This window comes from Nocardioides sp. JCM 18999 (assembly GCF_055391175.1).
The window spans coordinates 285,380-342,035 of record NZ_AP043887.1 but is presented as its reverse complement, the minus strand read 5'-3'; the positions used below and the strand labels follow the sequence as shown (position 1 = coordinate 342,035).

49 protein-coding genes, 1 tRNA gene and 2 pseudogenes (2 of these 52 cut by a window edge) are annotated in these 56,656 nt (G+C 70.5%); 26 read left to right on the top strand and 26 right to left on the bottom strand.

Features of this window, described 5'->3' with window-relative positions:
- Positions 1-322, top strand: partial view of an endonuclease domain-containing protein gene (locus tag ACZ5J1_RS01610; RefSeq protein WP_464561895.1) — the 3' end only. The gene continues 608 nt to the left of window position 1, outside the view; only the last 322 of its 930 coding nucleotides appear in the window; its start codon lies off the left edge, out of view; the stop codon is at positions 320-322.
- A gap of 98 nt (positions 323-420) precedes the next feature.
- Here the strand turns inward: ACZ5J1_RS01610 and ACZ5J1_RS01605 are convergent, their stop codons facing one another.
- Together ACZ5J1_RS01605 and glmU are read right to left on the bottom strand one after the other, a co-directional pair.
- On the bottom strand, positions 421-1,374 hold the full coding sequence (locus tag ACZ5J1_RS01605) for a ribose-phosphate diphosphokinase (RefSeq protein ID WP_464564671.1): 954 nt from the start codon (positions 1,372-1,374) through the stop codon (positions 421-423).
- A 75-nt stretch (positions 1,375-1,449) separates the two neighbouring features.
- Positions 1,450-2,880 carry a bifunctional UDP-N-acetylglucosamine diphosphorylase/glucosamine-1-phosphate N-acetyltransferase GlmU gene (gene glmU / locus ACZ5J1_RS01600; RefSeq protein WP_464561894.1) on the bottom strand — a complete coding sequence of 477 codons (1,431 nt, stop codon included), beginning with the start codon at positions 2,878-2,880 and terminating at the stop codon, positions 1,450-1,452.
- A 212-nt stretch (positions 2,881-3,092) separates the two neighbouring features.
- On the opposite strand from glmU, the gene ACZ5J1_RS01595 reads away from it, so the two are divergent.
- Positions 3,093-4,700: a putative bifunctional diguanylate cyclase/phosphodiesterase gene (locus ACZ5J1_RS01595; RefSeq protein WP_464561892.1), complete on the top strand. Its 1,608-nt coding sequence runs from the start codon at positions 3,093-3,095 to the stop codon at positions 4,698-4,700.
- A 21-nt stretch (positions 4,701-4,721) separates the two neighbouring features.
- Here the strand turns inward: ACZ5J1_RS01595 and ACZ5J1_RS01590 are convergent, their stop codons facing one another.
- Positions 4,722-6,011 carry a M66 family metalloprotease gene (locus ACZ5J1_RS01590; protein WP_464561891.1) on the bottom strand — a complete coding sequence of 430 codons (1,290 nt, stop codon included), beginning with the start codon at positions 6,009-6,011 and terminating at the stop codon, positions 4,722-4,724.
- Positions 6,012-6,108: 97 nt separating this feature from the next.
- Here ACZ5J1_RS01590 and ACZ5J1_RS01585 point away from each other — a divergent pair, with 97 nt between their 5' ends.
- Positions 6,109-6,819 (top strand): acetoacetate decarboxylase family protein, encoded by a 711-nt coding sequence (locus tag ACZ5J1_RS01585; RefSeq protein WP_464561890.1) that lies wholly within the window; start codon positions 6,109-6,111, stop codon positions 6,817-6,819.
- Between the two features lie 16 nt (positions 6,820-6,835).
- Here ACZ5J1_RS01585 and ACZ5J1_RS01580 read toward each other — a convergent pair whose 3' ends face one another.
- A complete protein-coding gene (locus ACZ5J1_RS01580; RefSeq protein WP_464561889.1) occupies positions 6,836-8,047 on the bottom strand; it encodes an oxygenase MpaB family protein in 1,212 nt (403 codons plus the stop codon).
- A gap of 83 nt (positions 8,048-8,130) precedes the next feature.
- Here ACZ5J1_RS01580 and ACZ5J1_RS01575 point away from each other — a divergent pair, with 83 nt between their 5' ends.
- A complete protein-coding gene (locus tag ACZ5J1_RS01575; protein ID WP_464561887.1) occupies positions 8,131-9,156 on the top strand; it encodes an FUSC family protein in 1,026 nt (341 codons plus the stop codon).
- Positions 9,153-9,923 (top strand): ankyrin repeat domain-containing protein, encoded by a 771-nt coding sequence (locus ACZ5J1_RS01570; protein ID WP_464561886.1) that lies wholly within the window; start codon positions 9,153-9,155, stop codon positions 9,921-9,923. The genes ACZ5J1_RS01575 and ACZ5J1_RS01570 overlap by 4 nt, the downstream gene beginning before the upstream one ends.
- 7 nt (positions 9,924-9,930) lie before the next feature.
- Here the strand turns inward: ACZ5J1_RS01570 and ACZ5J1_RS01565 are convergent, their stop codons facing one another.
- Positions 9,931-10,329, bottom strand: a complete 399-nt coding sequence (locus tag ACZ5J1_RS01565) for a DoxX family protein (RefSeq protein WP_464561884.1) — start codon at positions 10,327-10,329, stop codon at positions 9,931-9,933.
- Between the two features lie 46 nt (positions 10,330-10,375).
- On the opposite strand from ACZ5J1_RS01565, the gene ACZ5J1_RS01560 reads away from it, so the two are divergent.
- Positions 10,376-11,287: an NAD(P)H-binding protein gene (locus ACZ5J1_RS01560; RefSeq protein WP_464561882.1), complete on the top strand. Its 912-nt coding sequence runs from the start codon at positions 10,376-10,378 to the stop codon at positions 11,285-11,287.
- Between the two features lie 2 nt (positions 11,288-11,289).
- On the opposite strand, the gene ACZ5J1_RS01555 is transcribed toward ACZ5J1_RS01560, so the two are convergent.
- Positions 11,290-11,919: a CPBP family intramembrane glutamic endopeptidase gene (locus ACZ5J1_RS01555; RefSeq protein WP_464561880.1), complete on the bottom strand. Its 630-nt coding sequence runs from the start codon at positions 11,917-11,919 to the stop codon at positions 11,290-11,292.
- Between the two features lie 38 nt (positions 11,920-11,957).
- Between ACZ5J1_RS01555 and ACZ5J1_RS01550 the strand changes: the two genes are divergently transcribed.
- The gene (locus ACZ5J1_RS01550) at positions 11,958-12,260 is read left to right on the top strand and encodes an Rdx family protein (RefSeq protein WP_464561878.1); all 303 of its coding nucleotides are present in this window, start codon (positions 11,958-11,960) and stop codon (positions 12,258-12,260) included.
- Positions 12,261-12,269: 9 nt separating this feature from the next.
- On the opposite strand, the gene ACZ5J1_RS01545 is transcribed toward ACZ5J1_RS01550, so the two are convergent.
- Positions 12,270-12,348, bottom strand: a tRNA-Gln gene (locus tag ACZ5J1_RS01545).
- Positions 12,349-12,509: 161 nt separating this feature from the next.
- Here ACZ5J1_RS01545 and ACZ5J1_RS01540 point away from each other — a divergent pair.
- Positions 12,510-13,541: a hypothetical protein gene (locus tag ACZ5J1_RS01540; protein ID WP_464561877.1), complete on the top strand. Its 1,032-nt coding sequence runs from the start codon at positions 12,510-12,512 to the stop codon at positions 13,539-13,541.
- Here the strand turns inward: ACZ5J1_RS01540 and ACZ5J1_RS01535 are convergent.
- From ACZ5J1_RS01535 to ACZ5J1_RS01510, 6 genes are read right to left on the bottom strand one after another with little or no spacing between them, the layout of a single operon-like run.
- Positions 13,525-15,090, bottom strand: coding sequence for a class I SAM-dependent methyltransferase (locus ACZ5J1_RS01535; protein WP_464561875.1), 1,566 nt, complete (start codon positions 15,088-15,090; stop codon positions 13,525-13,527). The two genes, ACZ5J1_RS01540 and ACZ5J1_RS01535, sit on opposite strands and share 17 nt — an antisense overlap.
- 1 nt (position 15,091) lies before the next feature.
- The gene (locus ACZ5J1_RS01530) at positions 15,092-15,277 is read right to left on the bottom strand and encodes a DUF6752 domain-containing protein (protein ID WP_464561874.1); all 186 of its coding nucleotides are present in this window, start codon (positions 15,275-15,277) and stop codon (positions 15,092-15,094) included.
- Entirely contained in the window at positions 15,277-16,857 is a 1,581-nt protein-coding gene (locus ACZ5J1_RS01525) for a LicD family protein (protein WP_464561872.1), read from the bottom strand. Before ACZ5J1_RS01525 ends, ACZ5J1_RS01530 begins: the two co-directional genes overlap by 1 nt.
- On the bottom strand, positions 16,858-17,112 hold the full coding sequence (locus ACZ5J1_RS01520) for a DUF6752 domain-containing protein (protein ID WP_464561870.1): 255 nt from the start codon (positions 17,110-17,112) through the stop codon (positions 16,858-16,860).
- Positions 17,112-18,683, bottom strand: coding sequence for a class I SAM-dependent methyltransferase (locus ACZ5J1_RS01515; protein WP_464561868.1), 1,572 nt, complete (start codon positions 18,681-18,683; stop codon positions 17,112-17,114). Before ACZ5J1_RS01515 ends, ACZ5J1_RS01520 begins: the two co-directional genes overlap by 1 nt.
- Positions 18,680-19,141: an FAD synthase family protein gene (locus tag ACZ5J1_RS01510; protein WP_464561865.1), complete on the bottom strand. Its 462-nt coding sequence runs from the start codon at positions 19,139-19,141 to the stop codon at positions 18,680-18,682. Before ACZ5J1_RS01510 ends, ACZ5J1_RS01515 begins: the two co-directional genes overlap by 4 nt.
- A 61-nt stretch (positions 19,142-19,202) precedes the next feature.
- Between ACZ5J1_RS01510 and ACZ5J1_RS01505 the strand changes: the two genes are divergently transcribed.
- The gene (locus tag ACZ5J1_RS01505; RefSeq protein ID WP_464561864.1) at positions 19,203-19,679 is read left to right on the top strand and encodes a MarR family winged helix-turn-helix transcriptional regulator; all 477 of its coding nucleotides are present in this window, start codon (positions 19,203-19,205) and stop codon (positions 19,677-19,679) included.
- A gap of 15 nt (positions 19,680-19,694) precedes the next feature.
- On the opposite strand, the gene ACZ5J1_RS01500 is transcribed toward ACZ5J1_RS01505, so the two are convergent.
- Positions 19,695-21,155, bottom strand: coding sequence for an MFS transporter (locus ACZ5J1_RS01500; protein WP_464561862.1), 1,461 nt, complete (start codon positions 21,153-21,155; stop codon positions 19,695-19,697).
- Positions 21,156-21,227: 72 nt separating this feature from the next.
- Here ACZ5J1_RS01500 and ACZ5J1_RS01495 point away from each other — a divergent pair, with 72 nt between their 5' ends.
- Complete coding sequence (locus ACZ5J1_RS01495; protein ID WP_464561860.1) at positions 21,228-23,864, top strand: bifunctional FO biosynthesis protein CofGH; 2,637 nt, start codon at positions 21,228-21,230, stop codon at positions 23,862-23,864.
- Between the two features lie 9 nt (positions 23,865-23,873).
- Here the strand turns inward: ACZ5J1_RS01495 and ACZ5J1_RS01490 are convergent, their stop codons facing one another.
- Entirely contained in the window at positions 23,874-25,604 is a 1,731-nt protein-coding gene (locus tag ACZ5J1_RS01490; protein WP_464561858.1) for an aminotransferase class I/II-fold pyridoxal phosphate-dependent enzyme, read from the bottom strand.
- Between the two features lie 87 nt (positions 25,605-25,691).
- On the opposite strand from ACZ5J1_RS01490, the gene macS reads away from it, so the two are divergent.
- The 3 genes from macS (at position 25,692) to ACZ5J1_RS01475 (ending at position 28,498) form a co-directional block, all read left to right on the top strand.
- On the top strand, positions 25,692-26,840 hold the full coding sequence (macS, locus tag ACZ5J1_RS01485; RefSeq protein WP_464561856.1) for a MacS family sensor histidine kinase: 1,149 nt from the start codon (positions 25,692-25,694) through the stop codon (positions 26,838-26,840).
- A 32-nt stretch (positions 26,841-26,872) separates the two neighbouring features.
- Positions 26,873-27,505: a response regulator gene (locus tag ACZ5J1_RS01480; RefSeq protein ID WP_464564669.1), complete on the top strand. Its 633-nt coding sequence runs from the start codon at positions 26,873-26,875 to the stop codon at positions 27,503-27,505.
- Between the two features lie 177 nt (positions 27,506-27,682).
- On the top strand, positions 27,683-28,498 hold the full coding sequence (locus ACZ5J1_RS01475) for a hypothetical protein (protein WP_464561855.1): 816 nt from the start codon (positions 27,683-27,685) through the stop codon (positions 28,496-28,498).
- A gap of 38 nt (positions 28,499-28,536) precedes the next feature.
- Here the strand turns inward: ACZ5J1_RS01475 and ACZ5J1_RS01470 are convergent, their stop codons facing one another.
- Positions 28,537-29,925: a right-handed parallel beta-helix repeat-containing protein gene (locus ACZ5J1_RS01470; protein ID WP_464561853.1), complete on the bottom strand. Its 1,389-nt coding sequence runs from the start codon at positions 29,923-29,925 to the stop codon at positions 28,537-28,539.
- Positions 29,926-30,165: 240 nt separating this feature from the next.
- Here ACZ5J1_RS01470 and ACZ5J1_RS01465 point away from each other — a divergent pair, with 240 nt between their 5' ends.
- The 4 genes and pseudogenes from ACZ5J1_RS01465 to ACZ5J1_RS01450 all read left to right on the top strand — a co-directional run.
- Positions 30,166-31,287, top strand: coding sequence for a glycosyltransferase family 4 protein (locus tag ACZ5J1_RS01465; RefSeq protein ID WP_464561852.1), 1,122 nt, complete (start codon positions 30,166-30,168; stop codon positions 31,285-31,287).
- A gap of 96 nt (positions 31,288-31,383) precedes the next feature.
- A complete protein-coding gene (locus ACZ5J1_RS01460) occupies positions 31,384-32,154 on the top strand; it encodes a 2OG-Fe(II) oxygenase (protein ID WP_464561851.1) in 771 nt (256 codons plus the stop codon).
- Between the two features lie 22 nt (positions 32,155-32,176).
- Entirely contained in the window at positions 32,177-32,926 is a 750-nt protein-coding gene (locus ACZ5J1_RS01455; RefSeq protein WP_464561850.1) for a CDP-alcohol phosphatidyltransferase family protein, read from the top strand.
- A gap of 410 nt (positions 32,927-33,336) precedes the next feature.
- Positions 33,337-33,507 (top strand): annotated as a pseudogene (locus tag ACZ5J1_RS01450) (hypothetical protein); the annotation flags it as partial.
- Positions 33,508-33,514: 7 nt separating this feature from the next.
- Here ACZ5J1_RS01450 and ACZ5J1_RS01445 read toward each other — a convergent pair.
- From ACZ5J1_RS01445 to ACZ5J1_RS01435, 3 genes are read right to left on the bottom strand one after another with little or no spacing between them, the layout of a single operon-like run.
- A complete protein-coding gene (locus ACZ5J1_RS01445; RefSeq protein WP_464561849.1) occupies positions 33,515-35,005 on the bottom strand; it encodes a lipopolysaccharide biosynthesis protein in 1,491 nt (496 codons plus the stop codon).
- Positions 35,002-36,078, bottom strand: coding sequence for a polysaccharide pyruvyl transferase family protein (locus ACZ5J1_RS01440; RefSeq protein ID WP_464561848.1), 1,077 nt, complete (start codon positions 36,076-36,078; stop codon positions 35,002-35,004). The genes ACZ5J1_RS01445 and ACZ5J1_RS01440 overlap by 4 nt, the downstream gene beginning before the upstream one ends.
- A gap of 4 nt (positions 36,079-36,082) precedes the next feature.
- Positions 36,083-36,673 (bottom strand): arsenate reductase/protein-tyrosine-phosphatase family protein, encoded by a 591-nt coding sequence (locus ACZ5J1_RS01435; protein ID WP_464561847.1) that lies wholly within the window; start codon positions 36,671-36,673, stop codon positions 36,083-36,085.
- A 295-nt stretch (positions 36,674-36,968) separates the two neighbouring features.
- Between ACZ5J1_RS01435 and ACZ5J1_RS01430 the strand changes: the two genes are divergently transcribed.
- Both ACZ5J1_RS01430 and ACZ5J1_RS01425 read left to right on the top strand, forming a co-directional pair.
- Positions 36,969-38,432 carry a tyrosine-protein kinase domain-containing protein gene (locus ACZ5J1_RS01430; protein WP_464561846.1) on the top strand — a complete coding sequence of 488 codons (1,464 nt, stop codon included), beginning with the start codon at positions 36,969-36,971 and terminating at the stop codon, positions 38,430-38,432.
- A 5-nt stretch (positions 38,433-38,437) separates the two neighbouring features.
- Positions 38,438-39,781 (top strand): hypothetical protein, encoded by a 1,344-nt coding sequence (locus ACZ5J1_RS01425; RefSeq protein WP_464561844.1) that lies wholly within the window; start codon positions 38,438-38,440, stop codon positions 39,779-39,781.
- Here the strand turns inward: ACZ5J1_RS01425 and ACZ5J1_RS01420 are convergent.
- From ACZ5J1_RS01420 to ACZ5J1_RS01410, 3 genes are all read right to left on the bottom strand, one after another.
- Positions 39,732-40,658, bottom strand: a complete 927-nt coding sequence (locus ACZ5J1_RS01420) for a glycosyltransferase family 2 protein (protein ID WP_464564667.1) — start codon at positions 40,656-40,658, stop codon at positions 39,732-39,734. The genes ACZ5J1_RS01425 and ACZ5J1_RS01420 overlap by 50 nt on opposite strands.
- Positions 40,658-45,592, bottom strand: coding sequence for a PKD domain-containing protein (locus ACZ5J1_RS01415; RefSeq protein ID WP_464561843.1), 4,935 nt, complete (start codon positions 45,590-45,592; stop codon positions 40,658-40,660). The genes ACZ5J1_RS01420 and ACZ5J1_RS01415 overlap by 1 nt, the downstream gene beginning before the upstream one ends.
- A 198-nt stretch (positions 45,593-45,790) precedes the next feature.
- A complete protein-coding gene (locus tag ACZ5J1_RS01410; protein ID WP_464561842.1) occupies positions 45,791-46,504 on the bottom strand; it encodes a hypothetical protein in 714 nt (237 codons plus the stop codon).
- Between the two features lie 149 nt (positions 46,505-46,653).
- Here ACZ5J1_RS01410 and ACZ5J1_RS01405 point away from each other — a divergent pair, with 149 nt between their 5' ends.
- Genes ACZ5J1_RS01405 through ACZ5J1_RS01395 form a run of 3 tightly spaced genes read left to right on the top strand, consistent with a single transcriptional unit; the run spans position 46,654 to position 49,945 of the window.
- A complete protein-coding gene (locus tag ACZ5J1_RS01405; RefSeq protein WP_464561841.1) occupies positions 46,654-47,892 on the top strand; it encodes a glycosyltransferase in 1,239 nt (412 codons plus the stop codon).
- A complete protein-coding gene (locus ACZ5J1_RS01400; protein ID WP_464561839.1) occupies positions 47,889-48,944 on the top strand; it encodes a glycosyltransferase family protein in 1,056 nt (351 codons plus the stop codon). The genes ACZ5J1_RS01405 and ACZ5J1_RS01400 overlap by 4 nt, the downstream gene beginning before the upstream one ends.
- Positions 48,941-49,945 (top strand): glycosyltransferase family 2 protein, encoded by a 1,005-nt coding sequence (locus ACZ5J1_RS01395; RefSeq protein ID WP_464561837.1) that lies wholly within the window; start codon positions 48,941-48,943, stop codon positions 49,943-49,945. The genes ACZ5J1_RS01400 and ACZ5J1_RS01395 overlap by 4 nt, the downstream gene beginning before the upstream one ends.
- A 318-nt stretch (positions 49,946-50,263) precedes the next feature.
- Here ACZ5J1_RS01395 and ACZ5J1_RS01390 read toward each other — a convergent pair.
- Positions 50,264-50,962, bottom strand: a pseudogene (locus ACZ5J1_RS01390) (glycosyltransferase family 2 protein); the annotation flags it as partial.
- Positions 50,963-51,050: 88 nt separating this feature from the next.
- Entirely contained in the window at positions 51,051-51,620 is a 570-nt protein-coding gene (locus tag ACZ5J1_RS01385) for a dienelactone hydrolase family protein (RefSeq protein WP_464561836.1), read from the bottom strand.
- A 67-nt stretch (positions 51,621-51,687) separates the two neighbouring features.
- Between ACZ5J1_RS01385 and ACZ5J1_RS01380 the strand changes: the two genes are divergently transcribed.
- From ACZ5J1_RS01380 to ACZ5J1_RS01365, 4 genes are all read left to right on the top strand, one after another.
- A complete protein-coding gene (locus ACZ5J1_RS01380; RefSeq protein ID WP_464561834.1) occupies positions 51,688-52,251 on the top strand; it encodes a helix-turn-helix domain-containing protein in 564 nt (187 codons plus the stop codon).
- Positions 52,252-52,359: 108 nt separating this feature from the next.
- Positions 52,360-53,439, top strand: coding sequence for an ATP-dependent DNA ligase (locus ACZ5J1_RS01375; RefSeq protein WP_464561833.1), 1,080 nt, complete (start codon positions 52,360-52,362; stop codon positions 53,437-53,439).
- A gap of 39 nt (positions 53,440-53,478) precedes the next feature.
- Complete coding sequence (locus ACZ5J1_RS01370) at positions 53,479-54,024, top strand: hypothetical protein (protein WP_464561830.1); 546 nt, start codon at positions 53,479-53,481, stop codon at positions 54,022-54,024.
- 11 nt (positions 54,025-54,035) lie between these two features.
- The gene (locus ACZ5J1_RS01365; protein WP_464561829.1) at positions 54,036-54,680 is read left to right on the top strand and encodes a hypothetical protein; all 645 of its coding nucleotides are present in this window, start codon (positions 54,036-54,038) and stop codon (positions 54,678-54,680) included.
- A 39-nt stretch (positions 54,681-54,719) separates the two neighbouring features.
- Here ACZ5J1_RS01365 and ACZ5J1_RS01360 read toward each other — a convergent pair whose 3' ends face one another.
- Both ACZ5J1_RS01360 and ACZ5J1_RS01355 read right to left on the bottom strand, forming a co-directional pair.
- Positions 54,720-55,844, bottom strand: coding sequence for a hypothetical protein (locus tag ACZ5J1_RS01360; RefSeq protein WP_464561827.1), 1,125 nt, complete (start codon positions 55,842-55,844; stop codon positions 54,720-54,722).
- A gap of 69 nt (positions 55,845-55,913) precedes the next feature.
- Positions 55,914-56,656 carry the 3' portion of a DNA polymerase domain-containing protein gene (locus ACZ5J1_RS01355; protein ID WP_464561826.1) on the bottom strand. The gene runs 379 nt beyond the window's last position, so only the last 743 of its 1,122 coding nucleotides appear in the window; its start codon lies beyond the right edge, outside the window — the gene reads right to left on this strand; its stop codon occupies positions 55,914-55,916.

Below are 56,656 nucleotides of genomic sequence, written 5' to 3'. Positions count from 1 at the left end.
GCAGGTGAACCTCGCGCAGGTGATCAACGGAGCCAGTCGGCGCTTCGACCTGTGCTGGCCCGACGCGAAGGTGATCGTCGAGTACGACGGACGGCATCACATCGAGCGCAAGGAGCAGTGGGAGGCCGACCTCCGGCGCCGCGAGGCGATCGAGCGGGAGGGCTGGCGCTTCCTCGTCTTCGTCGCCCGCGACATCTACACGACCCCCGGCGAGACCCTCGAACGCGTCACCGACGCCTTGCGCGAGCGCGGCACGCGCGGTCTCCCTCGTGCGCTCGCCCCGGCCTGGAGGGAACACTTCGGGCGCCAGGTCGCTGACTGAGTGCTCCATCCGCACCAATGTGGGGTTGGAACGACGCCCCTCGGTGATCGAAGTGTTCCAACCCCACATGTGCGGGGTTGGAGCAGGGGTGAGGAGGGTCAGGCGTGGCCGTCGAACATCGACGTGACGGAGCCGTCGTTGAAGACCTCGCGGATGGCGCGAGCCACCATCGGGCCCACCGACAGGGTGGTCAGCTTGTCGAACTGCTTCTCGTCCGGCACCGGGAGCGTGTTGGTCACGATGACCTCGATCGCCGGGCTGTTCTTGAGCCGGTCGACGGCGGGGTCGGAGAGGATCGCGTGGGTGGCGCAGATGATCACGCCGGCGGCGCCGTCGGCGATGAGCGCCTCGGCGGCCTTCACGATCGTGCCACCGGTGTCGATCATGTCGTCGGTGAGGACGCAGACCTTGCCTGCGATGTCACCGACCACCCGGTTGGCGACGACCTCGTTGGCGACGTCGGTGCGACGGGTCTTGTGGATGAACGCCAACGGTACGCCGCCGAGGCGGGCGGCCCACTTCTCGGCGACCTTGATCCGGCCAGCGTCCGGGGAGACCACGGCGAGCTCGCCGAGGTGCCCGTCGCCGTACTTGTTCTTGATGTAGTCGGTGAGGATCGGCAGCGCCATCAGGTGGTCGACGGGGCCGTCGAAGAAGCCCTGGAGCTGGTCGGCGTGCAGGTCGACGGTGATGATCCGGTCCGCGCCGGCGGTCTTGAACAGGTCGGCGACCAGGCGGGCCGAGATCGGCTCCCGACCGCGGTGCTTCTTGTCCTGACGGGAGTAGCCCCAGAACGGCATCACGACGGTGATCCGCTTGGCCGAGGCGCGCTTGAGCGCGTCGACCATGATCAGGTGCTCCATGATCCAGTTGTTGATCGGCGTGGTGTGGCTCTGCAGCACGAACGCGTCGCAGCCACGGACCGACTCCTGGAACCGGACGTAGGTCTCGCCGTTGGCGAAGTCGAAGATGTTGCTCGGCACGATCTCGGTGTCGAGCAGGTCGGCGACCTCGGAGGCGAGCTCCGGGTGTGCCCGTCCACTGAAGACCATCAGGTGCTTCTCGGTGGTCTTCTTCACGTTCGGCACGTGGGCTCCTTGCAGGCCGCTGGGGTGATGAACGGGAGTCTAACGATCGGTAGCAGCATCGGCTGCATCGGCTTGGGCGGTCCCGGGGCGACGTGACTGGGCCCACTTCTCGATCACCCGCTGGGGGCCGGCCGAGAGTGCGAGCCCGCCCGGCGGGACGTCGTCGCGGACCACGGTGCCGGCGCCGGTGGCGGCTCCGTCACCGATCGTCACCGGGGCGACCAGGGTGACGTTGGAGCCGCTCGTGACGTGCGAGCCGACGGTGGTGCGGTGCTTGTTGACCCCGTCGTAGTTGGCGAAGATCGTGCCCGCCCCGATGTTGGTGGCCTCGCCGATCTCGGCGTCGCCGACGTAGGAGAGGTGCGGCACCTTCGAGCCCGCGCCGATGACGGCGTTCTTGGTCTCGACGAAGCCACCGATCTTGCCGCGCTCGCCGAGCACGGTGCCGGGACGCAGGTAGGTGAACGGCCCCACGGTCGCGTCGGCCCCGATCACGGCGAGCAGCGCCTGGGTCCGCACCACCGAGGCGCCGGCCCCGACCTCGGTGTCGCGCAGGGTGGAGTCGGGCCCGATGGTCGCGCCGGTCTCGATCGAGGTGGCGCCGTGCAGCTGGACGCCCGGAAGCAGCGTGACGTCGGGGACGAGCTCGACGTCGGCGTCGATCCAGGTGGTCGCCGGGTCGACGATCGTGACCCCGGCGCGCATCCAGCCGGTGAGGATCCGGTCGTTGAAGGCCCGGCCCAGAGCCGCCAGCTGGACCCGGTCGTTGACGCCCTCGATCTCGAGGGTGTCGGCCACGACGACCGCACCCACGCCGAGTCCGTCGGTGACCGCGAGGCCGACGGCGTCGGTCAGGTAGAACTCACCGCTCGCGTTCTCGTTGCCGATCCGGCCGACCGCCTGACGCAGGAACGAGGCCGAGAACGCGTAGATCCCCGAGTTCACCTCGGTGATCGCCTGCTCCTCGACCGAGGCGTCCTTCTGCTCGACGATGCCGCTGACCGACCCGGAGGCGGTGCGCACGATCCGGCCGTAGCCGGTCGGGTCGTCGACCACGCCGGTCAGCACCGTGATCGCTCGGTCGGCCGCCTCGTGGTCGGCGATGAGGCCGGCCAGGGTCGCGGTCGAGAGCAGTGGCGTGTCGCCGTACGCGACCAGGACGGTGCCCTCGAGCGCGGTGGTGTCCGGGAGTCCGGCCAGGCCGATCGCGACGGCGTGGCCCGTGCCGAGCTGCTCCTCCTGGACGGCGAGGATCGCGTGCGGGAAGTCCTCGCTGATGTGGGGACCGACCAGCTCGCGCTGGTGCCCGATCACCGCGACCACCTGCGCCGGGTCGAGCCCGGCGACGGCGGTCAGCACGTGCGAGACCATGGAGCGACCCGCGAGGTGATGGAGCACCTTCGGGGTCGAGGACTTCATCCGGGTGCCGCCTCCGGCGGCCAGGACCACGACGGTGAGCTGGTTCGTCACTTGGCAAAGTCTAGAGAAACAACTGACGGATTCCTCCGCCGCGATGGATGATGCTGGGAAACGCACGGAGAGGACTGTGGGTGGACACAGTTCATGGGGGCTCAGCGCTCGGCCTGAATCTGTCGCGAGCATGGGGAGAAGCGCCATCGCTCGGGGGTATTCGCGCGCTCCAATTCACCACCGGCAGTCTCTACCTCGCCGGCTGCCTGATCGTGCTCGCCGGGATCTTCACCCTCGACGGCGACCTGGCCCGTGGGCCGATGGCCGCCATCGCGATCGGCGCCGCGTTCGTCTCCCTCGCCACCCTGCGCTGGGGCAACCGGATTCCCCGGCGGCGCTATCACTGGCTCGTCGCCCTGGGCTCGATCCTGGTCAGCCTCGAGGTGCTGTTGGCCGGCGGCGGGGTCGCCTCGCTCGCGATCAGCACGATCTGGGCGTTCGCCCTGATCGACGCGATCTTCATGTTCCCGCTGCGCGAGGCGAGCGCCCAGGTCGCCTTCATCTACCTGCTCGGCTCCGTCTCGATGATCCGCGTCGGCCTGCCGATCGGCGGCCTGGTCGTGCTCGGCGGGGTCGGCATCGTCCTCGGCGTCGTGATGGCGTGGTTGACCCGGATCGCCGAAGCGGCCGAGGTCGACCCGCTCACCGGCCTGCTCAACCGGCGCGGCCTCGACCGCCGGATGGACAAGGAGATCGCGCACCTGCGTCGGACCGACTCGCTGCGGGTGCCACTCTCCCTGGTCGTGCTGGACATCGACGAGTTCAAGCGGATCAACGACACCGGCGGCCACGTCCGCGGGGACCGGGCGCTGATCGCCTGCGCCGAGGCGTGGGCGGGATCCGTGCCGACGGCCGCCGTGCTGGGACGGTACGGCGGCGACGAGTTCGCGGTGCTCCTGCCGGGCTACTCCCTCGGCCAGGCCGGCGACATCGCCGACGAGCTGCGGGCGCTCACCCCGCCCGGGATCCGGGTCTCCGCCGGCGTCGCGGCCGGGCGGCCCGACGACTCGGTCTCGATCCTGATCGGACGCGCCGACGCGGCGCTGTACGAGGCCAAGGTGGCCGGCCGGGACCGGACCATCGTGCACGGCGACCCGGCCCGCCGCGGCCGCGAGATCGAACGCGCCGTGGCGCGCAACGAGCTCCTGCTGCACTTCCAGCCGGTGATCCGGCTCAGCTCCGACCAGGTCGTCGCCCACGAGGCACTGGTCCGGTGGCTGCACCCGACCAAGGGCCTGGTGATGCCCGACCACTTCATCCCCGATGCCGAGCGCACCGGCGCGATCCACGCGGTCGGCGCCTGGGTGCGCGAGGAGGCGGCCCGGATCGTGATGACCAGCGCCGGCCCGCGGATCCCGGTGACGGTGAACGTCTCCATCCACGAGCTGCGAGCGGACGGGTTCGTCGCCGAGATCGCCGACCTGCTCGACCGCTGGTCGATGCCCCCGGACCTGCTGATCGTGGAGGTGACCGAGAGCGTCTTCGACGACCAGGACCCGCGGGTCCTCGAGACCGTCGACGGCTTCCGCAAGCTCGGGATCACGATCGCGATGGACGACTTCGGCGCCGGCTACTCCTCGCTGCGCCGGTTGACCGAGCTGCCAATCGACCTGATCAAGGTCGACGGCGCGCTGCTGCAGGCCATCCAGCCCGACAGCTACGAGGCTCCGATCCTCGAGGCGGTGATCACGATGGCCCGCTCGCTCGGGGTCGACGTGATCGCTGAGCGGGTCGAGACCGCACACCAGGCCGCGGTGCTTCGCCGGCTCGGGTACGACCTGGTGCAGGGCTACCTGTTCGGGCGGCCCGGACCTCGCTGAGGTCGTCCAGGTCGGACCTCGCTAGCAGCCGCCGTGGAGCCCGATCCGGCTCAACCCGGCCAGATCACCGCGTCCCCACTCCGATCCGCCGCGCGCTCCCATCGGGTAGAGCACCTGATAGGGATCGCGGCTGTGCCCGAGTCCGACCGCGTGCCCGAGCTCGTGCAGCAGGGCGCCTCCGACGGTGAGGTTGCCGGCGCGCGTCCCGGTCCCACCGAAGCCGGCCTTCCACTTCTTCTGGCTGCGGTCGAGGGCGACGTACCCGGCGACCCGACCACCGCCGTAGGCGAACCCGCCCTGGCCGACGGTCGCCGAGCCGCGGAGCGAGGGCACCTGGGCCGGGCTGGCCCAGCCGATGAAGATGCCGGTGCGGCGGTCGACCCGGTCGTCGTTGCGGCTCAGCGGGACCATCTTGGTGGCGCCGGCGTAGCGCAGCCGCAGCCCCGAGGCGGCCGCGACCCGAGCGATCGCCTGGCTGACCAGACTGAGGGTGAAGCCCTTCTTGGCGCCGGTCATGTTCACGTAGACCGGGATCGCGCGGCACGGGTTCCAGGGCCGGTCCGCGATCGTGTAGGCGCTGGCACTCCCCCGCGGCGTGTAGGGCAGCCGGACGGTCATCGCGGCCGCCGCGACGGGGGTCGCCGCGGGGAGGCCGCCCGCGGCCAGGGCGATCGGACGGTAGGTGTGGGCGCCGTAGAAGAAGGTCGGCGCGGTCAGCGCGTAGCGCCCCGCCGCGTCGCTGGTGGTCCGGATGTCGGTGGTGTTCCAGCGCCCGCCGCCGTACACCTGCAGGGCGACCGGCACTCCGGGACGAAGGAGGCCGGTGTCGGTGCGGACCTCGCCGGTGATCGCCGCCCTGGCGTTGAGGGCGTGCGTCGTCGCCGGGTAGGTAGCGGTGATCACCTGCGCCTTGGGCGCGGGCAGCACCGCGGTCAGGTGGAACGCGGCCTGCCACGGGACGGCGGGGTCGTAGGGGTCGCCGATGACCTGGGTCACCTCGAGGTCGTACTCCCCCGGTTGAGCGGTGCTGAACACCCAGGAGGGCGGGTCGACGTCGCCGGGCGACCACTCGCCCCGGTCGATCTCGGTGTCGTCCAGGCTCCAGGTCGCCACCAGCGGGTACGTCGTCCCCGGGTTCTGGACGGCCACGGTGACGTCAGTGCCGCGGACCACGGTGGCCCCGTCGTCGACGCTGGTCTGGAGGACCGGGGCCGGGTAGTCCGCCAGGGCGGGTCGAAGTCCGAGTGCGGCCGGAGCAAGCAGAGCGATCAGGGCGCCGACCAGCACCCCACGAACCGGGAGTGACGCCATGGCGCCGAGCCTAGGGAGGTTCGGGCGCCCGCGAAGCAGAACGGGAAAGTGGAACCGGTTCTCGTCAGGCAGGCTCGACTGTGACAGCATCGATGTCATGGATGACCGCGTTGCTCCGCGCCCCGACCTCAGCGACCTGCCCGGCCTGGTCGAGTCCGTCCTGCCGCAGGCGCTGATCGACACCCTGCCGCTGAACGAGTCACCGGCGTCCTGGACGTGCCAGTGCTCGGGCCTGATGTGGCTGGGTCGGGCGAGCGCCGCGGCCTCGGGTGCGTTCGCGCCCGGACTGCAGCCGAACAAAGCCGTGGCCACGCTGGGCGGATTCGTCCGGTACGCCGACACCCCGGTCGGCCCCTACGACGAGGTGCTCGGTGCGCTCGCCGCGCGCGACGGTCGGTCGAACTGGATCAACGTCGCGTTCATGGCGGTCGACTCCCCCACCAGCATCGTCGGCGGCCGGGAGAACTGGGCGATGCCCAAGACCCTGGCCCGGTTCGACGGCTCCCCCACCCGCGGCTCCTCGATCACCGCCACCTCCGACAGCGGCCTGGGCTGGGAGGTCTCGGCCACACCCCGTGCCATCGGCCCCGCGATCCCGATGAAGTCCAAGGGCATCACCCGGCAGCAGTTCGCCGACGGCCGGATCGGTACCGCGCGGCTGGAGATGAAGGGCAGGATGCGGCCGGCGCTGGTCACCGTGAAGGTCCGCTCCGAGGGTGACCTCGGCTCGTGGCTGACCTCCGGTCGGCACCTCGGGGTGTTCCTGGAGGACACCGAGTTCACGCTCGGCGCCACCAAGTTCAGCTGACCTCGCAGCTGACCTCTCAGCTGACCTCGGCCGGGCGACCGACCGCGCCGGGGACGGCGTCGACCAGGTCGTGGGTCATGGCGTTCTCCGCCTTCAACCGCGCCAGCTCGACGTCGCGGGCGGCGTAGCCCCGCGCGGTCACCCGGTCCCGGCCGAGGATCTTCAGCCGCGCCTGGTCAGCGACGAACAGGGCCGGCCGCAGTCCGCGGACGACGTACTTGGCGGAGCCGTCGGGGATCTCGAGGGCGTCAGCGGCTCGCTGGCCGAGGAAGATCCGCGCCATCCCGTACATCAGCCGGGTGGCGACGTCGATCCGGAACGACTCGGGGCCACGCAGCAGGGTGGCGAGCTGGAGGGCGAGGTAGTCCTCGGTGAGTGCCTTGACGAAGTCGCGGCTGTACTCGTCCGGGCCGGGCGAGGTGAGGCTGTAGAGCTCCTCGATCCGGATGTGGTCGGCCTCGGTGTGCGGGTTGAGCGCGTCCTCGACCCCGATCACGTGGCCCACGTAGCGCCAGAGGTGGTAGATGTCCGCGAGCTCGTCCGGGCGGAGCCGGACGCCGAGGTGGGTCATCGCCTCGAGCGAGATGTGGCCGAACTCGGCGAGCGTGAACGCCATGTAGGGCTGCGGGATCGGCACGCCCCACGCGTCGGTGTCCCACGGCTCGGGCGACCTGCCCGTGCTGATGAAGCGGCGCACGTGCGCGTGGATCATCCGGACGCGGACGGTGTGCTGGAAGCCGGGGGCGTCGATCGCCATCCCGCCGGGGCGGACGACGTGGGAGAGCCACTCCCCGACCTCGATCGACCGCACCGCCGGCTGATGTCCGTAGCGGCCGGTGAGGAGGAGCGGCTTGGCGGCGATCCAGTTCTCGGCGCCGCGCAGCAGGGACGCGGCCCCGAGCACCAGGCCCCACTGGGCGGAGTAGCGCACCAGCACGTCGGCGGCCCGGTCGAGCCGGTCGCGGTCGAGCCACGCGGGCTCGGTGGTGAGCTGGTCGAGCAGCGCCTGCACGGTCGGCGGCGGGTCGGTGACGGCGCCGAGTCCCTCGGTCATCAGGGTGCGGACGGCGTGGGCCGCCGCCGGCCCGGCGGGATCGTTGACCACGGCGTCGGCGAGCGGGTCGGCGTGCCACATCGCGTCCAACCAGGCGCGGCCGTGGTCGCCGTACCGCTGGAGGGCGAGGTCGGTGTGCGGCAGTGCCGAGGGAGCCGATCGGGTCGTCGTCACGCTGCCGAGACAAGCAGGGTGGAACGTGTTCTGACAAGGCTCCCGGTCAGAAATCGCCGGCGGAACTTGAGATGCTGGACCCGATGAGACCGGCGCACCCAGCCCACGCGGCCCTGCAGGACCTGACCGAGATCCGCGCGGCGCACGGCACCCGCTGGGTCGCGGCCCGGGCCTCGATCTGCGTCCTGGTGCCGCTGCTGATCCTGCTCGGCACGGACCGGATCAGCTGGGGCCTCTACGCCACCTTCGGCGCCTTCACCGCGGTGTACGGCGGCGCGCTGCCGTACCGCGGGCGGTGGCGGCGCCAGCTCGCCGGTGGAGCCGTCCTCGTCGGCGCGACCGTCACCGGGGCGGCGGTCTCGCTCAGCCCCGAGCGTGCCTGGCTGGCGCTGCCGGCGACGGCGTTCTGGGCGGCGGTCGCCGCGTCGTTGTCGGACCGCTACCGCTGGATCCCGCCCGGGCCACTGTTCGCGGTCTTCGCCGCCGGCGCCTGCTCGGCCCGACCGAGCGTGCCCGGCGACCTGCTGGCGGCGATCCTGATCTCGGGTGGCACCGCAGCGTTCGCGCTCGGACTCGGCCGGCTCGAGGAGCTGCTGCGGGGACTGCCCCGCGAGGAGCACCACGGTCGGCACGCGATGCCGCTGCAGGCCGAGCGCTACACGCTGCACGTGGTGCGGGTCGCCGTCGCCGTCGTGCTGTCCGGGGCGATCGCGACGCTGCTGGGGATCGGCCACCCGTACTGGGCGATGGTCGGCGCCGTCGTACCGCTGAGCGTGCCGCGGCTGCGGGCGCAGACCGTCCGTGGGGTGCAGCGACTGCTGGGCACGCTGGTCGGGCTCGGCCTGGCCTGGGTGGTCCTCAGCCTCGGGATCAGCCCGTTGGCGGCCGTGCTCCTGGCCGCTGCTCTCCAGGCCAGCGCGGAGCTCCTGGTGGTGCGCAACTACGCGCTCGCCCTGATCGTCATCACCCCTTTGGCACTTTTGATGGGGCACCTGGCTCATCCCGAGCCCGTCGACGACCTGCTGTTCGACCGGCTGGTGGAGTCGGTGCTCGGCGTGGCGATCGGGTTGGTCGTGGCGTGGCTGACACGAGAACGGACGGACCGATGACACGACGATCGACGGCGGGGGTGCTGCTCCTCGCCCTGCTGCTCGCTGCCTGCGGCGGGACGGGCACCGAGGCGACCTCGACCCGGACGCCCGAGCCTTCCCTGACTCCGACACCCACCTCGACGCCCACCCCGACCCCGACGGAGAGGATCTCGGTGACCATGACCCCCACGCCGCTGCCGGCCCACCCGAACGCCGCACTGCTGCGCGCGGCCCGACGCGGCGACGCGGATGCCGCCGCCCTCGCCCTCCAGGCGGGAGCCGACATCGAGACGCGCGACCGGCGTGAGCGGACCGCGCTCCTGATCGCCGCGACCGAGGACCACGTCGAGGTGGCGCAGGTCCTCGTCGCCGCCGGCGCCGATCCCGATGCGCTCGACGACCGGCACGACACCCCGTGGCTGGTGACCGGAGTGACCGGCAGCGTCGCGATGCTGGAGGCGCTGCTGCCTGCCGACCCGGACCTGACGATCAAGAACCGGTACGGCGGCCTGTCACCGATCCCGGCGGGCGAGCGCGGCCACGTGGACTACATCCGACGCGTCGTGCAGACCGACGTCGACATCGACCACGTCAACGACCTGGGCTGGACCGCGATGCTCGAGGCGATCATCCTGGGCGACGGCGGTCGGAGGTACCAGCAGATCGTGAGGATCCTGCTGGAGGCCGGAGCCGACCGGTCGATCGCCGACCACGACGGCGTCACGCCGCTGCAGCACGCGCAGCGACGCGGCTACACCGCGATCGCGGCGCTGCTGCGCGGCTGATTCCTGGTCAGGACTGACGCTGGCGGGGCCAGATCCCGCCGGCGAAGAGCGCCCAGGCGACCAGCACCGGCTGGAAGAAGAGCCGCACCAGACGCTTGCGGTCGGTGTCGAGGCCGAAGCCGTCCTTCTTCTCGACGTACTGCGCGATGTTGCCCGGGAAGATCAGCACGAAGAAGGCCGCGAGGGCCGCGCCGATCCGGGCCTTGCGCCGTGGCAGCAGGGCCAGCGAGGCGCCGAGCGCGATCTCGGCCACGCCCGAGGCCAGGACGACGACATCCTCGTCAGCCGGGAACCAGTCGGGCACCTGAGCGCGGAACTCCTCTCGCGCCGTGGTCAGGTGCGTGATGCCGGCGAAGGTCATGATCGAGCCGAGCGCGATCCGGGCGGCGGTGCGGGCGATGGCCATGTCGTGAGCCTAGGTGGGTGAGCAAGCCCGGCCTAGGCTCGACCTCATGGCCGATGCCGAGACGGTGCTCGTGACGGGCGCGACGGGCTTCGTCGGGTCCCGGTTGGCGGCCGAGCTGGTCGATCGTGGCATCGGCGTTCGGGCGATGACCCGGCACCCGGAGCGCTACGACGGCGCAGGCACCGCGGTCGGTGCCGACGTCGGGGACCCTGCGTCGCTGGCGCGGGCGCTCGACGGGATCGACGTCGCCGTCTACCTGGTGCACTCGCTCGACCACCCGGACTTCGAGGCGCGTGACGCTGCCGCTGCCCGGGCCTTTGGACAGGCTGCCGCCGAGGCGGGGGTGCAGCAGATCGTCTACCTCGGCGGACTCGGCGCCGACGACGGGAACCTCTCGCCCCACCTGCGCTCGCGCCGCGAGGTCGAAGGGCTGCTCGGCAAGGCCGGCGTCCCGGTCACCGCGCTGCGGGCCGCGATCGTGGTCGGCCACGGCGGGATCTCCTGGGAGCTGACCCGCCAGCTGGTGAAGAACCTGCCTGCGATGGTGGTCCCCCGCTGGACGTCGACCCGGACGCAACCGATCGCGCTGGACGACGTGATCCGCTACCTCGCCGGGGTCGTCGGCGACCCCCGGACGCACGGGCAGGTCTACGAGATCGGTGGGCCCGAGGCGATGACGTACGTCGACATGCTTGAGATCGCCGCCGAGGTCATCTCCGGGCGCCGCGTGCCGATCGTTCCGGTCCCGCTGCTGACACCGAGGCTGTCGTCGTACTGGCTGGCGCTGGTCACCGACGTCGACGTCACGACCGGACGCAACCTGATCGACTCGATGAGCACCGAGGTGGTCGTGACCGATCACCGGATCCGCGAGCTGGTCCCCGGCAGGCCGCTGCCCTACCGGGAGGCGGTGCGGCGCGCGGTGGCCGATCGTCTGCACGACGGCGGCGAGCTCTGAGATCAGCCGAACAGCAGCGGCAGCACCAGGAGCATCGCCAACGACCAGGTGCAGTGCGTCAGGATCGGGGCGAGGACCCCGCCCGAGGCCCGACGCTCGAGGCCGACCACGATGCCCAGCAGGACGGCCGCGACCGCGAGCATGACGTTGCCGGTCGCCGCGGTCGCGATCACGTAGACGAGCGTCGACCACAGCACCGGACGGGCGGGTACGGCGGCGAAGACCGCGCCACGGAAGAAGAGCTCCTCCGCCACCCCGTTGACCAGGGTGATCACGACCAGCACGGCGAGCGAGCCGCGGTCGGCGAAGTCGAGGACGGAGCTCACCTGGTCGTTCAGCGCCGGCAGCTCCCGGACGAGCAGCCCGCCGAGCACGAACAGCGCCGCGAGCGCGAGCCCGACGACGATCGGAGCGAGCACCGGGCGGACCGGATCACCCTCGCCCGTCCAACGTGGGAGGCGGCCGAGGTGGAGAGGGCCCGACAGGAAGGCGCCGCCCGCCCAGACCGCGGCCAGTGCCAGCCCCGCCGGGTAGAACCAGGGGTTCCCCGGTTCGATCCGCAGCGAGAGGCCGAGCAGGATCGCGCCGACCACCAGCACGGCGATCGTCACGACCTGACGCCGGTGCTCCATGACGTCGAACCTACGCGCTGGTCTGCGAGGATCGGGCCGTGACGTCCGGCCCGCTGATCGAGATCCGCTACTGCACCCGCTGCAAGTGGCTGCTGCGGGCGCAGTGGTACGCCGCCGAGCTGCTGCAGACGTTCGAGGACGAGCTCGGTGCGGTGACGCTGGTGCCGATGACGGAGGAGTCCGGCACCTTCCGGGTCGACGTCGTGGTCGACGGCACGACGACGGCGGTCTGGAACCGGAAGCGGGACGACGGGTTCCCGGAGATCACCGAGCTGAAGCGCCGGGTGCGCGACCTGGTCGCGCCGGAGCGGTCGCTGGGGCACGCGGACAGCCGCAGCTGACGACGGAAGCTCCCCGGGTAGGAGTCGAACCTACGTCGCTTGTCCTGATTCAAAGTCAGGCGGGCCCTGCCGGCAGACCAACCGGGGAAAGCGACACCGACCTTATCCGGGGAACGACATCGGCGTTGATTCGGCGTCCCAGTCCGGCCATCTCGGCGGACCAGACCGGCCATCTCGGCGGACCAGACCGGCCACCTCGGCGGACCAGACGGGCCATCTCGGCGAAATCGACGCACTACGCTGCCGAACGTGACCCTCGCCGACCAGCTCCTCGACGCGCAGGTCGCCTGGTTGATCGGGCAGATCACCGGGCCGGGGTTCGTGGGGGTGGTGGAGGCCGACCTGCGGAGCGTGCTGGAAGCCTCGGCGCAGACGCGGCTCGACGCGGTGGTCGACGGCGACGAGGTGAAGCGGGTGACGCACCGGCTGCTGGCGCAGGTGCCGCCGAGCGTCACCGCCGCCACGGTCACCGAGATGCTCGCCGACCTGGTCCGGCAGGGACCGCCGGCGGGGACGACTCCGGCGGACCTGATCGATCGCGCGTCCCTGGAGCACCTGCTGGGGGCGCTGCCCGCATCGACCGACGCGCTCGAGCAGCTCCTCGAACGGCTCAGCACCAACCCGCAGCTGGCCACCATCGCCTCCGGGTTCGTGGGCCGGATCGTCAACGACGTGGTCGCGACCAACCGGGCTGCGGCCGAGAAGATCCCGGGCGTCGGGTCGCTGGTCTCCCTCGGGGCGAACGCGGCCGGCCGGGTGATCGGCGTGGCCGACAAGCAGATCGACGCCCTGATCGGCGAGACCGCCGCCCGCAGCGCCGGCTTCGTCACCCGCCGGCTCAACCGGATCATCGTCGACACCCTGCGTGAGCCGAGCCTGCGTGAGGCGGTGCTGGCGGTCTACGACGAGTACGCCGACCAGCCCGTGCCCCCGCTGGCCGACCTGGTCTCGGCCGAGGAGGCCGCCCGGATCGGCGGGCTGGTGCAGGACGTGGTGATCGGTGGCGCGACCGCGCAGCCGGTGCTCGACCTGGTCGATGCGGTCGTGGACGCGTTCCTGGCGATCTACGGCGAGCACTCGATCGCGTCGCTGATCGAGGATCTCGGCCTGACCGACGCCGAGGTCGCCGCCGACCTCACGCCGGCGCTGGTCCGGGCGATCCGGGCCGTGCACGATGCCGGCGCACTGGAGGCGATGCTGCGCGAGCGGCTCGCGCCGTTCTACGCCTCCGCCGAGGTCAGAGCCCTCCTCGACGGCGACAGCCTCAACGGCTCCAGCTGACCCGCATCCGGGCGACGGCAGGGTCCGGGTCGTCGTACATGTCGAGCCCGGGGGCGACCTCGCAGAGCTCCACGGTGCCGCCGTAGGCCTCGATCTCGCCCTGCAACCAGGCCGGGTCGAAGCGTCGGGTCAGTCCCTGCGGGCCGGGTTCGGGCAGCTCCTCGCCCTCCACTGCGGCGGAGAACTCGAGGAACAGCTTCTTCCCGCCGCTGCGCAGCGTGGTCGAGGCGAGCCGGAACAGGTGACGCCGGGCCTCCTCGTCGAGGGAGCCGATCAGGCCGCGCGCGTACAGGTGGTGCGGGTCGAGGGTCAGGGCGACGATCAGCGCCATCACCAGCCGGGCCTCGTTGAGCACGAGCAGCTCCACGGTGACCTGCTGGTCGTCGAGCTCCTCCTTGCGTCGTCGCATCGATCCGATCGCGGGCCGGGAGTAGTCCATCGCGAGCACGGGATGGCCCAGGCTGCCGAAGTAGAACGAGTCGCGACCGCTGCCGGCGCCGAGGTCGGCCACCTGGTCGCCCTCGCCGAGCTGGGGTGCCACCCAGGTCGCGAAGTCGGACCCGGTGGTCGGGATCCGCTCCAGCCCGTGGGGGCTGAAGATCGGCTGCCACAGCGGGACCTCGGTGCGGAACCCGCGGAACCAGCCGTCGAGCCGACGCGTGCCGAGCGGGTTGTCCTGGTAGCGGAACCCGGGGTCCGGGACGCGCCACTTCTCGCCGTAGATGAAGGCGAGCATGGCCTCGGGAACCTTCGGCGCCGGGAAGGTGACGCCCTCGAGCTCGATGGTGCCGAGCGGGAGCAGGTTGGCCTCGACGTCGAACGACCCGTTCCGGTTGCCGAACTGGTAGAAGACGTCGTTGATCGTGAACGCGGAGAAGATGTCGATGTGGGCGCTGCTGCCGTCCGAGAGCGGCCAGATCACCTTGATGTCGCCGGCCGACATCCGCAGCACCGTCCAGTCCAGCTCCCGCAGGGCGCGCTGGATCCGGTAGCTCTCCGCGATCAGGTCGACCGGGGCGTCGTGCGCGCTGTAGTAGCAGACGTCGACGTCGGAGTCGTGGCCCAGCATGGTGCCCTGCCGGACGGCACCGAGCAGCGCGCCGTAGCAGAGGTAGGCCTCGACGCCGCAGCGTTCCTTGAGCTCGCGCAGCACGGTCAGGGTCGCGTCGAGCAGCTCCGCCTTGACCCCCGAGGAGGTCTCCTCGAAGGAGCGGGTCAGGTGGCCGACCTTGTCGATCGAGTACGGCGCCCCGGTCTCGTCCACGAAGGCGACGCGGTCGGGGGAGGAGTCGAAGGCGATCTCCTCGTCGACCACGACCCGCTCGTCACCGAAGGTGGCGACCCGGACCCGGGTGGTCCCGCGCAGGAACGGCTTGAGCACGGCGGGCCAGGAGACCTGGGTGCGTGCGCTCTCGCCGATGCCGACGTGGGTGCCGTCCCGACTGGGCGTGAAGGACCAGATGTACTGGTCGTCGAAATGGACGAGCAGCGGCTCGTCGGGCGCGCCGGTGAGGTTCAGACCGTCGCGCCCGATCTCGGGGCGCTCCACCTCAGATCGATCCGCGCAGCGCAGCGACGAGGGCGTCGACCCGCTCGTGATCCTTGTCCTCGATCGCGATCAGGATCTCGGCGAGCTGGTCGGTGATCTCCTCGACGCGAGCACGCAGCACGCGGTTGTCCGCGACCTCGGCTTCCAGCCGCGCGACACGCTCGCGCAGGGATTCGACGGCGGCCATCAGATGTTCTCCTTCGTCACAGGCCCGGTCGCCCTCCGGGCGACCTGTGGCCAGGTCACCCGCAGGCGACACACGGCCGGGTCGGGGGCATCGAACATGTCCACCCCTGCCCCGATCTCACGGTAGTCGATACGCCCACCGGCAGCCTCGATCTCAGCGACCAGGGCGTCCACGGGCAGCCGGGCGATCAGCCCGGCGGGGTCCGGCGTCGGTGCGCCGGGGGCCGCCGCCTGGAACTCCAGGAACAGCGACTGGCCGCCACGCAGCGACATCGAGGCGAGCCGCCACAGGTTGTCGCGGGCGGCCTGGTCGAGACAACCCACGAAGTGGCGGGCGTAGAGGTGGCGCGGGCTGCGCGCCAGCCGAGCGCCCAGCACCAGGGTGCGGCGCAGCTCGTTGAGCATCGTCTGGTCGGCCTTGACCTCGCCGGGCACGGCGCGGCTGCGGGCGAAGGACCGGCGCGAGAAGTCGATCGCCCGGACGTTGCGACCGGCCTGGGCGAAGTACCGGGTGTCGCGGGCGGTGCCGGCGCCGAGGTCGGCGATCTGGTCCTCGGCAGGGAGCTGCTCGTGCACCCAGCGGGCGAAGTCGGACGGGGTCTTGGGGACCTGGCCGGCACGCTGGTCGTAGACGTCGTTCCAGGCGGCGAGGTCGTCACGGAACCCTCGGAACCAGCCGTCGAGACGGGCGACACCGTGCCGGTTGTCGCGGTGCACGAAGGACGGGTCGGGGACCTTCCAGTGCGGGCCGTAGACGAAGGCCAGCATCGCCTCGGGGTTCTTGGGCGCCGGGAACGTGACGCCCTCGAGCTCGATGGTGCCCAGCGGCAGCAGCTCGGCGGCGGCGTCGAAAGAGCCGGACCGGTTGCCGAACTGGTAGAAGACGTCGTTGATCGTGAAGGCGCCGAAGATGTCGATGTGCACCTTGATGCCGCGCTCGATGATCCGCACGACCTTGATGTCACCGCCGGACATCCGGGTGACGACCCAGCCCTCGGCACGAACGATCCGCTCGACCCGGTAGCTCTCGGCGATGATGTCGATCGGCGTGGTCTGGTGGCTGTAGAAGCAGACGTCGACGTCGGAGTCGTGGCCGATCATCTTGCCGTTGCGGACCGCACCGAGCAGGGCGCCGTAGCAGAGGTAGGCGTCGACGCCGGCCTTCTCCCGGAGCACGTCGAGCACCTCGACGGAGGCCTGCAGGATCTGCTGCTTGAGCTCGAGCGGCGTGTCCAGGAACGAGCGGCCGAGGTGGCCGACCTTGTCCACCGAGAGCGGCTGACCGACCTTGTTGACCACCGCGACCCGTTCGGTCGAGGTGCCGAACTGGTGCTCGGCGTCGAACCACTCCTGCTCACCCGCGACGTCGGTGAGCCGGATCCGGGTCGGGCCGTCGAGGAAGCGGACCAGGTTGGGCGGCCACGCGATGAAGACGCCGCCGCGCCGGGGCTGACCGTCGCGGACCGGGGTGAAGGACCAGATGTAGCGTCCGTCGAACTCGACGGTGACCGGTTCGTCCGGTGCGTGCGCCAGCCAGATCCCCTCGGCGGAGATCACTGCTCCGCCCGCTGAGGGGGCCACTTAGATCGTCTTGCGGTACTGCGACAGGATCGCGCGGACCTGCTTCTCGTCGCGGTCCTGGATCGGCACCAGGAGCTCGGCGACGACGTCCGAGAGCTCAGCCACCTTGCGGTGCAGCTGGCGGTCGGCCTCGAGCTCGGACTCCAGCGCGAGCACACGGCCGCGCAGGCTGCCCTCGAACGCCTTGGTCCCCCGCACGCGGTCGCGGACCTTGCGGGCGAAACCCTTCGCCTTCTCGCTGTTGGCGCTCGCCATCAGTGAATCTCCTTCGTTGCTGCACCCGCGGATGGGGATGGCCAGGTCGCCTTGATGCGCGCCACGGCCGGGTCTGGATTATCGAACATATCGACGCCGGGTGCGACCTCACGGTAGTCGACGCGTCCTCCGGCAGCGATGATCTCGGCCTCGATCAGCGCCGGATCGACGCGCTGGACCAGGCCGGCCGGGGCCGGGTCGGCGGCGCCGGGCGCGGTGGCGGAGAACTCCAGCCACAGCGCCTTGTCGCGCCGGGTCGTGGTCCGGGCCAGCAGGTAGAGGTTCTGCCGGGCCGGGGCGTCGAGGCACCCGATCAGCTGCCGGGCGTAGATGTGGTGCGGCCACCGGGAGAACTCGGCGATCTGCCAGAGCACGTGCCGCAGCTCGTTGAGGATCAGCTGGCGCGCCCGCACCTTGTCCAGGCCGCGTTCGACCTTGAGCGCCCGGGTCTCCACGATCGAGCGCCGGGAGTAGTCCGAGGCCCGCACCTTGTGCCCCTGCTCGGCGAACCAGATGCTGTCGCGGCCGTTGCCGGCGCCGAGGTCGAGGACGGGCTGGGCCTCACCGATCTGGTCGTTGACCCAGGCAGCGAACTCCGAGCCGGTCCGCGGGACCTTCGACCTCTTCCCGGCGGTGCCGCGCAGCAGCACCGTCCAGTCCCCCATCCGGTCGCGGAACCCGCGCAGCCAGCCGTCGAGACGGGCCATCACGACCGGCTCGTACGTCGGCGAGAAGCCGGGGTCGGGCACCCGCCAGCCCTCTCCGTAGAGATAGACGAGCATCGCCTCGGGGTTGGCGGGGGCCGGGAACTCGTAGCCGTCGAGGGTGACGGTGCTCAACGGGAGCAGGTCGTTCTCGAGGTACGGCTCGCCGTGCTCGCCCAGGATGTAGAGGTCGCCGTTGATGAAGAACGACGAGAACACGTCGATGTGGCAGCTGCGGCCGTCCGAGAGCGGCCAGATCACCTTGAGGTCGCCGCCCGACATCCGCAGCACGTCCCAGCCGAGCGCCTTGAGCCGGCGCTCGATCAGGTGGGTCTCGCGGATGATGTCGACCGGCGCGGTGTGGCGGCTGGTGTAGCAGACGTCGGTGTCGGAGTCGTGCGCGATCATGCCGCCCTCACGGACCGCACCGAGCAGGGCGCCGTACCCGAGCCAGGCCTCGACCCCGCAGGTCTCGCGCAGCTCGCGGATCACGGTCTGGGTGCCGACCAGGATCTCGGCCTTGATCTCGTCGGCGGTCGACTCGAAGGAGCGGGTCAGGTGACCCATCTTGTCGATGGCCAACGGGTGGCCGTCCTTGTCCCGGAAGTCGACGCGGGCCTCGCCACTGCCGAAGCGGTGCTCCTCGTCGAGGTAGACCTCGCCGGCGACGTCCTCGATCCGGACCCGGGTCGGGCCGGTGAGGAAGGGCAGCAGCACGTGCGGCCAGGTGATCGCGGTGCCGCCACGGCGCTGCACGCCGTCGGTGGCGGGCGTGAAGGACCAGATGTGGCGGTCGTCGAAGAAGACCATGACAGCCGGGGTCCGTGCGTTGATCCCCTTGAGGAACGCGCCCCGGTCGTCGATCAAGAAGCAGCCTCCGCAGCGCGCTTGAGGTGCTGGCGCAGCGCGGTGCTCGAGGTCTGGATGGAGTAGGGGAAGTAGCAGACCTCGACGCCGACCTCGGCCATCTCGGCCTCGAGCTTGGCGCCCTTCGGCGTGCCCTTCCAGTCATCACCCTTGAACAACCGGTCGAAGCGGACGTCGTTCCAGGCGGCCCGCTTGTCCAGGCTGGTCTCGACGTAGGTGCCGTCGACGATGCCGATCGCGTCCACGATCGCCTCGCGCTCCTCCAGCGGCACGGTGGGGCGGATGCCCTTGCCCAGCTCGCACATCTCGTCGGAGACGATGCCGGCGATCAGGATGTCGCAGCGGCTGCGCGCCTGCCGGAGCATGTTGAGGTGGCCGACGTGGAAGAGGTCGAAGACACCAGGCACATAGCCGACGATCTTCGTCTCGCCCGAGGTCTCAGCGGTCTCCTCACTCATTGAGCCAGCGTATCGTCCCGGAGCACGAACTCCGGGATCGCGGCTGCCCTACGATCACCCCATGGGGCAGAAGGCACCGGCGGAGACCGACATGCTCGGCTCCTTCAGCCGTGAGCTGGTCCGGCTGATGCGCCGCACGGTGCGCCCGGACCCGGCAGCGGTCCTCGACCCGTCGGCGTACCGGATCCTCAGCGCGCTGATCGAGCACCACCAGGGCACCGCCAGCCAGCTCGGCGACTTCCTGCGGCTGGACAAGTCCACGGTGAGCCGCCAGGTGAAGTCGTGCGTCACCCGGGGCCTGTTGACCCGGGAGCTGAACAGCGAGGGCCGCGGCCGGGTGCTGATCCCGACGCCGGCCGGCGAGGCCGCGTTCCGGCACGACCGCGGCATCCAGGCGGAGGGTTTCGAGGCGATCATCGAGTCCGTGGGACGGGACCGGCTGACCACGCTGGTCGCCACGCTGGCCGACCTGAACAACGCCTTGGACGCCCACGAACGCGACAACGCCCCCGACCCGGAAGGGCCGAGGGCGTCCTGACGTCGCGGTCGTGGCTCAGTCGCGAGCGGCGACGAGCTCCGGCTCCGGAGTTGACTGCGGGGCGGCCGGCTTGACCCGGCCGAGGCTGGCGAGCAGCACCCCGAAGAAGGCGGCGCAGCCGCCGATCACGAAGCAGATCACGAAGCTGTCCTGCGTCGGCACGTCGATCCCCGGGGCCAGCGCCATCGTCTTGCTGCTCATGATCGCCCCCATCACGGCGGCGGCGATGGTGGTGCCCAGCGACCGGCACAGCGAGTTCAGGCCGACGGCGGCGCCGGCCTCGCGCATCGGGGTGGAGTCCATGATGATGGTCGGCATCGCGGCGTAGCCGATCCCGACACCGGCGCTGGCGAGCAGGCCGGCGAGCATGATCTGCCAGGGTGCGTTCATCAGGAAGCACGCCAGGACGTAGCCACCACCGATCACGGTGGCACCGATCATCAGGGTGGTGCGGGCACCGACGGTGCAGATCAGGCGGGCCGAGACCGGCGCGAAGACGAGCATCATCAGTCCACCCGGGGCCATCCAGAGGCCGGCGTGCAGCATCGTCTGGCCGAGCCCGTACCCGGTGGAGGCCGGCAGCTGGAGCAGCTGCGGGAAGACGATCGACTGCGCCATCATGCCGAAACCGATCGCGATCGCGGCCAGGTTGGTCATCAGGACCGGGCGGCGTGCGCTGGTGCGCAGGTCGACCAGCGGGTCGGCCTGGCGGAGCTCGTAGGCACCGAAGCCGAGCAGGACGAGGACACCACCGACGATGCCGGCGATCGTCTTGGGATCGGTCCAGCCCCACACGTTGCCCTTGGAGATGCCGACCAGGAAGGCGACCAGGCCGACGGTCAGCAGCACGATCCCGACCACGTCGAGCTTGGCCGGGTGGGCGTCGTTGACGTGCGGGATCGTGACGATCACCAGGAGCGCGATGAAGGCGGCCAGACCGGTCGAGATCCAGAACAGGATGTGCCAGTTCGCCGAGCCGACGATCCAGGCCGACAGCGGCAGGCCGATGGCGCCACCGACACCCATGGTCGCGCTCATCGCCGAGACGGCGGTGCCGGCCATCTTCGGCGGGACGATCTCACGGATCAGGGAGATGCCGACCGGGATGAAGCCCATCGCCAGACCCTGCAGGCCGCGGCCGACCAGCATCGGGGTCAGCGAGTCCGACAGGGCGCAGACGGCCGAGCCGACCGTCAGGATGGTCGCGCTCCCGATCAGGACCCGCTGCTTACCGAACATGTCGCCGAGGCGGCCGCTGACCACCATGGTGACCGCCGCGGTGAGCAGGGTGATCGTGATCACCCAGGTCGCGTTGGACGGGTCGGTGTGCAGCAGCTCCGGCAGGTCCGGCTGGATCGGGATCACCACGGTCTGCGTCAACGCGGCCGCGAGGCCACCGAGGCAGAGGGTGATGACGGCGAGCAGCGGCGAGGCCGCGGCCTTCTGCGGCGCGACAGCGGCAGCAGGGTGGGACATGGGGGTTTCTCCAGACGATCTAGTTGCACCGTGCATACGGTTGCAAGGTGCAACTATAGGTCGTCGTCGGCGATGGCGGTATCCCGGGATCGACGTGACGACCGTCACGTGGTCCCGGTGCTCACCTCGGCCAGTACGGTGGCCCGCGTGAGCGATGCAGCGGTGACCACCCAGCAGGTACGACGGGCCCTGGCCCGCGCCGAACGCGGCGCCGCGCTGAACCAGGACGAGGCCGCCGTACTCCTGGCTGCGACCGGCGAGGAGCTGGACCGGCTCACCGCGGCCGCGGCCCGGGTCCGCGATGCCGGTCTGGTCGCGGCCGGCCGGGTCGTCGACGGCCGCGGCGTGGTCACCTACTCCCCCAAGGTCTTCATCCCGGTCACCCGGCTGTGCCGGGACAAGTGCCACTACTGCACCTTCGCGACGACCCCCGGACACCTGGCCCGCGACGACAAGGAGGTGTTCCTCTCCCCCGACGAGATCCTCGCGATCGCCCGCGAGGGCGCCGCGCTGGGCTGCCTCGAGGCGCTCTTCACCCTGGGCGACCGGCCCGAGGAACGCTGGCCCGAGGCGGCGGAGTGGCTGGAGTCGCGCGGCTACGACTCGACGCTGGCCTACGTCCGCGCGATGGCGATCCGGGTGCTGGAGGAGACCGGGCTGCTGCCCCACCTCAATCCCGGCGTGATGAGCTGGGAGGAGCTCAACCGGCTCAAGCCGGTCTCCCCGTCGATGGGGATGATGCTGGAGACGACCTCACGACGGCTCTTCGAGACGAAGGGGTCGGCGCACTACGGCTCCCCCGACAAGGACCCGGTGGTGCGGCTGCGCACCCTGGAGGACGCGGGTCGGCTCTCGATCCCGTTCACCACCGGCCTGCTCGTCGGCATCGGTGAGACCCGGGAGGAGCGCGCCGACACGATCTTCGCGATCCGGGAGGTCTCGCGGCGGTTCGGCTCGATCCAGGAAGTGATCGTGCAGAACTTCCGGGCCAAGCCCGACACCGCGATGCGGCACCGCGACGACCTGGACCTGGACGAGTACCGCGCCGCGATCGCCGTCACCCGGCTGGTGCTCGGGCCACGGATGAGGATCCAGGCGCCGCCGAACCTGGTCGACCTGGCCGAGTGCGCGGCGCTGCTGGGCGCCGGCGTGGACGACTGGGGCGGCGTCTCGCCCCTCACCCCCGACCACGTGAACCCCGAGCGGCCGTGGCCGACGATCGATCGGCTGCGTTCGATCACGGCCGCCAGCGGGCTCGACCTGCGGCCGCGGCTGACCGTGCACCCGACGTACGTGACGAAGTCCCTCACTGGCGGCGAGGCCTGGATCGATCCGCGGGTGCTCGGCCACGTCAGCGCTCTCGCCGACGCGGACGGCTTCGCGATCGAGGGCGCGCGCCCGAGCGGCCAGCCGTGGCAGGAGCCGGACGGCGGGTTCGCCGGCTCCGGATCCGGGCGGGGTCGCACGGACCTGCACGCCTCGATCGACACCACCGGACGCACCGCGGACCGGCGCGACGACTTCGACACCGTGTACGGCGACTGGGACTCGGTCCGCTCGGCCGCTCTCACCACCGGCGCACCGGCGGTGCTGCACGCCGAGGGTGTCGCCGCCCTGCGCGCGGCCGAGGCCGACCCGGGCCAGCTCTCCGACGAGCACGCGTTGACCCTGATGACCGCCGAGGGCCCGCTGCTCGACGCGGTCGTCGCGCTGGCCGACTCGCTCCGCCAGGAGGTCTCCGGGGACGCGGTCACCTACGTGGTGAACCGGAACATCAACTTCACCAACGTCTGCTACGTCGGCTGCCGGTTCTGCGCCTTCGCCCAGCGGAAGACCGATGCCGACGCCTACTCGCTCACCCTGACCGAGGTCGCCGATCGGGCCGAGGAGGCCTGGAACCTCGGCGCGACCGAGGTCTGCATGCAGGGCGGGATCGATCCCGAGCTGCCGGCCACCGGCTACTTCGACCTGGTCAGCGCGGTCAAGCAACGGGTGCCCGAGATGCACGTGCATGCGTTCAGCCCGATGGAGGTGGTCAACGGGACCGCCCGGACCGGGCTGTCGATCGAGGACTTCCTGATCAAGGCTCGCGAGTCCGGTCTCGGCTCGCTGCCCGGCACGGCCGCGGAGATCCTCGACGACGAGGTCCGCTGGGTGCTGACCAAGGGCAAGCTGCCCGCCAAGACCTGGATCGAGATCGTCTCGACCGCGCACCGGCTCGGCATCCCGACGACCTCGACGATGATGTACGGCCACGTCGACAACCCGCGGCACTGGGTGGGCCACCTGCGGGTGCTGTCGCGGATCCAGGATCTCTCCCTGGCCGAGGGACGGCGCGGGTTCACCGAGTTCGTGCCGCTGCCGTTCGTGCACACGTCGTCGCCGATCTACCTCGCCGGCGCGGCACGGCCCGGACCGACGATGCGCGACAACCTCGCCGTGCACGCGATGGCGCGGATCCTGCTGCACGGCCGGATCGACAACATCCAGACCTCGTGGGTCAAGCTCGGCGTCGACGGCACCCGCGCGATGCTCAACGCCGGCGCCAACGACGTCGGCGGCACGCTGATGGAGGAGACCATCTCCCGGATGGCCGGCTCCGAGCACGGCTCGGCCAAGACCGTCGCCGAGCTCACCGAGATCGCCGCCGGGATCGGTCGTCCCGTGGTCGAGCGCACGACGACGTACGGCGTGCCGACGCGCGGCTGATCGCGATCGCTACCAGGGCTGTGAGGCCCAGTGGGTGAAGGCCAGCTGGCAGGCGGTGACGATGCGGGCGTTCTCCTCGGCGTCCCTCACCGCTACCCGGACCGTCCGCCCTTGGTACGACGCGGACATCGGTGACAGGTCACGCAGGTACACGTCGTGGCGACGGCACTCGGCGACGAACGCCGCTGCGCTCGGGGCGCACGGAGGCAGCACCAGGTTCAGGAAGTTCGTGGCGCCCTCGTCGACCACGAGACGGTCGTCGATGCCGGCGAGGTCGGAGGCCAGCTTCGCTCTCAGCTCGTGGGTGTGCTGCCAGCTCTCGAGGTAGTGGGGCAGGTCCGTCATGGCGGCCACGGCTGCCATCTGCGCGGGCAGGCTGACCGGCCACGGCGGCGTCCAGCGGCGCAGCTCCGCCGTGACGGAAGGTTCAGCGACGAGGTAGGCCGCACGCAGCCCGGAGAGGGCGAACATCTTCGACAGGGACGTGCACACGACCACGCGCGGGTTGATCGCGGCGAGGTCGGCCAGCGACTCCTCGAGACTGACGTAGCCGAGGTAGGCCTCGTCGATCCACCACCGGGTGTGCTCCGGGGCGGCATCGATCACGGCTTGCAGGTCGGCGGCCGGCAGGTGCCGTCCGGTCGGGTTGTTCGGGTTCACCACGACCACGAGGTCGTAGGTGCCGGCGGCGACGACGGCGGTCAGCCTCTCGGGATCGATCCGCCAGCCGTCCTCGGGACGGAGGTGGAGCCGGTCGACCCGGCAGCCGATGACGCGCTCGGTGACGTGGGCGTACTCGCCGTAGCCCGGATCCATCAGCAGGACCCTGCTGTCAGCGGTCAGGAAGCGGGCGAAGGCGCGGAAGATCAGGTCGGAGGACCCGGCACCGACGCTCACGGCGGCCGCCGGGATCCCCCGGACACCGGCGATCGTGTCGATCAGGCCGCCGGCGTCGGAGGGTGGCGACGTACGAGCTGCCCAGGCGGGGTCCTCGCTCAACGCCGCGAGCGCGCCGGGTGCTGGCGAGAACCAGGCGTCGAGCACGTCGGCGGCGACGATCCGGCCGCGCCGCTCCAACGTCCGGAAGTCCTTACCGATGGCGGTGAACGACGCGCCGCCGTGCTCACAACCGTCCGGCAGGGGCACGGCGGCCATGTCGAGTTCCCAGCTCACGTCGGCGAGCAGCTCCTCCAGGGCCGCCCGATGGCGTCCGAGCGTCAGCGCGGTGGCCTCCGCGATCACGGCCGTCATCACCTCGAACGCGGCGGCCCCACACGTCACGGTCCGCCCTGCCGGAGCGAGCCCGACGGCCCGGTACATCTCGAGCAGGTCGGACCTGCCCATCGCAACGATCGCGCGCCCGCCCCGCGACGACGCCCACCGCAAGGCCGCGTACATGAGCAGGTGCGCCACTCCTGCGCCGCGCCACGCGGGCTCCACGGTGAGGATCCGGACCTCGAAGACACCCTCGGTGTCGAGCAACGGGAGCTCGTCTCGGGTGAGGTACCGGTCCAATCCGTACCGTCCGGCCCACGGCGGCGTCACGCTCACGAAGCCGATCGGCGTCTCGCCGTCGGCCGCCACGAGGTAGGCGTTGTCGCCGTCGAGCCCGTCCCGCAGCCGACCGGAGGGCTCCGGCCGGTGTTGCCCCAGCTCCTCGGCGTAGACCTGGTGGCGAAGCTCGTGGATCCAGTCGAGGTCGCGTGGCGTGGCGGAGCGGAGGCGAAGTCCGGCAGTCATGTCATCGAGACTCACGTGCTGCGCCCACGTGGCGCATCCGTACGGATACTCATTTTCGCCATCGCTCCGAGTGCCAGACTGCGTCGTGTGAGCTCGTCGTCGCCCTCCACCGTCACCGCCGTGGAGGACCGTCTGTTCGGAGCGCTGGCGGTGCTGCGGCTGATCGCCCTGCTCAACGTCGTCGGACTGACGATCTACCGGCGGGGGACCTTTGAGCATCCGGTCGCCATGGTCAGCTGCGTCGCTGTCATGGCGGGATGGACCGCGTTCGCCACGTGGGCGTACAGCAGGGCGGAGCGACGAACGACCTGGCTGCTGATCGCCGATCTGACGCTCGCAGTCGGCCTGATCCTGATCACGCCCCTGGTGAAGGGCGCGGACTTCCGGGCGACCGTGCCCAGCTCGTGGATCATCTGCGCGCTCCTGGCATGGGCCATCCGGTACCACTGGCGAGGGGGCCTGGGTGCCGGAGTCCTCCTGGCCGTCGCCGACCTTTCGCAGCGCGAGGTCATCCGCCAGACGGACTACAACAACGCGTTCCTGCTGGTGCTCAGCGGAGTGATCGTCGGCTACCTGTGCGGTTCCCTCCAGGCGATGGCCGTCGAACGGGAGGCGGCCGAGCACGCCGCGGCCGCCGCAGCGGAGCGAGCCCGCTTGGCCAGAGCCGTGCACGACGGAGTGCTCCAGGTCCTCGCCCTCGTCCAGCGACGTGGTCGCGAGCTGGGCGGACCAGCCGAGGAGCTCGGCGAGCTCGCCGGACAGCAGGAGCGGGAGCTTCGCCGGTTGATCCGGACACAGAGCTCTCCGAGCAGCCCGAAGGGGACCACCGACCTGACCGCGGTGCTGGCCGACCTGGAGCGCCCGCCACACGTCATCGTTTCCACACCGGGAACTCCGGTGGAGGTCCCCAGCGACACCGCTGAGGAGCTGCTCGCCGCCGTGCTGGCCTGCCTGGACAACGTCACCCGGCACGTCGGAGAGGACAGTCAGGCCTGGGTGCTCGTCCAGCTGCATGCCGGGAGCATCGAGATCTCCGTCCGCGACGAGGGTCCGGGCATTCCGCCCGGACGCGAGGCCGCCGCCGTGGCCGACGGACGCCTGGGCATCGCCGAGTCGATCCGCGGTCGGGTGGAGAGCCTGGGCGGCACGGCGGTGCTGACGACCGGCACCTTCGGCACCGAGTGGGAGCTCACCGTCCCCACGGCTGCCCGGCAAGCAACGAGGACTCCCTCGTGACCCGGCCCGAGAACCCCGCCTCGATCCGGGTGATGGTCGTCGATGACCACCCGATGTGGCGCGACGCTGTGGAGAACGACCTGACCCGAGCCGGCCACGAGGTGGTGGCCGTGGCCAGCGACGGCACCGAGGCGCTGGCACGCTTCCCTGCGGCCCGGCCGGACGTGATCGTCCTCGACCTCCAGATTCCGGCGCCGGACGGCATCGAGGTCATCGCCCGGACCACCCGACAGGATCCGAACGTCCGCATCCTCGTCCTCTCCGCTTCGGCCGACCACGCCGACGTGCTGGCCTCGGTCAAGGCAGGGGCCACGGGCTACCTGGTGAAGTCAGCCTCGCGGGAAGAGCTCCTCGAGGCCGTTCATCGGGTCGCGACCGGCGACCCCGTGTTCACCCCGGGCCTCGCCGGCCTGGTCCTCGGGGAGTTCCAACGCATCTCCACCGAACCGCAGACCGGGAGGTCCGCGGAGAACCTGACCGTCCGCGAGACCGAGGTCCTGACGTACGTGGCGAAGGGACTGTCGTACCGCCAGATCGCCGAACGCCTCGTGCTGTCCCACCGGACCGTGCAGAACCACGTCCAAAGCACCCTCCGGAAGCTCCAGATGCACAACCGGGTCGAGCTGACCCGCTATGCGATCGAGCGTGGACTCGAGGGCGACTGACCTCGACCCTGCCCCGTACCTCGATGTGGGGACATCCAGTGCCAGAGCCGGAACGGCCGGGTCTGACCTTCGTACGCTCCAGAGGTGCAGCTGCCGATCAGACCCATTCGCGGGCGCTGGCCCCGCGGAATTGAGGGCCTGAAGCCGCTCCGACGCTTCTTCCGCGTCGATCCACGCGTGATGCTGGACCCGGACGTCGACCCGCAGACCTTCCGCGAGGCGATGTCATCGGTCTACGTCGGCGGCACGATCAAGATCACCGGCTCGCAGCGCCATCCGGAGACCGATCGGCTGCTGATCGACCACGTCGACCTCACCCGGGCTCGGATCGTCGACATCGGCGCCTCGGACGGGTCCACGTCGCTCGACCTGATCCACCAGCTGCCGCGGTTCGCGAGCTACACGATCGCCGATCTCTTCCTGATGCTCAGCGCGGTCGACGTCGGCCGGCGGACGGTGTTCTGGGACAGCACCGGGACACCGGTCCTCGTGGCCGGACCCCGGTTCGCGGCCTGGCCGTCGCTGTCCCGGCTCGTCGCGCGGCTGTACGCCCGCGTCCTGCGTCGTGCCGAGCGGGAACGTCCCCGGGCTCGCGACGTGCTCCTGCTCAACCCCGACGTGCGCCACCGGATCCGGATGGACCCTCGCGTCGAGGCCCGGGTGCACGACGTGTTCACGCCCTGGGAGGGCGAGGCACCCGACGTGATCAAGGTGGCCAACCTGCTGCGGCGGCTCTACTTCGACGACGCGGACCTGACCCGCGCGCTCGTCGCGCTGCGCGACTCGCTGCCCGAGGGCGGTCACCTGATGCTGGTCGACAACCCGCGACTCCGCGACACACCGCCGCGCGCTGGCATCTGGCGGCGCCACGGTGAGCGGTTCGTCGAGGTGGCTCGGACCGGGGAGCCGGAGATCGCCGATCTGGTCAGCCTGATCGGCTCGACTCCCGAGGCGGACGAAATGACCATCGCCGACCGAACCGGGATCGTGTGATGCCGGTTCGATCGGCGATGGATGCCGTCAGACGGGGATCAGGTCGCGGCGACGACCGCGCCGTTGTCGGACCAGCTGTTCCCCGTGACCGTCAGCACGTCGCTGGGACCGCGCGTGATCGCGCAGTTCTTCAGACGCTGGTCGCGGTTGAACTTGTTGTTGAGGAACGACGCGTAGACCGGACCGTAGGTCTTGGCCGCGATGTTGACGCTGCAGCCACCGCCGCCGATCACGTTGCCGCTCATGACGAGGTCCGTGACAGCGCCCTTGTCCTGGCTGATCATGAGCGCGGCGTTGAACGCGCCGTAGATCGTGTTGTCGGTGATCCGGATGTTCTTGCCGATGACGACCTGGATGTTGTCGTCGTGCGACGGGCCGCCGTTCCAGGCCGGATCGTTGAGCCAGTGGGTGTTGTCGTGCAGGAACGACTTCTGGACCACGACCGGGTTGGTCGAGGCGATGTGGACCGAGTCCACGACGTGGTGGATGTTGACCCGCGTCAGCGTGAAGCCGGAGCCCATGACGCCGTTGTAGTTGTCAGCCGCGGTCGGGTTGGTCGGGGCGATCTCGACGTCGGTCACGGTGAGCCCGGTCGAGAGGCTCCAGATGCCGATGTTCTTGCCACCGGGCTGGAACCGGATGATCGAGTTCTTGATCGTCACGTTCGGCGCCTTGACCTGGATCGTGCCGCGGACGTCGAGGCCGCTGATCACGGTGCCGGCCGTGGTGATCACCATGTCACCGTTGTAGACGGTGAGCGCGGTACCAGCGGGGACACCGGTGTTGGTGGCGTTCGGCGTGCTGGAGACCGGAGCGACGGGGCTCGGCGTCGGCGTCGGGACCGGGGTCGGCGTCGGCGTGGGAGTCGGCTTCGGGGTCGGAGTGGGGGTCGGGACCGGAGTCGGGGTCGGCGTCGGGGTGACGACCGGAGTCGGAGTGGGGGTCGGGACCGGAGTCGGAGTCGGCGTCGGGGTGACGACCGGAGTCGGAGTCGGGACCGGAGTCGGGGTGGGGGTCGGCTTTGCCGTCACGACGGGAGTCGGGGTCGGGGTCGGCAGCAGCTGCTGCCACCACGGACGACGCTCGCTGTTCGTGGCCGAAGCCGCGGCGGCGGAGCGCTTCACCTTCGCACACGGGACCTGCTTGCGGATCTTGGCGATCCGGGCCGCACGCGCAGCCGGCGCACGCTTGGCGGCGCGCTTGGTCAGGTCGGTGCACATCTCGCGGCGGCACGCCCGGGCCTTGACGGCCTTGCGGCTCTTCCCCTTCAGCGCCGGTCCGCACTTCAGCTTCGCCTGCTTGGCCAGGCTGACGTGGGACGCCACCGGCCGGTCGGTGTGACCTGCCACGGCGGCGGCAGCACCACCTGCGACGACGACGGCGAGCGCGGTCAGCGCAAGAACAAAAGTACGCAAGAGCGAAACCATGAAACCAACTACCTTCTCTTCGTGTGCCGGCCCGAGTGACCGGTGGCACGCGGCAGCACTAAAACAGTGGGGCCACGCCATCGGGGAATCGGTCCCCAACCTGGGGGACGAAGATTTCCCCGCGGCTTTCACCAAAATTCGGGATCTCCCGAACCAGAATCTCGATTTCGCCCCGCCCGAGCCCAAAATCTGCGCTCAGCTCCGCCCAGCGAGTGACCTTCCCCACGCACGGAGCGCCCGATGAGGCTGGTGGCGCCTCCGCGCGCCCGCGCAGGGATCGTCTTCGTGCACCCCTCGGACGAGATGTACGGCGCCGACCGCGTGCTGCTGAACATCTACGACGCGCTCGACCCCGATCAACGCGCCGGAGCGGAGTTCTGGCTACCCACCGACCTCGAGCATGGGCAGCACCCACTCTGCGTGCAGCTGGAGCTGCGTGGAGCGACCGTCCGCCATCTGGACCTGCCGATCCTGCGCAGGTCGCACCGAACGCCCCGGCACCTCTATGACATGGCACGCCAGGTCGTCCGGTTGATGGGCGAGCTCAGGAAGACCCGGCCCGACACCGTCTACTGCACGACGAGCGCTGCTTTCCTCGCCGCTCCGATCGCTCGCGCATGTGGCGTACCTCACATCTTCGGCCACATCCAGGAGATCTGGGGTCGCGCCGACTACCGCATCCTCAGCATGCTCGGCCGGGCGTGCGATCGGCTGCTCGCGATCTCAGCGCCGGTGGCGGCGAGCACCGGCCGGCTGATCGACCGGGTACGGATCGTGCCGAACGCGACCGCAGCCCCGCTCCAGCCCCGGGAGCTCGGCGAACGGCAGGGACCGCTGACCTTCCTCGTCGCCAGCCGGTGGAACGGCTGGAAGGGACACCGCACGCTGCTGGAGTCGTGGGAGCGCGCCAGCTGCCCCGGGCGTCTCGTGGTGCTCGGCGGGAAGCCCCTCGCCGGTGAGGTGACCGACGTCGAGGCGCTGCGTGATCGACTCTCGGATCCGGGATCGGTGGAGATCGTCGGGGAGGTGGCCGACATCGGCGCCTTCCTCCGCGACGTCGACGTCATGGTGGTTCCCAGCGACAAGCCGGAACCCTTCGGCCTGGTCGCGACCGAAGCCTTCGCGAACGGTCGGCCGGTCGTCGCGAGCGCCGGCGGCGGACTGCTCGACATCGTGACGGACGGCCGCGACGGCTGGCTCTACCCGCTGGGCGACGTCGAGGCCCTGGCCGAGATCCTGCGATCCCTCGATCGTGAGGCCGTGACTGCGGCCGGTGGTCGTGCTCGACAGACCTACCTGGACCGCTTCACCCCCGAGCGGTTCGCTGACCGATGGCGGGAGGCCCTGCAGAGGGCTACCTAAGCTTGGGGAGCATCAGCGATCGAGATTCCCGACCTCTCCCGGGCCGACGAAGGTAAAGGCACGTCCTGTCCGCACCACACCGGGGAGACCGACCACATGTTCAACTCTTGGATCGACCGAGGCGCCGAGCTCAGGCCCGACTTCTACGCCGGCGACCCTTTCCCGCTGCTCGTGATCGACGACTTCCTGGACCTGTCGACCGCGGAGGGTCTGCTCGCCGAGTTCCCCGCTCCCGACGCGATGCCGAAGTCGCGGGACTACATGTTCGGCGACAAGCGTGAGCTCTCCAGCGTGGCCGAGCAGGGCCCGCACTCCCGGGCGCTCTACGACGCGCTGATGAGTGACCGGTTCAAGACCTTCATCGGCGAGCTGACCGGCAAGGACCTCTTCGTCGATCCGTCCTTCCACGGCGGCGGATTCCACCAGAGCGGGGACGGCGGCCACCTCGACACCCACGTCGACTTCAACATGCACCCGCTGCACGACAACTGGCTGCGGACGTTGAACATCCTGGTCTACCTGAACAAGGACTGGAAGCCGGAGTACGACGGCCGCCTCCTGATCAAGGCGCGGCCGGACGACGAGCCTCGAGGGATCGAGCCGCTGTTCAACCGGGGTCTGCTGATGCTCACCGACGACCACACGTTCCACGGCTTCAAGAAGATGCACCTGCCTCCGGGGGTGACCCGCAAGTCGATCGCGACCTACGCCTACGAGGTGGTCGAGGTCGGGAGCACCGTGCCCCGCACGACGGGATGGGCCCCCGAGGACGGCAACGTGCTGAAGAAGTCGCTGGCGCGCCACTACAACACGGCGGTGAAGGTGAAGACCCGGATCTTCGGCAGCGCCACTGCCCGCAACCGCTGACCGGGTCCCGGACGGCCCCGGCATGAGCACCGTCAAGTCGCTCGACGATCGGGCGTTCAGCGCCAACCTGGCCGCGCTCAAGGCGGCGCAGAAGCCGTCCTACGGGACGGCGGCCTACGGGCGCTTCGTCAACCGTCCGGCAGGTCGCGTGGTGGCTGCGGCCGCCCACCGTCTCGGCCTGCAGCCCGACCAGGTCACGGCCGCCAGCGCCCTGCTCTCGGCAGCCGGGATCGCGCTGCTCGCTGCCGGTCCACCGGCCTGGGGACCGCTGGTCGCGGTGCTGCTGGCCGGTGGTTACGTGCTCGACGCCGCCGACGGTCAGCTGGCGCGGCTCCGGGGCACCGGATCGGTGCGCGGCGAGTGGTTGGACCACACCGTCGACTGCTTCAAGACCAGCAGCCTCCACCTCGCCGTCGCGATCGCCTGGTTCCGCAACCCGCCGATCGACGCGAACTGGGCCCTGCTCGTGCCGCTGGGGTTCTCGGTGGTGCAGTCGGTGACCTTCTTCGGCCTCATCCTGGTGCCGTACCTGCGCGGGGCGACGGGCACGACCGCCGCGTCCAGCACGCAGCCCCGGACCGAGAGCCCGCTCCGGAAGTGGCTGATCCTCCCGTCCGACTACGGGTTCCTGATCTGGATCTTCTTCCTCACCCCGTGGCCGTCGGTCTTCTTCGCCCTCTACACGCTGATGTTCGTGGCGGCGGCGGGCATGCTCGCCCTGGCGCTGCGCAAGTGGTGGCGTGAGCTCGGCCCGAGCGGAGGACGGCCATGACCCTGCTCTCAGCCGCTCCGCGGCGAGCGGTCCACACCGCGCGGGTTCGTCTCGCCCTCTACGCCCGCGGGTGGCAGCTGTTCGGCGCCTTCCTGGTCGGCCGCGTGCCGATCCACCACTTCCGGCTCTGGTGGTACCGGTCCGTGCTGGGCATGACGATCGGCCCCCGCACGTCGTTCCACTGGCGGGCCACGTTCTACCAGCCCGACGGGATCACCATCGGGGCCCACACCATCATCGGGAACGACTGCTTCCTGGACGGCCGCCGTGGCATCGAGATCGGCGACAACGTCAACATCGGCGGACACGTGCAGATCTTCACCCTCGAGCACGACCCGCACGCCCACGACTTCCGGACCCAGGGCGACCGCGTCGTGATCGGGGATCGTGCCTACGTCGCCACCCGGTCGACGATCCTTCCGGGGGTCACGATCGGCGAGGGCGCCGTGGTCGCCGCCGGAGCGGTCGTGACCAAGGACGTCGCACCGTTCACCATCGTCGGCGGGGTGCCCGCCCGGTTCATCGGGGAGCGTCCTCGGGACCTGGACTACGTCCTCGACTTCCACCTGCCGTTGCAGTGAGACCGGATCAGCGGCGTCCCCACGCCACGCGACCGACCCGCACCACCTGACGGACGTCGGCACGGATCGGGCGCACCACCCCGACCACCAGCAGGTAGCCGACCGCACCCCCGACGATGGAGGTGATCAGCTCCCACCCCGGTGAGGCGGTCCCTCCCCACGCCCGGGCGCCGAGCCAGGCACCCGCCGCGGTGGCGGCGGTGAGCACCAGGATCCGGCCGGCGCCGGCGTAGAGCGGGCCGACGCGGACGGTGGCATGCCGAGCGAGCCACCAGAACGAGATCGGCCACGAGATCGCCAGCGAGGCGGCGTACCCGGCGGCGACTCCGACCATCCCCCAGCTGCTGCCGATCAGGAGGCAGGTCACCCGGATCCCCGCCGAGATCGCGGAGTAGACCATCAGGTCGCGCGTGAGTCCTTGCGACACGTAGACCCAGTAGCCGACGAGCGCCAGCGTCTGGAAGGCGCCGGCCAGCGCCAGCAGGGCGAGCATCGGTGCGACGTCCCACTTCGGGCCGAGCAGGACGGCCGAGATCGGCTCCGCACCACCCGCGACGAGACCGAGGCCGGCGACGACCGTGCACCCGAGGGCGACCTGACCCTGCTCGACGTACCGCTGGCTGCGGGCCTGGTCGTCCTGCACCCGGGCCAGCAGCGACAGGCCGACCGTGCTGGTCGAGCCGCGCAGCTGGCCGAGCGGACTCATCACCAGCTGGAAGGCCCGGTTGTAGAGGCCGAGCGGGCTGGCACCCAGGCGGGTACCGATGATCAGCGAATCGAAGTTCGACGCGACGTACCCGATCAGCTGCGACGCGACCAGCGGCCAGCCGAACCGGATGAAGTGGCGCATCGGCACCCCACGGTGGGGGCCGGCGGGCAGCCAGCGCGCACCGATGACCACGAGCACCAGCACGGTCAGGTACTGCACCAGCAGCTGGGCGACCAACGCCTCGTACCCCGCCCCGTTCAGCGCCAGCACGGTGGCGGCCAGGAGGCCCACCATCGGGGCGGCCGTGTCGGCCAGCGCCAGCCGGCCGAAGAGCATCCGACGGGTCAGGTCCGCTCGGTACTGGGTCGCCATCCCGTTGAGCAGGAACATCACCGCGACGCTCCGTGTGATCGGCACCAGGGCCGACTCGTCGAAGACGGCGGCGATGAGCGGCGCGACCAGCACGGTCGCGACGGCCAGGGTGAATCCGATGGCGGTGTTGAGCCAGAACAGGTTGTCCCGCTCGTGCCGGCTGAGCTGCTTCGCCTGGATCGCGGCGGTGGACAGGCCCATGTCGCGGAAGATCTCGGCGACGGCCACCACCGACATCACCATCGCGAGCAGACCGAAGTCCCGCGGGTCGAGCAGGCGGGCCAGGATGACGACCGTGAGCACCTGGACGGCCATCCGGACCAGCTGGCCGCCCATGATGACGACCCCGCCGCGTACCGCTCGCCGACCGAGCCCCCCGTCCTGGGGCGGGTCCGAGACTCCGGGGGTCACGGTCACGGCAGTCGCCGCAGTGCTGCGACCGCGTCGGCGACGAGCCCCTCGGCGATCTGCCGGGACTCGGCCGCTCGCGCCCGGGGCACCCCAGCCTCGAGGACCTCGGCGACCCGGTCCTGCGGTCGCTCCTCGGTCCTGAGGTCGATGTTCAGGGTCCAGCCGAGGTCGGCGAAGAGCGGGGCGAACTTGCGGGAGTACGCCAGCGGGACGGCGGGGGTGCCGACCGAGAGGGCGTTGAGGCAGGCGTGCATCCGCGATCCGATCACCAGCTCGCTGCCCGCCATCAGCGACCGGACCTCGTCGAGGGACGACGGGACGAGGATCTCGCCGTCGTGCTGCACCAGCTCGGCGAACTCCTTGATCGCCGGCACGTCGTTGTCGGGGACCGGTGAGTCGAGGACGTGGGCCAGGAGGGTGACCTGACGGCCGGCGGAGCGCAGGTCGCGGTAGACGTCGGTCACCACCGAGCGGTACCGCTGGTGCGGAACGTGGGGACCGGGTTGCCACAGCAGTCCCGACACGTTGAGCACCACGTCGCGCGGGTCGTCGGGCACCGGCTGGTCCAGGGCGAAGACGACGTCGGTCGCCGTGACGTCGACCGGGTGGCCGAGCCGGCGTGCCGCCTCGGCACTCACCGAGTCGCGTGCCATCACCGGATGGGCGTGAGCGAGCGTGCGTCGGGCGAGCAGGCGACCCCTCAGGGTCTCGAACGGGCCGATCGTCTGCGGGGCGAGGACGTAGGGGCGCCCGGCCCGGTGGACGGCCTCGGCCACGAGGCTCATGGTGGTGTGCCGGCGCAGCCCGTAGATGTCGGCGAAGCTGTCCCCGGCCCGTACGTCGACGACGAGGTCGAACCCGCGCAACCACTCGACGGTCCCGTGCGTCGGGCGGACGAGCTCGCGCAGGAGGGGGCGAGGCGCCCCGATCCGCAGGTCGCCGGCGTTCGTGCCGAAGCTGAGGAACTCGCACTCCGCCTCGGGCCAGGCACGCCGGACGAGGGCTGCCGTCCCCGCCGCGAGCGCACGGACCCCGAGGTTGGTCGAGGCCTCGTCGGCCCACAGCACCAGGACGCGCACGACGTCACCCGAGGGGGAGGCTGAGGCTGGGCGGTTCGCCGGAGCCGCGGCCCCGCTCGACCTCGAGCACGCTCACCGACGCGTCCGACTCGAGCAGTCGGAGGATCACCTCGGCGGGTGCTGTCAGGTCGGCGACCAGCCGGGCTGCGGCCTTGGGGTTGACGTGCTTGACGTCGGCCAGGTCGTCGACCGAGCCGTCGCGGATCACCCGGCCCGCTCGCTCCTGGGGCGCCAGCTGGACGAGCCGCTGCAGGCGCTCGGTCCCGCGGGTGCCCGCCAGCGCCGCCGCGTCGACCCGCGCGCCGAGGGCGGCGAACTCGACCGCGGTGAAGGTGTAGCGGACCGCGGCGGGAACCAGCCGGACGACCTCGCTGCGGTGCACCCGTTCGGCGGTCAGCACGAGATCGGCATCCTGGATCTGCTGCGCGGTGAGGTGGCTCGTGATGTGGCTGCCGAGGCTGATCCCGGACCGCGCCACCTCCGTGGCGATCACGGGATCGACCAGGGCGCCGTTCCGGGCACCGGTGCCGGCGCTGGAGACCGAGATCCCCGCTTCGTCCAGACCGGTCAGGCCCCCGATGCCGTGGCGCAGCATCGCCTCGAGCGCCGGTGACCGCCGCTGATTGCCTGTGCAGACTACGAGAATCGCGCCCACTCGTCCTACCCCCATCGCATCGGACCCTCGCGTGTCTTTCGGAGCTGCTTCAGGTGTGAAGCGGGAGCGTCCCCACGACAGTCTTTTCCAGTGCGCTCACCGTAGGGAGGGCGCCGCACCCGGCCCCTCAGAGGCGAACCACCTTCCCCACTTTGGGGGAGATCCGATGCGTTCAACCGGTCGCGACCCGCCAGCACGATTCCGTGCTATCGACGACCGAAGAAGGGGTGTGCCGATGGACCTGCGCGAGTACCTCGTCACCCTGCGCAAGCAGTGGTACGTCGTCGTGGCGTTCGCCGTCATCGGTGTGCTCGTCGGGGTCTACCAGGCCCAGACGGCCCAGCCCCAGTACCGCGCCACCGCCAAGGCCTTCGTCTCCCTCGCGCGCGGCGAGAACACGCAGGAGCTCGTCCAGGGCTCGACGTACACCCAGAACCTGGTGCAGTCCTACGTCGCCCTGGCCACCATGCCCGTGGTCCTGGACCCGGTGATCAAGGAGCTCGACCTGCCGGTGTCGACGCGGGCCCTGAGCGCGTCCATCACGGCGGCGACCCCGCTCAACACCGTCATCATCGAGATCTCGGCGACGACCCCGCAGGCCGAGCTCTCGGCCGACATCGCGAACGCCGTCGCCAAGCAGCTGTCGAAGGCGATCCCCGCCCTGTCACCCGAGTCGGGTCAGGCGGAGTCGGTCCGGGTGGCGATCGTCTCCCCGGCGTCGACACCGACCTTCCCGATCTCCCCGAACAAGCGGCTGATGGTGATGATCGGACTCCTGTGCGGGTTCGCGATCGGCGTGGCGGCCGCGGTCATCCGGCACCTGTTCGACACCCGGATCCGCAACGGTGCCGACATCGCCCAGGTGACCGATGCGGCCCTGCTCGGCACCATCCCGGTCCTGCCCGGCTCCTCCGGCCGAGCGGTCACGGTGGTCGCGCCACGCAGCGTGGCGTCCGAGGCCTACCGTCGCCTCCAGACGAACCTGCAGTTCCTGAACGCGTCAGCGCCGGCGCGCTGCATCGTCATCACGTCGTCCGTCAGCGGCGAGGGGAAGTCGACGACCTCGATCAACCTCGCTCTCACGATCGCCGAGAAGGGCCTGCGGGTGCTCCTGATCGACGCCGACATGCGGCGCCCCGCCCTGGCGAGCTACTGCAACCTCGAGGGCTCGGCAGGGCTGACCACGGTGCTGATCGGCAAGGCCGAGCTGCACGAGGTCGTCCAGCGGTGGGCGCAGCCCACGCTCGACATCCTGACGTTGGGCGACCTGCCACCCAACCCGAGCCAGCTCGTCGGCTCGGACCCGATGGAATCGCTGATCGCCCAGGCGCGCGCGGAGTACGACTTCGTCGTGCTGGACGCCCCTCCCCTGCTCCCGGTCGCTGACGCCACCATCCTGGCCCGGATGTGCGACGGAGCCGTGGTGGTGGCGAACTGCCAGAAGATCCATCGCGGCCAGCTCACGGACGCGCTGGCGACGCTCGACTCGGTCGACGCCCGCTGTCTCGGCGTGGTGGCGAACCGGGTCCGGGTCAAGACCGACGAGACCTACTACGGCCAGCCCGAGTCCACCACCGGCCGGCTCGAACGGTTCCGGACGGCGCACGAGAACCGGACCCGCAACCTCACCCGCACCGCAGCGACCGCACCCGAGTCGGCGTCCTTGCAGCCCGTGCTCCGGTCCACGCGGGACGAGTAGTCGCCGTGGCCCTGCACGTGCTGCCCGTGGCCCGCCACGAGCGGCGCTTCCTGGTGCCGGTCCGAGCGACGCCCCGCGACGCCTGGGCCACTCTCACGATCCTGCTGGCGGTGGCCGTTCCCGTCCTCGTCGGGGTGAACGAACCGTTCGCCCGGACGACGATCGGCGCGGTCATCTCCCTGGCCCTCACCCCGGTCTGGCTGACCCGGGCCACCTCCTTCGTCGGAGCGCGCCTGCTGGGGGTGCTGGTCCTGATCTGCCTGCTCAGCGCTCCGCTGCTGGCGCAGTGGATGGCCGCCACCCACCTGACCGACGGCCATACCTTCCGCGAGGCCCTGATCCTCCTGCTCGGCTCGGCCGCGTGCGTCGGTGCGCTGCTCTGGTGCCGCACCATCCTGCCGACGGGCGTGGTCGCGGCCCTGTACGGCGTCGGCATGTTCGCCGCCGTGGCGCTCCACCCGAATCCGCTGCTGGCCAGCAGTCCGTGGCGGTGGGGACTGGGCCTGCCCACCACCGTGGTCGTGCTGGCCGTCGTCCTCCTGATCGGGAACGCCCGACTGGAGCTGGCGGCGGTGGCCGCCCTCGCCGTGGCCAACGCGTTGGCGGGCGGTCGCTCCGACAGCGGCATCCTGCTCATGGTCGCGGTGCTCGTCATCTGGCAGCGGCGGCCCCGGCTCAACCACCGGTCGACGTCCGCCTTCGCGACCGTGCTCCTGATCGGGATGCTCGGGTACGGCGCCTACCGCGCGCTCTCCGGGGCAGCACTGGAGGGGTACCTCGGGGAGGCTGCTCAGGACCGCACCCAGGCCCAGATCGCCCTGTCGGGTTCGCTCATCCTCGGCGGACGTCCCGAGATCGGTGCGACCGCGGCCCTGTTCCGGACGAACCCCCTCGGGTTCGGTCCCGGCACCGTCCCCTCCCCCGCGGACGTCCTGGTCGCCAAGACCGGCATGTCCCACCTCGGCTACGACCCGAACAACGGCTACGTCGAGAGGTTCATGCTGGGGCAGGGCAAGTTCGAGCTGCACTCCTTGATCGGCGACTTCTGGGCGGTCTACGGGATCGCCGGACTCGTGCTGATCCTCGCCATCGGCGCCCTGGTGCTCCGCTACCTCGGGCGCGGAGTCTCGGCCGCGACCGGCGCCGCGCTCGGCTACTTCCTCGCGCTCCGGACGCTGTGGGACATCGGTTTCAGCCCGATCCTGAGCAGCATCGACCAGCTGATCCTGACCGTGGCCGTCGTGCTGCTGCCCGCGGCGACCCTCGTCGGCGGACACGCGGCCCGACGGGCCTCAGCCGCTACGACCGACGGTACTCATAGACGACCGATCCCCAGGCTCCCCGGATGATCCCGGTGCCGCGGAGCAGGGTCCGGGTCCCGCGGGCGTCATCGACGATGGAGCGCCGCAGCCGGCCGTAGGTCATCTGGAGCGTGCCGGCCAGCACCCGCACGACGCCGCGCACCGTCTGGGTGAGCCGGGTGAGGGCGCGCGAGCCGCTTCCGTCGGCGAGGTAGACCGCCGCCCGGGCATCGGAGTTGCCCATCCGCTCGACCCGGGTCCGCACCCAGGTCCGGGTCGTCCGGTCGGTCGGGACGGCGTCATGGACGAGTGCCTCGTCGCACCACACGATCCGGCCGCCCCGGGCGACCAGCTGGCGGGTGAAGACGGTGTCGGAGCCGCCGGACAGCCCGAAGGCTTCGTCGAACGCCAGGCGCATCGGGAGGACCTGGGCGAGGTCGAGGAGGAGGTTGTTCGTGGCGGCCGCCGCCACCTCGGTCCCGGTCACGCGGCGTGGCCGGGAGAAGAACCCACCGGCCTCGATCCACGGGTCGAGCGGGCCCGGGAACCGGGAGACGACCGGGCCGACCACCGCCGCGCTGCGGTAGCGGTCCCAGGCCGAGACGAGCTCGGCGAGCCAGCGCCCGGTCGGCTGCTCGTCGTCGTCGATGAAGACCAGGAGCCCGTCGGTGGCGCAGAACGCGACGGCGCGGTTGCGCGCCGCCGCGATCCCTGGCCGCGGTTCGTGCACGTAGGTGATGCGTGGGTCGTCGATCGCCGCGACGGCTTCCCTGGCCGTCGGCTCGTGGTCGTTGTCCACCACCAGGAGCCTCGCCCCCTCGACGTCGCCGAGCTGGGCGAGGACTCCCTGGATCACCGCGGCCAGTGCCTCCGGTCGCTGGAAGGTGAGGACAGCGACCGTGACGGGGCGACCGACCGCCACCATCACGGGATGTCCGTGACCTTCAGATCATCGAAGGTGACGGCGATCGGGTTGGCCGTCGTCGTGCCGACGTACGACTTCACCGACACCGAGCCGGACACCTGGTTCGCGGCCGTGGTGTCCACCCGGGTGTAGTTCCAGGTGGCCGGTTCGGTCGTGCCCGCCTTCCAGAGCTTGACCTGCAACGTGGTGGAGGTCGGCGACGTGCTCTGCGTCCGGAACCGGACCCAGATCCGATCACCGGGTGCGTAGGTCGCTCCGGCGATGGCGTTGGCTCCGACCAGCGGGGTGTTGTTGCTGGTCAGGTGGACGCCGTAGGTGCCGTCGGGGTTGAACCGGAGCCGGGCCGCGTAGGAGTTGGCTCCGACCTTCCGGGTGTTCACCCACGCCTGGAGGAACGACGGCGGGAGCTTGTCGAGTCCGACGCTGACGGTCACGTCCGTGTCACGGAGCGAGAGTCCCGCGAGGTCGGTCTCGAGGTTCGTCCCGACGTTGGACTGGACTCCCTGACCACCGGCGACGGAGAAGCGTGCCGCGGTGCCGATCGACGTCCAAGGTCCGCCGAGCTCCGAGGTGCCCCACCCGGTGGTGACGGCTCGCGTGAACGAGTCGATCGCCCGGATGCCGTCCTGCACGGTGACGTCCACCGTGGCGGTGTTGGTGTCCCCGTCGTTGTCGGTCACGGTCAAGGTGACCGTGTAGGTCCCGGCGGCCGGATAGGTGTACGCCGCGGTGGACCCGGTCGCGGTGTCACCCGACCCCGGTGCTCCGAAGTCCCAGGCGTACGACGCCACGTTGCCGTCGGCGTCGGTCGACGACCCACCGTTGACCGTCACCTGGAGTCCGGCGATCGCCGGAGGCGCGATCACGGCCTGCGGGGCCTGGTTGCCGGTGATCTGGACGACCTGGCTCGTGCTGGTGCTCACGCCCTCGTCGTCGGTCACGGTCAGGCCGACCGTGTAGGTGCCCGGACCGCCGTAGGTGTACGTGACGGTCTTGCCGGTCCGCTGGTCACTCGACCCCGACGACTCGCCGAAGTCCCACGCATAGGTCAGCGGGCCTCCGTCAGCATCGCTCGACGCGCTGGCGTCGACGGCGAGCTGGAGCTTGTTCTTCTGGGCGTCGAAGTCAGCCACCGGCGCCCGGTTGCCGGGCACGTTGACGGTCTTGCTGAGCGAACGGCTGACCCCGTCGTCGTCGGTGACCGTCAGCGTCACCGTGTAGTCGCCCGCCGCCGCGTAGGAGTACGTCGGGTTGGCTCCGGTCCGGTTGTCACCGGTCCCGGCGACCTCGCCGAAGTCCCACACGTAGGACGTGATCCCGCTGTCGTCGGTGGACTGGCTGGTCCCCGACACGGTCCACTTCGCCACCGAGGTGCTGAAGAGCGGCACCGGCGGCGCGTTCGGGGCCACCGTGACGTCGTGGGTCTCCACGCCGGTGGCACCGTCGGAGTCCGTGGTGGTCAGCGTGATCGTGTAGGTCCCGCCGGCAGCGTAGGTGTGCGTGGCGGTCGGAGTGGCCGCGTGCTGGGTGCTGCCGTCGCCGAAGTTCCAGGCGTAGTCGGCGATGGTGCCGTCGGAGTCGGTCGACGTGGACCCGTTGACACTGACGTCCAGGTCGTTCTTCGCGACGGTGAACCGGGCGACGGGGCTGGCGTTCTGCGTGCCCTTGGCGTACATGTCGGCGACCTGGCTGGCGCTCAGGGCACTCTTGAAGACCGCGGCCTCATCGATGTTCCCGTTGAAGAACTGGCTGGAGCTCCCACCCCAGACGGTGTCACCCCCGATCCGCCAGTAGCCGGTGTAGTCCTGCGCCGACGTCTGCGGGTTGGTCCCGACCAGCTGCCCGTCGACGTACATCTTCATGCCGTCGGTGGTGGACTGGGAGGAGACCAGCATGTGCCACTTGCCGTCGTTGTACGACGCCGGCGAGGTGATCAGGTTCTCCGCACCGGTCCAGACCCCGAACCGGAGCTGTCCGGTGTCCAGCATGTAGGTGTGTCGGTCGTAGTTGTCCGAGGTGCCACTGCTCTGGTTCCCGAACCCGACCAGCTTGCCGCCGGTGGTCGTCGAGGTCTTGAACCAGAGCGCGGTGCTGAACGTGCCCGGGTTGGTGACCGGCGTGGTGTCGACGATCAGACCGTTGCTGCCGTTGAAGCCGGCCGCGGTCCTGGTCTGGTGCAGCAGCGCACCGGGCTGACCGAGCGTCACTCCGGATCTGATCGTGCCCGGTTCGTTCCCCACGAGCGAGGAGTCGGCCACGGTGCTGCCGGAGGCCTCGTCGAGACGCCAGTAGAACTGCGGGGAGGCGGCGAAGACCGCTGCCCCGTAGGCGTCGCTCGGGGCGACGTTCGGCTGGGTCGCGGTCACCGACCTGGTCGTCGTCGCGGTCGCGCCCTCCTCGTCGGTGACGGTCAGGGTCACGGTCCGGGTGCCCGCCGACGTGTAGGCGTGGGTCGGGTTCATCCCGGTGCCGGTGCTGCCGTCACCGAAGTTCCAGGCGTAGGTCAACGGTCCGCCGTCCGGGTCCGCCGAGGCGCTGGCGTCGAACGAACCGTCCAGCGCGGCCATGGTCGCCACGAACGAGGCCGTGGGCGGGTTGTTCGCCAGCGTGCGACCCGAGGCCAGGTACTGCTGCCGGATCGCGGTCCGGGACAGCGCGTGGTCGTAGATCGCGATCTCGTCGAGCGAGCCGGAGAAGTTGTTGCTCGACGGGATCGAGTCCCAGCTGCCGAGGCTGTCGCCACCGATCCGCCAGTAGCCGTTGTAGGACTGGGCCGAGGTGGTGTCGGTGCGCTGAGCGACCCGGACCCCATCGATCCACAGCTCCATGCCGGCCGGCGACAGCTGGCCGACGACCTGGTGCCACTGACCGTTGCGGTACGCGGACGGGGACGTGATCGTCCGGACCGCGCCCGGGTAGACCCCGAACACGATGCGACCGTCATTGCGCATGTAGATGTGCCGGTCGTAGCTGCCCGAGCTGCCGGAGTTGGCGTCGCCGAAGCCGATCAGCTTCCCACCTCGGTTGGTGGTGGTCTTGAACCACGCGGAGATGGAGAACTTGTTCGGTCCAGGCACGGCCGTGGTCGTGCTCGCACGCCCGCTGGAGGTGCCCGAGAACGTGGAGGCCTGGCTGCTGTCGCCGCTGATGGCCCCGGCGACCCCGCCGGTCACGCCACTGCTTCGGGTCAGGTCGTAGCCACCCGCGAGGTCGATCAGGTTGCCGCTCGTCTCACCCATCCGCCAGTAGTTCACCGGCGGCTCGTTGAGCGTCTTCATCGCGAAGTCCGACAGCGGCGGTCCGTCCGACACTGTGACGGGGATCCAGTTCGAGCCAGCCTTGTTGCCGTACGGATCGATCGCCTCGACGCGGTACTGCTCGGTGGCGCCCGGAGTCAGACCGGAGTCGATGTAGCTGTTCTGCGGCAGCTCCCAGAAGTGGTAGCCGGAGACGGTCTTCTCGTAGATCTTGTTGGCCAGTGAGCCGCGGAAGATGCGGTAGGTGATGGTCGCGTTGTCGCGATCCCGGTTGCCCGGCCACGCGATCCGCACCGTGCCTCCGGCGATCGCCGTGACGGTCGGGTTCCAGCCGTTGGAGCCGTTCCCGGTCGGCGGCACCTTGTTGGGCGCCAGGCCAGCGCGGGCGAACCGGACGATGCCCTGCTGCTGGACGTTGTTGACCCGCGGGAACTCGCCGCCGTACAGCACGTAGTCGGCGTTGCCCCCGACGGTGAAGACCGCCTGGTTCTGCCCGGTGAAGGAACCGACGGTCCAGTTCGGGTACCAGTCGAGGAACTCCGGGCGCGGCTGTCCGGGGTGGTCGGGGTAGCCGTAGATGTCGGCGGTGTTGACGCCGCGCACGTCGTTGGTGACGGCGGTCGAGTGGTAGAAGGTCCACGGGTCGGTCTGCGGGAAGCCGCCGCTGTTGCCGCAGTAGTGCTTGTGGCTGGCCTCGTAGACGACGTTGCCGATCGGGTAGACGCCGTACGTGTCGCCGTGGCAGTCCTCGATCCAGGTCATCGAACCGGTCGCCCAGTCGGCCTTGAAGGCACCCTCGATGTTGCCGTGACCCGCATAGTTCCAGGCGGAGGCGTAGAAGGAGGTGCCGTCGGTCTCAACGTTGAGGAAGCCCGCCGAACCACCGCTGCTGTAGACCAGGTTGGCGACCGGGAGGGTGAGGACCTGGCTGGTGGCGATGTCGATCATCGCCATGCCGTCGGCGTACTGGGAGGAGCCGTTGACCGAGGTGAAGTTCCCGACGATCATCACCTTCGTCTCGTCCGGGGACACGACGAGGTCCTGCACCCGGTAGTCGGGGATGTTCGCGCTGAGGGGGCGCAGGATCGGGTCGGTCCCGGTCGAACCGACGGCGGCCAGTCGGGTCCGAGCGACACCGCGCACCGTGGTGAACGGGCCACCCAGGTAGACGCTGGTGTTGGTCGCGTAGATGCCGTTGACCGTCGCGTTGACGTTGGGGTACCAGGTCGTCAGGGTCGCGGTCGCACCACCGTTGGTGATGTTGAACTGGGCGGCCCGACGGCGGGTCTGGCCGTTGACGAGGGTGAACTCACCCGAGATGTACAGCTTCGTCTGGTCCGGGGAGACCGACATGTCGAGGACGCGACCGTTGATGGTCGGGGCGAAGCCAGGGAGCATCACGCCGGTGGTGAGGTTGTAGGCGATCAGGTTGGTGACCGCCGTCTCGTTGGTCCCTGCGGCCGATCCGGCCGGCCGGGCGCTGGTGAACTCACCGCCGGCGTAGACCGTGTTGCCGATGATCACCTGCTTGCGCACCACGCCGTTGACCTGGACGGTCGGCAGTGGATCGGCCGACACCGTGGCCGGCAGTGCGGGGTCTGCTGGCTGCGTGTCGGCGTGAGCTGCGGTCGGCGGAAGCGCGAGGAGCCCCACCACCACGAGGGCGAAGCTCGCCACCACTCCGACTGTTTTACGCGTCCCTGCCCTGCGTCCGAACATCTCTCAACCCCTGTGTCCCCCCAGGGTCGTGCGACCCCGGTCGTGTCCTGCCTAGATCCTGTCCAGCGACCATGTCCCGGAGAGGAAGCCGTCGCGACGTTCACCGAGATTGGTGACGGCGCTCGTGAGGCGCTTTTGCGCCTGTTTGCGCGCAGATCAACGCGGCGCGGGACCGCGGAACAGCACGACCGAATGGGCGACACCGAGGTCGACCTCGACGACGACCTTCTTGCGGTCCGCCGACGGCACCCGGAAGACGAAGACACCGCTGGCGCTCTCGCCGGCAGGGACCGTCTGGGGGAAGGGCTTCGCGCCGGTCTGGTTGGCCTCACCCGGCGTCCTGTCGGCCCCGTAGTAGAGGTTGACGACGGTCTGGGTGAGGTCGAGCGGGCGGTCCTGGTCGTTGGTGAGCTTCACCGTGACCTCGAGCGCCGGGCCGGCGACGTCGCCGGGCAAGGTGGCACTCGACCTGATCGCGCGCAGCGACGTCACCTCGGCATCGATCCCCGTGCTCGGGGCCGCGGTCGCGGCCAGCGGCACCGGGGGGAGGGTCTTGTGCGGGCCCGTGGTGGGCTCGGCCGACGCCGGGGCGTCATCCGTGCCGCCACTCGTGCCGCCACTCGGGTCGGCGGACGGGTCGTCGCTGCTCTGGATGGCCCGCGGCGACGGCGAGGACGTCGAGACACCCGGGTTGCTCGACGTGGCCTTCGTCGGCGAGGCGGTGTCCCCGCCGTCCGATCCGCCCGCCAGCACACCGACCCCAGCAGCGACCGCGCCGAGCGCCAGCACCGACGCGACCACGACGATCACCGTCCGGCTGCTCGGTCGACGACGCTTCGTCTCGTCGGTCTGGGAGGGCTCGGCTGTCATGCCGACCATCGTGCGAGGCACCGGGCGACACCCCCGACTCGGTGATTTCAGAACCCCCAGATTGGGTACGCGACCCGTCGGCTCGACCTGACCCCGCCGCCCGCTCCTAGCGTCGTCTCCGAGACCGAACGCCACGAGAGGTGCGACCCTTGGAGCCACCACAGACGACCGACCCGGCCGCCGCGCGGCGGCTGAAGGTCCTGCACAGCGCCTACCACTGTGGGCCAGCCGGAGGGCCCGAGGCGGGAGCCGGGTGGGCCCTGGCCGCGGCTGCCGCCGTCGACCACGACGTGTGGGTGGTCTGCCGGAAGCGGTTCGTCCCCGGGCTCGAGGCGGCCCTGGCCGCACGCCCGGACCTGGCCGGCCACCTCACGGTGGTGCCGCTCGATCCGCCGACGTGGGTCGTCCGGTTCCTGCGCCGGTCCTACGACATCTACTGGTTCTACCCGCTCTGGCAGTCCCTGTTGGGGCGGACCGCGAAACGGCTCCACGCCGAGGTCGGTTTCGACGTCGCCCACCACGTGACGTTCGCCAACGACTGGATGCCGTGCGGGCTGGTCGCCCTGGACGAGGTCCCACTGATCTGGGGTCCGGTCGGCGGCGCCTCGCAGGCCCCGTTCTGGCGGCTGCGTCGCTGGCTGGGCGCGCGCGGAGTGTTCACCGAGCTGGTCCGCGAGACTCTCCTCCGCCTGCCGCGGCGGGTGTGGGGCGACGCGGTCGCCCGGCGCGCCGACCTCGTCGTCGTGCAGAACGCGGAGGTCGCCCACCGGTTCCGTCGCGCCGCCCACGTCGTGGTGGAGCCGAACGCTGCGCTCGACATGAGCACCCTGCCCGCGAGGCGACCGACGTCGACCGACGGTCGCACCGCGATCTACGTCGGCCGCCTGATCCCGTTGAAGGGCGTGACGCTCGCACTCCGGGCCGTGGCCCTCGCCTCTGACCCGCGCTGGCGCCTCGAGATCTACGGCGACGGCCCGCTGCGCGCGAAGCTCGAGGACGAGGCCCGGAGCCTGGGGGTGGCCGACCGGGTCGTCTTCCACGGCCACCGGAACCGGGGCGAGGTCCTCGAGGCGATGGCGGCCGCCGACGTCATGCTCTTCCCCTCGATGCACGACCAGGCCGGGTGGGCGGTCGCGGAGGCGAGCTCGATCGGCGTGCCGGTGGTGTGCCTGCCGTTGGGCGGCCCGCCGGTCCTGGCGCACGACAACGGCTATCCCGTCCCGCTCGACGGCGATCTGCCGCAGGCACTGGCCGACGGGCTCGAGGCCGCGGTGCGCGGCGGGGCGCAACCCCATCAACGTTGGGCCGCGGACCGCTTCCCCGCTCTCCTGCGGGGCTGGTACGCGGCGGCCTGCGGAGCCTCGCGACCGCAGGAGGTCCTCCGGTGACCGGGCGCCGCACCGCCCGCAGGATTCGCGTGCTGGAGTCGATCGGCGCCTTCGGGCCGACGACGAACCCGTACGTCGTCCTGCTGATCGAGGCGCTCCGCGAACGCCCCGACGTCGAGGTGCTCCAGTTCTCCTTCCGGCGCGCGATCCTGGGGCGCTACCAGGTGCTGCACGTGCACTGGCCGGAGGCTTTCGTCGGCGGCCACCGCTGGTCGGGACATCTCGCCCGGCGCACCCTCGCCACCTTGATGGTGCTGAGGATCGCCCTGACCCGAATCCCGATCGTCCGCACCTGGCACAACGTCGAGCGGCCGGCCGGCCTCAGCCGGTGGGACCACTGGGTGCTCGATGCCCTGGATCGGCGCACCGTCGCGGTGATCCGGCTCAACCCGGTCACCGAGGTGCCGCTGCCGGCCGCAGTGACCACCATCCCCCACGGGCACTACCGGGACTGGTACGCCGAGCACCGGGTGCCGATCGAACGGCACCCTCGACAGCTCCTCTACTTCGGCCTGATCCGCCCGTACAAGGGCGTCGAGGACCTGCTCGACGTCGTGGTCGGCGCTCCGGACCTCGACGTCGACCTGCGCCTGGTCGGGGCGCCGGCGGACCGAGCACTCGCCGACCGGGTGCGCAGCACGGCGACCCAGGACGCCCGGATCACCTGCGAGCTGGCGTACGTCGCCGACGCGCGGTTGGCCCGCGAGATCGGATCCACGACGTTGGTCGTGCTGCCCTACCGGGACCTGCACAACTCGGGTGCGGTGCTGCTCGCCCTCTCCCTCGACACCCCTGTCCTCGTGCCCGACAACGCGATCACGCGTGCCTTGGCGGCCGAGACCGGGAGCGGGTGGGTGCAGACCTATCGCGGTGAGCTGACCAGCGTCGACCTCGAGGTGGCGCTGGACCGGCTCACCCAGGAGCCTCCGCAGGGCCGGCCGAACCTCGACCAGCGCGGCTGGGACGAGGCGGCTCGGGCGCACGCGGCCGTCTTCCTCCGCGCGCACCGGGGAGACGTCGTACCCGAGGTCCCGACGCTGGTGGCGCCGTGAGTGACGTCCCGCTCCTCGAGGACGTCGCCGTCGTGGTGGTGAACTTCGGTCGCCCCCACCTGCTGCGCGAGGCGCTGCAGGACCTGACCCGGTGCCTGCCGCCCGAGCGGGTGGTGATCGTCGACAACCACTCGACCGATGCGGCCCGCACGGAGGTCGACGACCTCTGCCGGGCCGAGGGCTGGACGAGCGTCCTGCTCCCGACGAACACCGGCTTCGGGGTGGGCTGCAACCTCGGCGCGCAGGCGGCGCTCGACCGGGGGGCGCGGTACCTGCTGTTCCTCAATCCCGACGCGACGATCGATCCCGGCTCGGTCGACCTGCTGCGCGCGGCCGTCGGCCGGTCACCGCTGACCGTGGCCGCGCCGGTGATCCTCGCGCCCGGCGGCGCGGTCACCTCGGCCGGGCGCGACCTGGACCTGCGGTCCGGCGAGATGCGTCGCGTCGACGATCCCGCGCGACCGCCGGGCGCCGGGGCGCTGCGCTGGGTGACGGGAGCCTGCTTCCTGGCCAGTGCCGAGCTCTGGGAGCGGATCGGCGGGTTCGACGACGACTACTTTCTGTACTGGGAGGACGTCGACCTGTGCTGCCGGGTGTTGGCGGCCGGGGGTCGGATCGAGGTGGTCGACGGGGCCGCCGCGACGCACCAGGGCGGTGCGACCCACACCGAGGCCGGGGCACGGGCCAAGTCGGAGACCTACTACTACTTCAACATCCGCAACCGGGACCTGTTCGCCGCCAAGTGGCTCTCCGAGGCCGACCAGCGACACTGGCGCCGGACCTCCGCCCGGGCCGCGTGGCGGGTGCTGCTGCGTGGGGGGCGCCGCCAGTTCCTGCACCCGGTCGGGCCGTTGTCAGTGGCGTGGAAGGGCCTGCGCGACGGGCGCCGGCTCGCTCGAGATGCGCACGGCAGCGGGGCGGGGACCGCGGGCAACCTTGAGCTTGAGCAGCACCCAGCGCGGGTGCAGCAGCGCGGCCCCGGCGAGGTTCAGCGCGAATGAGACCGGCCGACGGCAGAGCCAGGCGAGGCCTGCGCGGCGGTACATCAGGGCTCCGCGATCGCGGCGGGCGTACATCAGCCGCTGGCGTCGGGTGAGCGGCCGCTCGCGCTCCCACTGCTGGAACTCGCTGTACTTCTGGCCGTCGAGGATGCGGCGGTTGCGGTACCAGATGTAGTTGTCCATCAGCCGCTGCACGGCCATCCGGTCGAACGACATCGAGTGCGGATGCACCCGGTAGTGGATGCCGAGCTGGGTGAGGGTCTGCACCCGCCACCCGCCGAGGTAGACGATCCGGTTGAGCAGCTCGAGGTCCTGCGCACCGTCGAAGGCCGGGTTGTAGAGGCCGACGCTGTCCAGGGCCTGCTTGCGGTACATGATGCAGGCGTGCGGGATGAGGATCGCCTTGCCCCGTTGGCGTTGCTCCTCGAACTCGGCCCGATCGGTCGGTCCGGCCGCCAGCCGGCCGACGAGGCGTCCGTCCGGTCCGAGGTACCGCCCGACGTTCGAGACCGCACCGAGGTCCGGGGCCGCGTCCAGCGCGGCCACCTGCGAGGCGAACCGGCCGGGCACCGTCACGTCGTCGGCATCGGCCAGGGCGACGTAGGCCGGGCAACCCGGGAGCGAGATCCCCTGGTTCGTGGCGCGGGACACCCCTGTCGACAGCTCGTTGGTCAGCACCGTGACCCGCTGGTCCCCCGCCGCGATGCGGGCCAGGATCCCCGGGGTGCCATCGGTCGAGCCGTCGTCGACCACGATCAGCTCGCCGCCGGCCGGGAGGTCCGCCAGCACGGTCGTCAGCGCTTCCTCGATGAAGGGCTCGGCGTTGCGCGCGGGCACGACCACGCGGAGTGTGGGCGCGTTCCGGTCTGGCACGGCAGTTTCCCCTCGTCGGACTGGGTTCCATGCTGGCGAGGGCGGCGACGGTCCCCGCACTCCCGATCCGGGGGTCACCGATAGTGGGTAGCGCCCACGCACCCGAAGCTTCTCCGGCCTGCTTGCCTGGGTGAACGTGGACATCGATCGGCGGGCCTTGCTGTGATGCCCAGCAAGGTTTTCAACCTGGTGATGAGTGCGACGTTGCCTGTCCGTGCGGCAGGGCGGCCGGTCAGACAGAGACGAGGAAGGTCCGCACCCGATCGGCGAGAAGCGCGGCGGCCTGCGGGTCGTATCCGGCGAGTGAGGAGTCGGCGAAGAGGTGCTGGTCACCGGGATAGACGAACAGCTCCGCGGAGGCCGTGGCGTCCACGAGCGCGCGTGCCGCTGGCAGGTCCTCGTCGAAGAACTCGTCGCCTTCCTTACCGTGCACCTGCACCGGCACGTCATCAGGCCATGACTCCCCGAACTCCTCGATCGGGAGACAGGAGTCGATGAGCAGCGCCCCGCGTGCACCGGGCCGGGTCTGCGCGAGCCGCTGGGCGATGGTCACGCCGAAGGAGAAGCCCGCGTAGACCAGGTCGGTCCCCAGCCGGTCGGCCTCGGCTGCACCGCGTTCACGGATCACGTCGAATCCGCTCTCGCGCGCGAATCCGAAGCCTTCCTGGATGCTGGCGAAGGTACGGCCATCGAACAGGTCAGGGGTGTGCACGGTGTGCCCGGCACGACGCAGGTCCTCGGCGAACGCCAGGACACCGTCAGTCAGGCCCTGGACGTGGTGATAGAGCAGCACTTCGGCCATGTCAGAGGTTTCCTTCACTTAATGATCCAACAACTTGGAACATTCGATGATGCTAGTCTGATCTGCCGTGGCCGACAACCCTCCCGATTACGCCCTGATCGATCGGATGGCACTGACAACGCCGGCCCAGGTCATGGCCATCGGCCACCCGCTCCGCACCGCGATCCTGCAACTCCTGCACGAGCGCGCCGCCACCGTCACCGAGCTCGCGACCGCGGTCCAGCGCCCCAAGAGCACCGTGGCGCATCACGTGGCCGTCCTCACCCAGAACGGGCTGCTCCAGGTGGTTCGCACGCGGAAGGTGCGAGCCATCGAGGAGCGCTTCTACGGACGCACCGCGCGCATGTTCTTCGTCGCAGCGGAGACCGCGTCGACCGCAAACGCGATGCCGGGCGACTTCAACGATTTCGAAGTGGCTGCACGCGAGTCCGCGTCGGCGTTCGAGCAGGGAAAGCTCTGGGGCTTCATCCGCCACGCACGGATAGGCGAGGACGATGCTTCCCAGTTCTGGGACCGGATGGCCCAGCTGGTCGAAGAGTTCGACCAGCTACCGAGGTCCGGGGAAACGATGTACGGGTTCGCGGTCGGCATCTATCCGACCGACCAACCAACCCTCCCGACCCCGGAGTGACCTGGCACGCGTCACCGCCGCTCTGCACCGCCACGTCGGCCACCTTGGCTGACCAGATGATCCCGCATCCGCCGTCACTGAACCGCTGCCGGTGGGAGGATCAGAAACATGGACCTCCCGGTGATGCCGCCGATCCTGCCCATGCTGGCCAAGCCGGCGCCGTCGGTGCCGACCACGGGCGGACTCTCCTTCGAGCCCAAGTGGGACGGGTTCCGCTGCCTGGTCTTCCGAGACGGCGACGAGATCGAGCTCGCCTCCCGGACGGCGAAGCCGTTGACCCGATACTTCCCCGAGCTGGTCGAGTCGCTGCGGGCCGCACTGCCTCACCGCTGCGTGATCGACGGCGAGCTGTTCGTCGAGGTCGACGGTCGGCTGGCGTTCGAGGTGCTGCAGGAGCGGATCCACCCCGCGGCCTCACGGATCGCGAAGCTCTCGGTCGAGCTGCCGGCCTCGTTCGTCGCCTTCGACCTGCTCGCCCTGGACCAGGTCGACTGCATGGCGCTGCCGTTCCGCGATCGGCGCGCCGCGTTGGCCGGTGTCCTCGCCGACCTCGACCCGAGCGGACCGATCCACCTCGCCCGGGCCACCGAGGATCCTGCCGAGGCGGAGCGCTGGTTCCGGGAGTTCGAGGGCGCGGGCCTGGACGGCGTGATGGGCAAGCGGCTCGACGCGCCGTACTCCCCCAACCAGCGCACGATGATCAAGGTCAAGCACTCCCGCACCGCCGACGTGGTGCTCGCCGGGATCCGCCCCCACAAGAACTCCACGACGGAACGTCCGCTGGTCGGCTCCCTCCTCCTCGGCCTGTACGACGGCGGGAGCCTGCAGCACGTCGGGGTCTGCGCCACCTTCACCGACAAGCGTCGCGGCGAGTTGTACGAGGAGCTGATCGAGCTCGAGTCACCCCTCGAGGGGCACCCGTGGGACTTCATGGGCGGGGACGCGATCGCCAACCCCGACCGGGTTCCCGGCACCGTGTCGCGCTGGAGCGGGGGCAAGGACCTCTCCTTCATCCCGCTGCGTCCGGAGCGGGTGCTCGAGGTCGGGTACGACCACATGGAGGGCCGCCGCTTCCGGCACACCACGAAGTTCCTGCGCTGGCGACCGGACCGGGAGCCGACCTCGTGCGGCTACGACCAGCTCGAGTCGGTGGCGTCGATGGACCTGGCGGCCGTGTTCGGTCGATGACCGTTCCGGGGGCCACCGCCGGCGCGATAGGTTTTCCGCATGGCCTACAACGTGGTGCTCCTCGTCGAAGAACCTCTCTCCGCCATCGACGCGTCCCAGGTGGTCTCCTTGCACGAGGAGATCGCTGCCGAGGGTGAGGGACCGGTCACGTACTACGTGCTGCTCCCGATGGAGGACGCTGCGGCCCGGATCGAGGCCTCGCTCGGCTCCCTGTCCGGTGGCGGCATGGTCGGCGCCCCGTCGCTGCTGCTCGACTCGGTCGACTTCGACGAGATCCGCCAGCAGTGCCTGACCGACGCCACCCACGCCCTGAACGCCTCGATCGGCGTGCTGACCGCTGCCGGGGCGCAGGCCGAGGGACAGGTCGTCGACGTCTCCCCCGTCGAGGCGCTGAAGGCGAAGGTCACCGAGGTGGACGGCCGTGAGGTCATCATCCTGACCCGCCCGCACGTGGTCGCCGAGTTCTTCCATGTCGACTGGACCCACCAGGCCCGCCGCAGCCTCGACGTGCCCGTCCTGCACCTGCTCGAGCGTGAGACGTTCGACGAGCAGAGCGGCGAGGGCGAAGGCGTCACGGGCTTCTGAGCCCGGTCGGCATGACCTCCGGCCCGGAGTCCGTCGAGGACTACTACGCCCGCATCGCCGACTCCGTCGATGACGACGGACGGCTTCCGGTCGCCTTGGACGAGGCGCCCGGCTGGTTCATCTACCCCTACGAGGCTGACTCGTTGCGGATGAAGCGGCTCGAGCCGCTCGCCGAGGACGAGGCGGACCGCGAGGGCGAGGACCCTGCCACCTGCTGGTGCGTCGATCACACGATGCCACCGTGGACCACCGAGTGGGTCTGGCGCAACGAGAACTGGATCCTCACCCTCGCCTCGGCGACCGGTGCGCCGATCCAGATGAGTCTGGTGCCACGCCGGGTGCACTGCGACCTGCCGACGATGCCGGACGACCTGGCGCGCGAGATGGGTCCGCTGCTCGCCCGGATCACGGCCGCGACCGAGGAGCTTCCCTCCGTCGGACGGGCGTTCGTGTTCAAGATCGGCGACGGGGCCGCCCACCTGCACTGGTTCTTCTTCGGCCGGCCCGCGCGAGCGGCCCAGCTCCGGGGCTCACCCTTCCTGGACTGGGAGGAGAACCTGCCCCGGGTGCCCGCCGAGGTGCTGCGCCGCAACGCCTCCTTCGTGGCCGACCTGCTCCGGGCGGACCTGGGTGGCGAAGGACCGAGCTGGGCCTGAGGCACCCCTCAGGGAACGTCGGCGCGACTGCCCTCGTGATCAGCTCTTCTTCTTGGCCTTCTTGGACTTCTTCGCCGCCTTGGCCTTCTTCGTGGCCTTCTTCGCGACCTTCGTCTTCGTGGCCTTCGCGGCCTTCGGCTGAGCCTTCGCACCCTTCGCAGCCTTGGCGTTGGCCGGGGCCGGGTTCGCCGGAGCGGGGTCAGCCGGAGCCGGGTCAGCCGGAGCCGGGTCAGCCGGAGCCGGGTCAGCCGGAGCCGGGTCAGCCGGACCGCACGTGATGGCGTTCTCGCCCTGGGCGCCCCAGTGGAAGTTCGTGCCGGCGACCTGGGTCCACACGATCGAGTAGTTCGTCACGCCCACCGGCCAGTCGCGGTGCGCGGCGTAGGCGAAGCTGTTCGTGCCCGACCAGGTGCCACCGTTGTTGTGGAAGTTGAGGTTCTTCTCGCCCTGCGATCCGTCCGACTTCTTGAAGCGGATCTTGATGTTCACGTCGTTGGACTGACCCGACGGAATGTTGGACGGGTACCGGACGGTGAGCGCCGTGCAGGTCGGAGCGTCGTAGGTCCAGTTCCAGCTGAACGGGGCCTCGGGCTCGGCCGGGGCGGTCGGCTCTGTCGGCACGGGCGCAGGAGTGGGGTCCGGAGTCGGGGCCGGGGTGGGGTCCGGAGTCGGGGCCGGGGTGGGGTCCGGAGTCGGGGCCGGGGTGGGGTCCGGAGTCGGGGCCGGGGTGGGGTCCGGAGTCGCGCACGGCTCCACCCAGAACACCTTGGACTTGGTGTCCGCACCGTTCGACCCGGTGGTGTGGGTCGTCAGCTTCACGTGGAATCCCTGCGCCGCCGGCGTACCGGTGAAGGCGAGGGTGTAGTTCTGGTGGACCAAGGTCTTGCCGACGGCGACCTGGCTCGGGCCGGTCACACCGATCGTGGCGGACGCGGTGGGCGCCTGCGACTCGAAGCTCACCGTGGAGGTCGAGCCGTCGTCGAACTTGGACCACTCGACACCGAACGTGCAGCCGACGTGCGGGTCGTTGCCGTTGGTGTCGTCGGTGCCGGCGATCTTCACGGTGCCGTTGTTCCCTGCGGCCGCGTGGCCGGGAGCAAGCGCCAGCCCGCTGAGGGCAAGGGCGAAACCGGCAGCCGTAGCCGCCATTGTGCGGAGCATCACCGGAGAAGACTCACAGCCGCTCCGGGCGGACATGACCGGAAAGTCCGAACCGATCCCGTGCCGGGTCAATCAGTTGCCGGGACGATTCCGTTCGTTACCGATCCAGTTACCATCCGCGTCCCAGTGGTCCTCGCGCTTCTTCGAGGGCTGCACGCGCGGCGGCTCGCCCGGCATCTTGGGGTAGTCGGGCGGGAAGTTGAGCTCGACGCCGTCCCACAGCCCGAGCAGCGGCGCGAGGTCGTGCTGCACCGAATCCATCTCGGCCCACGGGTCCCGCTGGGCGATCAGCGGCGGCACCGTGACCAGGTTCAGCTCGGCCGGGTCCTCGATCCCGTCGAGCTCGTCCCACGTGATCGGCGTGGAGACCCGGCCCCCGGGGCGCGCCCGCAGGCTGTACGCCGACGCGATCGTGCGGTCGCGGTTGTTCTGGTTGAAGTCGATGAAGATCCGATCTCCTCGCTCCTCCTTCCACCAGTTCACCGTCACCCCGTCGGGGTCGCGTCGACCCAGCTCCTGTCCGACCCCGATCGCCGCGTGTCGGACATCCTCGAACGACCACTCGGGTCGGATCCGGACATAGAGGTGCACGCCGCGGTTGCCCGAGGTCTTCACGTAACCGGTGATGCCGTGCTCGAGCAGCAGGTCCCGAGCGGCCACGGCGACGCGCTTGGCGTCGGCGAACCCTGTGGATCCGTAAGGGTCGAAGTCGAGACGCAGCTCGTCGGGGTGGTCGAGCTCGGGGCGACGTACGGGCCAGGGGTGGAAGGTGAGGGTGCCCATCTGGGCGGCCCAGACCAGGGCGGCCGGCTCGG

Excerpts from the sequence above, each read along its gene's own strand:
- ACZ5J1_RS01435 (WP_464561847.1), bottom strand. The coding sequence starts at position 36,673 with ATGCTGCGCCACGGCATCGGGGGCCTGACCGGTCTGGACGAAGCGGGG.
- ACZ5J1_RS01555 (WP_464561880.1), bottom strand. The coding sequence starts at position 11,919 with ATGGAGCACCGGCGTCAGGTCGTGACGATCGCCGTGCTGGTGGTCGGC.
- ACZ5J1_RS01605 (WP_464564671.1), bottom strand. The coding sequence starts at position 1,374 with ATGGTCTTCAGTGGACGGGCACACCCGGAGCTCGCCTCCGAGGTCGCC.
- ACZ5J1_RS01480 (WP_464564669.1), top strand. The coding sequence starts at position 26,873 with ATGGTCGTCGATGACCACCCGATGTGGCGCGACGCTGTGGAGAACGAC.
- ACZ5J1_RS01465 (WP_464561852.1), top strand. The coding sequence starts at position 30,166 with ATGAGGCTGGTGGCGCCTCCGCGCGCCCGCGCAGGGATCGTCTTCGTG.
- ACZ5J1_RS01455 (WP_464561850.1), top strand. The coding sequence starts at position 32,177 with ATGAGCACCGTCAAGTCGCTCGACGATCGGGCGTTCAGCGCCAACCTG.
- ACZ5J1_RS01430 (WP_464561846.1), top strand. The coding sequence starts at position 36,969 with ATGGACCTGCGCGAGTACCTCGTCACCCTGCGCAAGCAGTGGTACGTC.
- ACZ5J1_RS01370 (WP_464561830.1), top strand. The coding sequence starts at position 53,479 with ATGGCCTACAACGTGGTGCTCCTCGTCGAAGAACCTCTCTCCGCCATC.
- ACZ5J1_RS01505 (WP_464561864.1), top strand. The coding sequence starts at position 19,203 with ATGGGGCAGAAGGCACCGGCGGAGACCGACATGCTCGGCTCCTTCAGC.
- ACZ5J1_RS01565 (WP_464561884.1), bottom strand. The coding sequence starts at position 10,329 with ATGGCCATCGCCCGCACCGCCGCCCGGATCGCGCTCGGCTCGATCATG.
- ACZ5J1_RS01365 (WP_464561829.1), top strand. The coding sequence starts at position 54,036 with ATGACCTCCGGCCCGGAGTCCGTCGAGGACTACTACGCCCGCATCGCC.
- ACZ5J1_RS01575 (WP_464561887.1), top strand. The coding sequence starts at position 8,131 with ATGAGACCGGCGCACCCAGCCCACGCGGCCCTGCAGGACCTGACCGAG.
- ACZ5J1_RS01470 (WP_464561853.1), bottom strand. The coding sequence starts at position 29,925 with ATGGTTTCGCTCTTGCGTACTTTTGTTCTTGCGCTGACCGCGCTCGCC.
- ACZ5J1_RS01495 (WP_464561860.1), top strand. The coding sequence starts at position 21,228 with ATGGCGGTATCCCGGGATCGACGTGACGACCGTCACGTGGTCCCGGTG.
- ACZ5J1_RS01375 (WP_464561833.1), top strand. The coding sequence starts at position 52,360 with ATGGACCTCCCGGTGATGCCGCCGATCCTGCCCATGCTGGCCAAGCCG.
- ACZ5J1_RS01410 (WP_464561842.1), bottom strand. The coding sequence starts at position 46,504 with ATGACAGCCGAGCCCTCCCAGACCGACGAGACGAAGCGTCGTCGACCG.
- ACZ5J1_RS01560 (WP_464561882.1), top strand. The coding sequence starts at position 10,376 with ATGGCCGATGCCGAGACGGTGCTCGTGACGGGCGCGACGGGCTTCGTC.
- ACZ5J1_RS01590 (WP_464561891.1), bottom strand. The coding sequence starts at position 6,011 with ATGGCGTCACTCCCGGTTCGTGGGGTGCTGGTCGGCGCCCTGATCGCT.
- ACZ5J1_RS01420 (WP_464564667.1), bottom strand. The coding sequence starts at position 40,658 with ATGGTGGCGGTCGGTCGCCCCGTCACGGTCGCTGTCCTCACCTTCCAG.
- ACZ5J1_RS01570 (WP_464561886.1), top strand. The coding sequence starts at position 9,153 with ATGACACGACGATCGACGGCGGGGGTGCTGCTCCTCGCCCTGCTGCTC.
- ACZ5J1_RS01585 (WP_464561890.1), top strand. The coding sequence starts at position 6,109 with ATGGATGACCGCGTTGCTCCGCGCCCCGACCTCAGCGACCTGCCCGGC.
- ACZ5J1_RS01500 (WP_464561862.1), bottom strand. The coding sequence starts at position 21,155 with ATGTCCCACCCTGCTGCCGCTGTCGCGCCGCAGAAGGCCGCGGCCTCG.
- ACZ5J1_RS01490 (WP_464561858.1), bottom strand. The coding sequence starts at position 25,604 with ATGACTGCCGGACTTCGCCTCCGCTCCGCCACGCCACGCGACCTCGAC.
- ACZ5J1_RS01510 (WP_464561865.1), bottom strand. The coding sequence starts at position 19,141 with ATGAGTGAGGAGACCGCTGAGACCTCGGGCGAGACGAAGATCGTCGGC.
- ACZ5J1_RS01460 (WP_464561851.1), top strand. The coding sequence starts at position 31,384 with ATGTTCAACTCTTGGATCGACCGAGGCGCCGAGCTCAGGCCCGACTTC.
- ACZ5J1_RS01385 (WP_464561836.1), bottom strand. The coding sequence starts at position 51,620 with ATGGCCGAAGTGCTGCTCTATCACCACGTCCAGGGCCTGACTGACGGT.
- ACZ5J1_RS01530 (WP_464561874.1), bottom strand. The coding sequence starts at position 15,277 with ATGGCCGCCGTCGAATCCCTGCGCGAGCGTGTCGCGCGGCTGGAAGCC.
- ACZ5J1_RS01520 (WP_464561870.1), bottom strand. The coding sequence starts at position 17,112 with ATGGCGAGCGCCAACAGCGAGAAGGCGAAGGGTTTCGCCCGCAAGGTC.